Source organism: Cupriavidus sp. GW821-FHT02F09 (genome assembly GCF_059421605.1).
In genome coordinates this window covers 1-57,319 of sequence record NZ_JBWKVH010000043.1, presented here as the reverse complement: position 1 = coordinate 57,319, position 57,319 = coordinate 1, and the positions used below count along the sequence as shown (strand labels likewise).

Below are 57,319 nucleotides of genomic sequence, written 5' to 3'. Positions count from 1 at the left end.
CAGCGCCGGCGTTTCCCTGACCTGGTAATCGCTCTGATAGACCGTCAGCGGATTGCCAACCAGCGGGTGGTAGACGGCAAACGGGCCGGGTGCGCGCAGCAGGTTCTCGGTGTAGTTGGGCTCTGCCCCGGCCGGATCCCCGATCCAGTCGGTCACGCGATGCTGCACTGCCGGCATGCCGGTGCTGCCAGGATAGCCAAGCCAGGTGAGCTGCACCGGAGCCAGGCCGTGGACCATGTAGTGCAGCGGCGAGGTGCCCGTATATCCGCCAAGGTCGATCAGCACATCGACGTTTTCCTCGCGGACCAGCTTGACGACTTCACCATCCGGCTTATTGGCCAGGTTGACGAAGCGGTCGCAGTAGATGGATATCTTGTGCGTGACGTTGTCGTGATAGGCGTGCAGGCCGAGCGCCACCACTTCGAATCTGGCCCGGTCGAGGTTGGCGATCAGCGGGATCAGGAAATAGGCGCAGGCGTGCCTGTACAAGTCGTTCGACAGGATGCCGATGCGGATCCTGTCCGAGCGGGGGCGGGGCTGCACGGCCAGCTTCGGCAGCCGCTCGCGCGCCAGCATTTGCGCATACCTGGAGGCTTCGGCCAGCAGGTCCTGCGCACCCGTCTTCTCGCCGAACAAGAGCATGAACAAGAGGTTCGAGCGGATGTTCTTGTTGGTCGGTGCGATTGCCGCGGCGCGGTGCAATACCCGGATCGCATCCTCGGCAAATCCGGTATTTTTCAGGTCGTTGGCATAGTTGGCCAGGATCGCCGGATGATCCGGGGCGATCTCGATGGCCTTGAGCGAGGCTTGCTTGGCTTCGGCATGCATGCCCAGCTTGTTCAGCACGATGGCGTAGTTCGCCCAGCCTTCAAGGCACCGCGGGTGGGATGCCACGCAGTCTCGCAGCATGGTCCTGGCGTCCTCCAGCTTGCCCATCGCTGCAAGGATGCGCGCGCACATGGACGCGATCTCAGGCTGGCCGGGATGCGCGGCCAGTCCTTCCTGGGCGAAACGGTACGCGTCGTCGAGGCGATGCAGTTCCAGCGATGAAAAAGCCGCCCAGTAGTAGGGCTTGGCCATATGCGGGGCGAGCTTCCTGGCCTTCTCCGCATGGACGATGGCTTCCTCGAAGTGGCCAGAGAAATGACTGGCTTCGGCCTTCTTGTTATGCTGGTCCGCTTTGGCGTTGAATGCGAAGTTCTTCATAGGGTAAGGGTGGATTTGCCGGGCCGGCAGGCCGTTGCAGGGCAACACCCAGCCGCAACGGCGCCGGGCGGATGAGCCCGGGGGCGGTCCGCACCCCGGGCGAGCGGTAGCTCATGCATGTGCCGGCTCGGCTTGCATTGGCTGGCTGACGTCGATGCCGAGGATTTCCAGCACCGTTGGCGCACCCTGCTGTTCGACGAGTGCCAGCGGCACCCCGAGTTGCTGCAGCATGAATTCGCCAAGCGAGCCCTTGTCGTACTGGTACTCGTCGAGCCGCGCGCTAAGCAGGCGGTACAGCGGCAGGTGATAGGGCCGCAGGCCAACGCTCTCCATCAGGTAATCGACCGCGGTGTCGTGCTGCCCGGCGCGATGTTCGATCTCGGCGAGTGCGTAGGGAACGATCCAGTGCCTGGGCCACTTCGCCGAGAAGTTCTCGAGCAGCGCCCGCAGTTCCACGTAGCGGCCCGCCTCCAGCAGTCCAGCGACGGCAATCACGATTTCCGCCATGGTGTGCCAGGTGCCGGAGAAGTACACGCCGTCGTGCGGGCCGGGCGTGCTGTCGACCGGGCGGTGCGGCTTGAGCGCTTCGGTGAGCTGGTCTTCCATCCAGCGCGCGAAGGCGGCGCTGTCGGCCAGGGGACTCTGCTCGAAACGCTGCCGCAGCGACAGGCGCAAGGCGTTGAGCTGGTTTGCGTCCGCGGCCAGTTGCGCGGCCATCTCGACGTACGCTTCGTCGCTGTGGCAGATCAGGCCACCCAGGCCGAGCGCATGCAGGAAGCTGGCGGACATCCGCGAGTGGAAGGCCGACCCCGCCAGCGTGATCACCGGCACCCCCATCCACAAGGCGTCGCAGGTGGTGGTGCCGCCGGTCAGCGGCGCGGTGTCCAGCATGATGTCGATGTCGTGATAGGTCAGGTACTGGTTCGTCGCCAGCCGGGGGACGCAGGCGACCCGGGCCGGATCGATGCCGGCCTGGGCCAGGCGCGCCAGCAGGGGGCCGCTGACGGCGTCGTTGTCGAGGTCGCGTGCTTCGATCAGCAGGCGGCTGTCCGGGCAGCGGGCCAGAACCGCGCTCCACAGGGCCACGGTCTGCTCGGTGATCTTGCCCAGGTTGTTGCAGGAGCCGAAGGTGATCGCGCCGGTGCGCAGCGCCGGCGTCTCCTGGACCCTGTATTTCGGGCCGTACGCATTGAGCGGGCTGTGCACCAGCGGCGCATACGTGCAGAAGACGGTGGGCGCCCTGAGCAGGGTTTCAGTGTAGTGGGGCTCGAAGCCTTCCGGGTCGCAGGTCGCGTCGCTGATGCGGTACTGGATGGACTTCAGGCCGGTGCTGCCGGGATAGCCAAGCCAGGTCATCTGCACCGGCGCCAGCTCGTGCACCATGTATGGCAGCGGCGAATTGCCGGTATGGCCGCCGAGATCCATCACGACGTCGAGCTGCGCGTCGCGGATGGTCTGCACGATGTCGGTGGTGGTTCTTCCCGCCAGTTCGATGAACTCGTTGGCGTGCAGGCGGATCTTGTCCGTGACGTGGTCGCTCTGCGGGTTGAGCGAGAGCGCCACCACTTCCACCCGGGAGCGGTCCAGATGTGCCATCAGCGGCAGGATGAAGTAGGCGCAAGCGTGGCGCAGCAGGTCGTTCGAGAATAGGCCCAGGCGGATCGGACCGCTGGTGCGCCGCGGCGCAATGTCGTTGCGCGGCAAGCGCGGGCCGTCCAGCAGCAGCGTTTCGTAGGTTCTGGCTTCGCGCAGCAGGTCAAGCGCCGTGGTCTCCTGGGCGAACAACATCGCGAACAGCAGGTTGGCCCGGATGGCGAGGCTGCGCGGTGCCAGCTTCACCGCCTTGCGCAGCGCCGGCATGGCCTCCACCATTTCGCCCGTCTCCTTCAGGGCCAGGGCGTAGTTGCAGGCCGCAGTGGCTTCGTTGGGGTCGATCGCCAGTGCCTTGCTGGCGGCTTCCTTGGCCGCCGCGGGTTCGCGCAACTCCAGCAGCAGGGCGGCGTAGTGCACCCACGCGCTCAGCGAGCCGGGAGCGGCGCCGACGCAGTGCTGCAGCAGTTGCCTGGCTTGCTCGTGCTCGCCGTTGCGCAGCAGGACGAAACCGCCAAGAGACATCAGCTCGATGTCGTCGGGGAAATGCTGCAGCCCGTCGCGCAGGATCTCGCCGGCCTTCTTCGTATCCTGCAGGGCCAGCCAGGCTGCCATCTGCCAGTAAGAGGCGTCGGCCCGCTTGCCGAGGATCTGCTCCGCCTTTTCGGCTTCTCTGAGTACAGCGCGGTACTGGCCGGCCTGGTAGGCTGCGCGAGCCTTCTCGATCTGGCGGGGAGACTTGCTAGCGTTGGTAGGTTTCATCGGTTGGGCCCGTCTTGGCGGGCTGGTACAGGCAATGCGCTTATTGGCGACGCCGCCGCGTACCGGGAAAGGCGGTGTCGCGGCGGCATCGCCAGGCTGTTCCGGCCCCTGAAAGTTATCAGGACGACAGGCACGGGGAGGCCGGAATACAAGCCAAAAAAGAGGCTAATTCCGGAGGCGGGGCAGCAGTGGGGTGAATGCGGCGCTTTCGGGGGGGAGGGCGGCCGCCGCCGGGGACTCAGCGAGGGCTGAACGTATTCGACGCCGGCGCGGAACCGGCTTGTGCCTCGCCCTTTTCGAGCTGATACAGCCAGGCCAGCAATTCGGCCACGGCAACGTACAATTGCTCCGGGATGCGCGAATCCAGGTCGACCTGCATGAGCAGGGTCACCAGCGCGGGGGAGTTGTGGACATAGACGCCGCTGTCGCGGGCGCGGGCGATGATGGCGTCGGCAACGTCGCCGTAGCCCTTGGCTACCACGCGGGGACTATTGTCGCGCGTTTCGTCGTAGCTCAGCGCTACCGCGGAGCCGCGCGCGTTGTCGTCGGGTTGACTCACCGCCTGGTGCCCCCGGCCGGTTGGAAGATGCCATCAACCGCCATCGCAGTGAGATCGAGGCCGGTCGCGGCGAGGCGATCCTGGAGCTGCGCGCGCGCACCGGCCAGGAGATTGACGGAGGCGGGCGCCGCCAGGCGTGCTTCGATGCTGTTGCCGGTCAGCCTGATTCTGGCCTCCACGGTGCCAAGGTTGGGGAATTCGAGGACCAGCCGGGTCGACCAGATGCCGTCGGCAATGGCATCCGGCTCGCCCTGCCCGCGCGCGGGGTTGTCATCCTGCTCGCGCAGGATCTGCCATTGCATCGGTGTACCCGGCCACGCTTCGCCCATCCAGCGGAATTGCTGGGTTGCCAGGGTGTCGAGCTGCTGGCGCACCAAGGTGGTGGCATCGGGGTGCACGGCGGGGCCGGTGGCGCTGGCGGCCCGCAACGGGTCGGCGGCCGGCTTGCTTGCGCCGAAGATGTCGTCCGCCGAGAGATGCACCGCACGCGGCGCCGGCGTGGCTGAAGCTGCCTGGTAGGCCTGGGTTGCCTGCTGGGCGAGATGTGCCGAGGGCGTGGACGGGTTCGCGGCAGGCGCCGCCGCCGTGGAGGCGGTGCTGGGAGCGGGCGCTGAATAAGTGCTCGCGGCCTTCTGCGCTTGTGCCGGCGTGTCGGCACCGGGACCTTCTGCGGGAAGGGGGAGGCTGCCCGAATCCGTCGCGACGGCGACAGCGGTGGCTGCCTTGGCAGCCGCCTGGGCAACAGCCTGCGCCGGGGCAGGCGCCGCCGCGCCCGCGGCCGGCTGATACGTCAACTGCAATACGGGTTGTGCGGGATCCGTGGTGGCCGGCGGAGCGGGCGGGCGCCCCAGCATGGCCTGTGGCTCGCGCATCAGGCTGTCGAGCGCGCGCGTGCCGTTCAGCCACTGGCCGAGATGCGACTCATAGAACAGGCCGCTTTGCCCAACCTGGCGGGCCAGCGCGCTTGCCAGCGAGCCGGCCTGGCCGCTGCCAGGCGGTGTGGCCACGATGGGCGCCGCGCTGCGCAGCGGCGCGGCGTCGGTGCCGTCCAGGATATCGAGGATGACGCGCGCGGCCGTGCTGAGCGACTCGCGCGCCGAAGTCGTTGCCGCGCCTTCGGGCGCAGGCGGCATGCCGGTACCGACCGTTCCAGCCCGGCCTTGCTGCACGGTGTTGCCGCCCTCGGCAGACCCCACCATGTCGGTGACGGTGCCAACCGGCTGCAGGGCTGCGAGCTTGGCTACGGTAAGGGCGGACTTGAGCGCCTGCGGATCCGCGCGCAGGGCAAGCGATACATCTGCCGGAAGGTTGATGCCGATCATTCGCCGTATCAGGCCGGCGAGCCGTAGGCGTGATGCAGTTCCTGGCGGCGGCGCGAGTTATTCAGCAGGTACCCCAATTCCTCCATCTTCGGCGTGACCAGGTTGCGGATGGCGGCATCCTGCGACAGGATGTTTTCCAGCATCCGGTAGCGGTAGCGCCGCTCTTCGGCGCTCAGCAATGCCACGTCGTCGATGCTCTTCAACGTGCTGACCTGGGTGACGTATCCGTTCTGCAGCGCGCACAGGGTATCCCAATTGCCCGCGCGCGCGGCTTCGCACATCAGGCCGGACAGGCGCAGCAGTTCTTCGTAGCAGGCGATGATCTTCTTCTTTTGCGGCAGCATGTCAGGACCCTATGGAGACCGCTTCCCTCGGCATGGACGCCTGGGGCGCAGGCTCCGGCATGGCTGCCGGATCGATCTGGCTCCACGCCGAGGCGATGTCGGCCAGCAGCTTGTCCACCTCGTTGAAGCGGCTCTCGTCGTTATGCAGGTTGGCTAGCATCAGCTGCCGGGTCATGTAGTCGTAGAGCGCATCGAGATTGCCGGCAAGCTCGGCGCTGGCGCCATGATCCAGCGACGCGCGCAGCCCGCTTTCGATGATGTTGATGGCGTTGGAGACGGCTTTGCCTTTCTCGGCGATTTTGCCTGCTTCCATGTGGAACTTGGCGCGGGCGATCGCCGCCCGTGCACCATCGAACAGCATGACGATGAGGCGGTGCGGCGAGGCACTCATGGCCCCGGTCTCGTGGCCGACATTGGTGTAGGCGTTGGCGGCGGTGCGTGCGTACATGGCGGCGCTCCCTGAGTTTGTTATGACGTGTGCGAGAAACCTGGCCGGGCTCAGCCCGAAGTGCTGCTCGAAGAGCTGAACTGCTGCGTCAGGTAAGTCTTGGTCGAGTTCAGCTGTGCCATCAGCGTGTCCAGGTTCTGGAACTCGGTCTGGTATTGCGCCACCGCGGCATCGATCTGGGCCGACACATCGGTGTACTGGGTCGCGAGCGACTTGAGCGTGGCGTTGACACCGTTGGTGGCGGTAGTCAGCGCGCCCGTGGGCGAGACAAAGCCCGCCGCCGCGCTCGACAGCTGGTTGCCGTAGCCCGACTTGCCGTCGGTGCCGCTGAACAACTGCGCGACGCCCGTGCGGTTGGTGGTGAGTGCGGTATTGAGCTTGCTCGAATCCAGCGACATGCTGCCGTCGGCGTTGAAGCTGATGCCGATCTGCGTCAGGTTGGTCAGGCCGGTGGTGCCGGTGGCCGTCTGCGGGGTATTGATCACGTTGCGCAGCTGGTTCTCGATCACGCGCAGCGTGGAGTCGCCCAGCAGCGCGCCGGCGGTCTTGGTGCTCGGGTCGTAGGCGGAGAGCTGGGCCGCCGTGGACTGCAGGGTGTTGTACGCGGTGACGAAGCTCTGCACACCGGTAGCCATGGCACTGGTGTTGCTGGCCACGTTCACCGTGCTGGTGCCGGTGGTGGCCAGGTTAAGGGTCACGCCCTGGGCCGCGCCCTGGACCGAATTGCTGGCACTGGTGATCGCCAGGCCGTTGATGCTGAGCTTGGCGTCCTGTGCCGCGATGTTCTGCGTCATCGCCGTCGTGCCGCCCGGGTTGTACGTCAGCAGGTTGCTGATGGTGGTGGGGTCGCCGCTGCCGTTGCTGCTGACCGAAACACTCATGCTCGAAGCAGCGCCGGTGGTGTTCGAGGTCAGCACCAGGTGATAGGGCGTGCTGCTGCCGTCGTTGACGATACTGGCGGTAACGCCGGCATTGGCGGCATTGATGGCGTCGCGGATGCCGCTCAGCGTATTGTTGGTGCCGTTGATGTTGATCGACGCTGCCGCGGCGCTGCCGGGTGTGAAGGTGGTCGTGCCGCCGCTGGTGGTGGTGGTGCCGAACTGGATCTGGATGGTGGCGCTGCCCAGCTGCTGGCCGGTGCTGTCGGTGATGCCGTTCGAGACCAGCGTCTGCGACTGTGCCAGCTGCGAGACGTTGACGGCATAGCTGCCCGCCACCGCGGTATTGTCGGCCGAGGTGCTCAGCACGCTGGTGTTGCTCGACGAGGTGGTGGTGCTGTTGTACAGGCTGGCCGTGCCCAGGGCGGTGGCGGCGGACTGGAACGAGGCCAGCGCCCCCTGCAGCACGCCATAAGCTGAAAGCTGGGTGTTGACCGCGCTCTGCTGATCGGTGATCGGGGTGAGCTTGAGCTGTTCCGCCGATTTCAGATTGGTCAGCAAAGTGCTCAGATCCAGGCCGGAACCAACACCAAGCGACGAAATCGCTGAACCGCTTGTCGAACTCGTTGCACTCGTTGAACTCATGATGCGTACCTGTGGTTTATGTGTGCGGGGAGAGGCGCCCGATCAGGCGGTTTGGTGAATCAGCAGGCCCTGCAGCTTATCAATGGCGCGGACAATGCGCAGGACTTCTTTTGTGGGGAACTGGCGAATCGTCTCGCCGGAGACCTTGTCCACGACACTCGTGACCATTCGGTGCGTGGCTTTGTCGATGCTGACGCGGACCTCGAGCGGGGTGGCCTCCAGTGCCTCGTTGAGGCTCTTCAGCGCACTGTCCAGCCCGGTGCTGCCGGCCGCATGGGCGCTGTCGGTCGGCTTCGATTCCGCTGGCCCCGAACCCGGATCCGCCTGGCTTCTCGCCGCTCCGGCGGCACCAACGGACGATGCCGGCCCAGCGGTGAGCGTGGCCGGCATTGGCAGTAGCGGTTCGGTCGAACTGATCATGATCTGTTCTCGCAACGTTGGATCGGTGCACAAAAGGCTTCGGTGGAAACGCTTTCAGAGCGGAGACCGCTCTGAAAACATTCCCGGCAGGACGGGCCCGGGTAGAGCCCGTCCTGCTAGGAGACCGCCGTCTGTTGCGAGAATTAACGCAGCAGCGACAGCACGCCTTGGTTCGACTGGTTGGCCTGGGCCAGCACAGACGTACCTGCTTGTTGCAGGATCTGGGCGCGCGACATGTTCGACACTTCGGTCGCGTAGTCAGCGTCCTGGATGCGCGAGCGCGAAGCCGACAGGTTGGTCACAGCCGAGCCCAGGTTGGTGATGGCCGAGTTGAAGCGGTTCTGCACTGCGCCCAGCGAGCTGCGCAGCTTGTCGACCGTGGCCAGCGCCTTGTCGATCAGGGCCAGCGGGTTGGTGCTGCCCGAGCCGGTGAACTGGGCCGTTGCGGTGGTGGTGCCGGCGGTGCTCAGCTCGATTTGGGTGGCATCCGTGACCGACGTGGTGGTCGAGCCGCCGTTGGCCTGGGCGCCAGCCTGCGTACCGGCGGACAGCGCGTAGTTGTTGCCGCCTTGGGTGATGAAAGCGACTGCAGCGCCGCTGGTGTTGGCGCCGACCTTGACCAGCTGGCCAGCCACGGTGTTGCCGGTGTTGCCGTTGGCGGCATCGCCGATCTTCACTTGCACCTTGTTCAGGGTGACGTTGCCGGTGGCGGCGTCGACCGAGGCAGCGTAGTTGTCGTTGCCGTACTTGACCACGTAGTTGCTGGTGGCGTTGCCGGCGGTGTCCAGCACGTTGTTCAGGGTCAGGGAGCTGGTGCTGACGGTCGAGCCGACGACGGCGGACAGGGCGTTGGCAGCCGAGGTCAGGTTGACCGAAACCGGTGCGGAGCCGGTGGCGGCTGCAACCGTGGTGATGGCGCCGCTGGTGCTCAGTGCGTTCTTGGCCACCGTGAAGCCGGTCATGCCCAGGGTCTTCGAGCTGATTTCTTGCAGGCCGATCGAGATGGTCTGGCCGTCTTGGGCGCCGACTTGCACGCTCAGCGGGGTGGCGGTGGACGACAGGACCTTGACGCCGTTGAAGTCGGTTTGTTGCGAAGTGCGGTCGATTTCAGCCAGACGTTGCGTGATTTCGTCCTGGATCGATTGCAGGTCGCTTGCCGAGTTGCTGCCCGTTGCGGCTTGGACGGACAGGGTACGGATAGCTTGCAGGTTGTTGTTGACTTCGTTCAGCGCGCCTTCAGTGGTTTGCGCCAGCGAGATGCCGTCGTTGGAGTTGCGCTGTGCTTGCGTCAGGCCGTTGATGTTGGCGGTGAAGCGGTTGGCGATCGCCTGGCCGGCGGCGTCGTCCTTGGCGCTGTTGATACGCAGGCCCGACGACAGACGCTGGATCGCGCTGTTCAGCGACGATTGCGATGCGTTCAGGTTGTTCTGCGTCATCAGAGACAACGTGTTGGTATTGATGGTCATCGACATGGTACGACTCCTATTCTTTACAGTAGATTGTGCAATCCGGCTGCTGCCGCAACGTTGGCTGCCAGGCAATGCTGGGCGAGAAGTGCCACCGTTGTTTGGGTTATCGGTTGGTGCCGGAAAAGATTTAGAGTGATCTTTGCGATGGATTGAAACTGAGTGGCGGATTCGGCGCGAAACGAGCCCCGCCGGGCCTGCGGCGTGACGCCGGCAACGCCTAGCGGCGCTTGCGGGTACGCGGTGTATATAAGCTGACAAAATCCGGCGAGGTCTCCGCCCCGGGCACGCAGGCCATGGCCTCGGGGGCGTGAGCCGGCGTGATCACGGCGATGGAATGCTTGTAGACGATCTGCGGAAGCGGGTCCTGCGCAGACTCTGCCAGCAGCACCATATAGTTGTCCGCCGCCATGATCACGCCGTGCAGTCGAATGCCGTTCGATAAATGCACGACGACAGGATTGCGACTTGCGCTGTGGGTGGAGAGCTGCAGGTGCTGCAGTTTCCGGCTCGGGCGATCGATCCTGGTTACCTTCTTGTTCACAACTTCTCCGGAAGAGCCCGCTCGGGTTCTGGCGGCTGGCAACGGTCCAATAACTGGGCCTGGGCAATGCGGTGTGACAGCACGGCTGGGCGCCGGCTGTGGCGCGGCCTGGGCTGGGCGGGGGATGAAACATCCGCTCTCGGTGCTGGCGCGGGACGGCGAGGCGGCATGGGCCGGGACCGGACCTGGTTTGTGTCCAGGCGGTGGATCCGATGCTGCTCCGCAAGCTGTGGCGGGCGACGCCGCCAGAAGAGAAGGGGAATACTTCAGGGGCGAGGGTAACAAAATTTCTTACAAATCTTGACGGTTGGGGGGCGCGTCTCGTGTAGAGGTTTTCCTCTAATAAAACTATTGCATCACGCTGCAAATCTATGAATTGATAGGCGCTTGCGTGGCAAGTCCCAACGCCACCTGCGCCCGCATTCCCTATCAGGCACGGGTTTGCGGGCAACAAAGTGGCCCTGGCCTGCTGCTGCGATGTAACCCATGCCGCGTATTCGCCACTTGAGTGACATTTTCGGCACTTTTGCTATCAGAGTTATCCCTGATAGAAATTGGATTTACACCTCATGTAAGCAGGTTTATATTCGCTTCAGGGCCTTTCGGCTCTAAAGCAGTCCTGGAAAGCCTACGAGCACCCCGCGCGTGGGCTTCTTTTTTTGTGCGCCCACTTTGCTTGTTGTGCGCCCTCGGCGACAAGCGCCGGTGGCGGCACTTCGAAGTGCGTGGGTGACATTAGACGACAGGTTGCAGCCGGCCAATCGTTCGAATTGCCGGGCTTTTCCCCCTTATATTCCCTTTCAATTCCGCATTTTTCCGCTTCTTTGTGGAAGTCGCTGTTTAGCCCTCAAGCTTGCTCCCGTCCCTGCCGTTAAGCCCGCGATGCGGTGTCGCTCCGGAAATCTGTCCGGGGCGAGGATGAAGCGCGCGCGATAAGAGTTAAAGGAGCCGGGAAGATGCGTTGGTTGCGAAACTTTGGCATTGGGGTGCGCCTGACGGTAGCGTTTTCGCTCGTGGCGCTGCTGCTGGTTGCCGTGGCCGTGCTGGGCATGATGTCCCTGCGCACCATGAACGAATCGATGCGCCTGACAGTGGAAGGGCGCCTGTTCAAGGTGCTGGAGATCGAGCGTGTCAAGCAAGATGCGCTGCGCACCGGCATCCTGGTGCGCGATGCCACCCTGAATGAGGATCCGGTTGCCGTGCGGCGCAACGCCGAGCGCATCGGCGCGCTGCGCCAGGACATGCGTGGCACGCTGGATGAACTTGGGAAGTGGCTTTCCAGGTCCGCCAGGCCTGAGATCCAGGAAACCTATCGTGCCCTGATCGAGGCACGCAATGCTTACGACACCCAGCTCGACACGGTGTTGCGCCAGTTGCAGGGTGGCGAGTTCGACAGTGCTCGCAGCGCGCTGGTCGCGACCCTGCCGGCGGCGCAGGCACCTTACTTCGACAAGCTGAGCGAATTGTCCGACGGGGGGCGCAAGGTGGCCGCCGCTGCCGTGCAGGAGGCCAATGCCAGCTATGAGATGGCGCGCAACCTGCTGCTGGGCCTGGCTGCCGCCGCGGTCGCGCTGGCCGCCGTCCTCGGCATCGGCATCACGCGCTCGATCACGCGCCCGGCGCGGCAAGCGCTGGATGCGGCACAAGCGCTCGCACATGGCAACCTGACTTATGTCATCCAAGCCAGCAGCGATGACGAGATGGGCCGCATGCTGGGGGCGCTGGAGCGCGCTTTCGGGCAGTTGGCGACACTGGTGCACGGCATCCAGGGCGCGACGCGCTCGATCGATGGCGCGACCCGGGAAATCGCCAAGGGCAATACCGACCTGTCCCAGCGCACGGAAGAGCAGGCGGCATCCCTGGAGCAGACCGCGGCATCCATGGAGCAGCTCACCTCGACGGTCAAGCAGAACGCGGCCAATGCACGCCATGCCAACGAACTGGCGGTCAGCGCTTCCGGCGTGGCGACGGCGGGCGGGCACGCAGTGCGCGGCGTGGTCGAGACCATGCAGCATATTTCGCAATCGTCGGCCAAGGTCGCCGAAATCGTCGGCGTGATCGAAGGGATTGCCTTCCAGACCAATATCCTGGCGCTCAACGCGGCGGTGGAAGCCGCCCGCGCCGGTGAGCAAGGACGTGGCTTTGGCGTGGTGGCCGCAGAGGTGCGCAGCCTGGCCCAGCGGTCGTCGTCGGCGGCCAAGGAGATCGGCCAGCTGATCAATGGCTCGGTGGGGCAGGTGGCCCATGGCGCCAAGCAGGTCGAGGACGCCGGCCGCACCATGGACGATATCGTCGGGGCGGTGAAGCGCGTGACCGACATCATGGGCGAGATCGCCGCGGCCAGCGAGGAGCAGTCCTCCGGCATCGAGCAGGTCAACCGTGCCATCAATCAGATGGAAAGCGTGACGCAGCAGAACGCCGCGCTGGTGGAGCAAGCCGCCGCCGCCGCCGAGAGCCTGCAGCAGCAGGCAGCCGGGCTGGTCGATGATGTATCCAGGTTCCAGGTGACACCGGCGCAAACGCATGTTGCACGGGCGCCGGCACCGGCTGCGCCTGCGCGGGCGGTAGCCGCAGCGCGCGTGGCGCCGGCAGCCGCGGGGCGGCGCCACGCGGCGCACACGGCCGCAGGTGGCAAGAGCCACCCGCCGGCCCGCCCGGGGGCGGCTCGCCCGACCCCGGCCAAGCCCGTGGCTCCGGCCGCTCGTGCTGCCCAGGCAGTGCAGGTGGTTCAAGCAGCGCCGGCAGCACCGGCAGCACCGGCAGCACGAGTAGCACCAGCAACCGCCGCCAAGCCGGCGGCCCGGCCAGCCGCCGTAGCGCCACGTGCCGGCGCGGTCCGCACCCCCCGCGAGCCCGTGTTGCCTAGCAAGGCCCGCGCGCCGGTGGTGCGCCAGGGCCGCGAACCAGTGCTGTCTTCCAAGGCGCTGCCCGCCGCCCGTCAGGCCAAGGCTGCTGCCGTGGCCACACCGGCGCCGCGCCGCGCCGCGCGCACCCCGGCTGCCGGCAGCCCGGCTGTGGCTGCAGGGGACTGGGAATCGTTCTGAGACAGGCAACGTCGCCTTGAATGCCGTTCAGGTCAGGAGCCCGGCAAGGCGGTGGGGCGGCTGCAAGGCGCAAGGCTTAGGCCTACAATAGCGCCCTTGTATACAAAAACAGACAGGAGCGATGCCGCCCGTTCGCGGTGGCGCCGCACTCAATGTCCCTCGCCGCAAGCGTTCTCTCCCCTGCGCCCATGACCGCCGTCTCCATGCCGTCCTTCCTGGCGGCTTCAGCTCCGCCTTCTTCCGCCCGGTCACCCGCGACCGCGATCGCCTCAGCCACTTCCGCCTCCTCCGAGGCCGCGGACGACGGCGGTAACCCTCGCAACACGGCATTCGTCCCCCCGCCGGTTCCGCCGGTGCCGGTGATGCAGATCATTTTCGGGCTGATGCTGGCCATCCTGCTGGGGGCGCTGGAGCAATCGATCGTGGCCGTGGTGTTGCCGGAGATCGCGCTGCAGCTTAACGGCTTCGAGGAGATGGCCTGGGTGGTCTCGGCCTACCTGGTGGCCTCCACGGTGGTGACGCCGATCTACGGCAAGCTCTCGGATCTGCTCGGGCGGCGCTCGGTCCTGTCGTTTGCCATCGTGTTGTTCTTCCTGGCTTCGATCGCGTGCGCGCTGGCGCAGACCATGCCGCAACTGATCATCGCGCGCGTCCTGCAAGGGCTGGGCGGCGGTGGCCTGATCTCGGTGTCGCAGGCCACCATTGCCGATGTGGTGCCGCTGCGCGACCGTGGCCGCTACCAGGGCTATGTGAGCGGCGTATGGGCCGTGGCCAGCATGGCCGGCCCGGTGATCGGCGGCTACCTGGCGCACTACCTGTCGTGGCGCTGGATTTTCTGGATCAATCTGCCGCTGGCGCTGATCGCGCTGCTGGTGGTCCGCCGTGCGCTCAAGCACCTGCCGGCGGGCAGGCGCCGCCATCGCATCGACTACGTCGGCGCGCTGCTGTTCGGTGGCGGCCTGACCGGCGTGCTGGTGTTCCTGACCCGGCTCGGGCAGGGGCAGTCTGCCGCCACGCCGCAGACGCTTGGCCTGCTGGTGGCCGGGATGGTCGCCATGGTGCTGTTCGTGTGGCAAGAGCGCCGGGTGGCGGACCCGATGATCCCGCTGGACATGCTGCGCGTGCCGACGGTCACGATTTGCTGCGTCACGCTGTTCCTGTGCTTTTTCCAGTTGATCGCCATGTCCGTGCTGCTGCCGCTGCGCTTCCAGGTAGTGGGCGGCGTGCAGGCCGATAGCGCTGCGCTGCGGCTGGTGCCGCTGACGCTGTCCATCCCGTTTGGCGCGTTCATCTCCGGGCGGCTGATGACGTGGAGCGGCCGCTACAAGCCGCTGCAGCTGGCGGGCTCGCTGGTCGCGCCGCTGGCGATCGTCGCGCTGGCGTTCGTTGATCCGCATGCGGTCTTGCTGACCGCGCTGGTGATGGTGATGCTCGGCCTGGCCATCGGGCTGCAGTTGCCAAGCGGCCTGGTTGCTACCCAGAACGCGGTGCCTGCGCACCAGGTGGGCGTGGCCACGGCGCTGACCGCCTTCTCGCGCATGCTTGGCGGCGCGGTTGGCGTGGCGGTGCTGACCACCGTGCTGATCGCACTGTTGCGCCATGGCGGCATGGGTATCGCGGACCTGGCCGGCGGCGAGGACATCCTGATGAGCATGTTCCATCGCGCCATGGTGGGGGGCGATGCGGGCACTTCGGCCGATGCCGGCGCGGTGCGGGCGGTGGCCGAAGCCGCGTTCCGTACGCTGTTCCTGCTCAGCGCCGCCGTGTCGCTGGTGGCGCCCTTCCTGGTGGCGCGTCTGCCGGAGGCCACCTTGCGCGGCAGCACCGGCGCTAGCGTGGCGGCCAGCATGGATTGACTGGCGCACGCTGGCCGAGTGAGGCCGCGTGGCCCAGCCAGGTCAGGGGCTCTGCGCCCCTGGCGCGCTGCTTTTTCCCAGGAAGCCGAACTCCACCGGCGTCTTGGCGTAGAACACCTGGACGTCTTCCAGGGCGAGGCGGTCGAACAGCCGCTGCACTTCCTCCTCCGTGGCAATCACGGTGATCTCCTCCGGCCGGTCGGCCAGCTCCAGGAAATGCCAGGTGTGAAAGCGGCGGTCATGGCCGATGCCTTCGGCCGCCACCATATGCGTGGCGCCGCGGATCTGCAGTTCGCGCAAGATTTGCAGCAGCCAGTGGGATAGCTGCTTGCCGTGGTGGCGGCGGTTTTCGATGGTGAACAGCGTGAGTTGGAAGCCTTGCACGGCATCCCCCCTTTTGCCCCCCCCTGTGGCGGTGTTCGCGTGCCGCGAAAGTGGCATGGACGGCGTGCGCCTGGCGGGGTGCCGTCTTTAGTTTAGGCGCGAAACCTGCTTCCCCAAAAACCAAGGGATTACCCTAGACCCGTTCCGGGAAAGGGCGGGCTATATTTTTATTTGTCTCAATAGCGATTCATGGTTTTATATATAAAACAAAAGCCAGGGAGTCACTCTCATTACGCCAACCCTTAGCAGGTCCCCAGTGCGACATCCGAAGTCCGAAACCAACCTCAGGCGTGCACTGCGCTGGCCCGCCGCTGCCTGCCTCGCGATCTCCTGCCTGTGGATTGGCGCTGCACCAGCGGCGCGCGCCGCGCAACCCGCCCCTGCCTGCAGCGCGCTGCGCATTGTCGTGCCGTTCCCGGCGGGTGGCCCGGCCGACCTGCTCGCGCGCACGCTCGCGCAGGGTTTGCACCAGCGCCGCGGCATAACCGTGGTGGTGGACAACAAGCCTGGGGCCAATGGCAATATCGGCATCGATGCGGTGCGCCGCGCGGCGGGCGATGGCTGCACCTTGCTGGTGGCGCCCGCCGGCAACCTGACCATCAACCCAACGCTGTTCCCGGCGCTGTCCTACAACGTCGAGCGAGACTTCCTTCCGGTTTCGCTACTGGCAAGTTCGCCCAATGTGCTGGCGGTGCACCCTTCCGTGCGCGCTAGCTCCGTGCAGGAACTGGTGGCGCTGGCCCAGCGCGCCAAGCCGCCGCTTGGCTATGCCAGCCCAGGCGTGGGCAGCGGTCTGCACCTCGCCGGCGAGCTGTTCCGCCAGCAGACCGGCATCGCGCTACTGCACGTGCCCTATAAGGGCACCACGCAGGCGCTCAACGATGTGGTGGGCGGGCAGGTGCCGATCCTGTTCGGCACGCTGCCCACGCTGGCGCCGTTTATCCGCTCCGGCGCGTTGCGCGCGCTGGCCGTGACCCAGGCCACGCGCTCGCCCGCGGCGCCCGCGATTCCGTCGCTGGCCGAGCAGGGCGTGCACGGCATCGAGGTCAGCTCGTGGTACGCGCTGCTGGTGCCGCGCGCCACGCCGGCGCCTGTGGTGGAGGCGCTCCATGCCGACGTGCGCGAGGTGTTCGGCAGCAAGGCCGTGCGTGAAGAGCTGGCGCGGCAGGGCATGGAGCCGGTTGCCGGTACGCCGGATGCGCTCGCCACGCGTATCCGCGTGGAAACCGCGGGCTGGGCCGAACTGATCCGCACGCGCGGCATCAAGGCTGAATAAGGCGACAGCGTAATCACGCAAGCCGGTGATGGCCGCCGGTTTGCGCCATTCCCCCCCTTCATGCACGACGCCTCACTCCCGCCCATCCTCCGGCGCGGCGCCTTCGGCATCCAGCCCCTTCATGTTTTCCAGCAGCTTGAGCAGGTAGTGCAGCGTGTGGGTGATGTCGCCGGTTGAAAAATCGGTCAGCGCCCGCTCGTAGTAATCCCGGATCTTGGGCTGCGCCAGGCGCAACCACACATGACGCCCGGTCTGCGTCATGGTGACCAGCCGCGAGCGCCGGTCGCGTCCGTCGGGCGCCATGCTCAGGTGGCCGTCGCGCTCCATGCGGCTGATCAGCCCCGACAGGTTCTGCCGGCTCACCATCAGGTAGCGCGCCAGGTCGCCCACGCTCATGCCATCGGCCGCCTGTGGCCGCGACAGCGCGCCCAGCACGGCCCACTGCTGCGTCGTCAGGCCTTCGGCCTCGACCGCCCTTGACCCCGTTTTATGCAACATATTTGCGCATTGGTACAGGCGAAAGAACAACCTGTTTGCCATTTCCATGCGCGCGGCCGGGGCAAGATCATCGTCAAAATCGGGGTTAACCATCATAAATTCCAGAGTAGCCGTACTTGCATTGGTCCAGTTGCCCGCCTATTATACGTCAATATATTTACGTATTTAAACGCTGGCGCGCGACCTATCAGCCGCACGATAGCACCCTGGACCACGAAGGAGAACACTGTGCAAAGACTCGAAGGCAAGACGGTCATCGTGACCGGTGGTGGCGGTGGCATCGGCGGGGCAACCTGCCGGCGCTTTGCGCGGGAGGGCGCCGCCGTGGCCGTGCTCGACCTGAACCTGGCGGCAGCGCAGCAGGTCGCAGCCCGCATCCGCGATAACGGTGGCCGCGCCGAAGCATTCCAGTGCGACATCACGGACCGCGCCAGCGTGGATGCCGCCGTGGCGGCCACCACCAGCCAGCTTGGCCCCATCGACGTGCTGGTCAACAACGCCGGCTGGGACGTGTTCAAGCCCTTTACCAAGACCGAGCCGGCGCAATGGGACCGCCTGATCGCCATCAACCTCACCGGCGCGCTGCACATGCACCACGCGGTGCTGCCCGGCATGGTGGAGCGCAGGCGCGGGCGCATCGTCAACATCGCCTCCGATGCGGCGCGGGTGGGTTCCTCCGGCGAGGCGGTCTACGCCGCGTGCAAGGGTGGCCTGGTGTCGTTCTCCAAGACCATCGCGCGTGAGCACGCCCGCCACGGCATCACCGTCAACGTGGTGTGTCCCGGCCCGACCGATACCGCGCTGTTCGAGGATTACAAGCAAGGCGCTGGCAACCCGGAAAAGCTGATCGAGGCCTTCACCCGCTCGATCCCGCTCGGCCGCATCGGCCAGCCGGAGGACCTGCCCGGCGCCATCGTGTTCTTTGCCAGCGACGACGCGGCCTTCGTCACCGGCCAGGTGCTGAGCGTGTCGGGCGGCCTGACCATGAACGGCTGAACCCGGCTGCAGCGGTTGCAGCGGCTTCCAAGACAACGAAGACAACGAAGACAACGAAGACAACGACCATGAACTACGAAGACATTCTCTACGACGTGCGCAACGGCGCGGCCTGGATCACCATCAACCGCCCGGAGAAGATGAACGCCTTCCGCGGGCGCACCTGCGACGAACTGATCCACGCCATCAACCGCGCCGGCTATGACCGGGAGATCGGCGCCATTGTGCTCGCCGGCGCCGGCGAAAAAGCCTTCTGCACCGGCGGCGACCAGTCCGCGCATGAAGGCCAGTACGACGGCCGCGGCACCATCGGACTGCCGATGGAAGAGCTGCACAACGCCATCCGCGATGTGCCCAAGCCTGTCATCGCCCGCGTGCAGGGCTACGCCATTGGCGGCGGCAATGTCATCTGCACCATCTGCGACTTCACCATCGCGTCCGAGAAGGCCGTGTTCGGGCAGGTCGGCCCCAAGGTCGGCTCGGTCGATCCCGGCTATGGCACGGCCTTCCTGGCCCGCGTGGTGGGCGAGAAAAAAGCGCGCGAGATCTGGTATATGTGCCGCCGCTATCCGGCTGCCGAAGCCCTCGCCATGGGCCTGGTCAACGCTGTCGTCCCCCATGAACAGCTCGACGCCGAAGTGCAGAAGTGGTGCGACGAGATCATGGAGAAGAGCCCCACCGCGCTGGCCATCGCCAAGCGCTCGTTCAACATGGACACGGCCCACCAGAGCGGCATCGCCGGCATGGGCATGTACGCGCTCAAGCTCTATTACGACACCGAGGAATCGCGCGAGGGCGTCACCGCCTTCCAGGAAAAGCGCAAGCCCGATTTCCGCAAGCACGCCAAGTAAGCCGCCATAGCCGCCATAGCCGACGTTGCGCTCACAAGCAACGCGGCCGCACGGTGCATCGCATCGGCGCGCCATGCGGCAAGACCTCCTGGAGACACCATGAACCCCTATCTCGACGAAGACCTGGCCGCGCTCGGCGACCATGCCCGCCGCTTCGCCACCGAACGTATCGCGCCCGGCTTCCTGGAGCGCGACCGCACCCGCGAGCTTGACCGCGCGCTGATGCGCGAAATGGGCCAGATGGGCTTTATCGCCCCCGAGTTGCCCGAGCAATATGGCGGCCAGGGCCTGGGCTGCCTGGCGGCCGGCGTGATCCACGAAGAAGTGGCGCGCGCGGACCTGAGCCTTTCCTACATCAACCTGCTGGCCTCGCTGAACGGGCAGATCCTGGCGCATCACGCCGCCCCGGAGATCGCGCGGCCGTGGCTGCAGCGCCTGACGCAAGGCGAAGCCCTGTTCGCCATCGCGCTGACCGAGCCGCGCGGCGGCTCGGACGCGGCCAACCTGCGCCTGCGCATGGAGCGCGACGGCGACCACTACGTGCTCAACGGCGAGAAGACTTCCATCTCCGCCGCCGACCAGGCCGACGCCGCGGTGGTGTTCGCGCGCAGCGGCTCCGTCGAGGCGGGCGCGCGCGGCGTCTCGGCGCTGCTGGTGCCGATGGACCTGCCCGGCATCACCACCAACCGCTTCGACTGCCACGGTCAGCGCGCCATCGGGCGCGGCTCGATCTTCTTCGAGAACGTGCGCGTGCCCGTCAGCCATCTGCTTGGCAAGGAAGGCGAGGGCTTCGTGCAGGTGATGCAGGGCTTCGATTTCTCCCGCGCGCTGATCGGCCTGCAGGTACTGGCGGTGGCCAGGGCGAGCCTGGAAGAAACCTGGGAATACGTGGCCGAGCGCGAGGCTTTCGGCAAGCCGCTGGCCGCCTTCCAGGGCGTGTCCCATCCGTTGGCGGATTTCGAGACGCAGGTCACTGCCGCGCGCCTGCTGTGCTTGCAGACGCTCTGGCTGAAAGACCGCAACCTGCCGCACACGGCCGAAGCCGCGATGTGCAAATGGTGGGCGCCCAAGCTGGCCTACGACGTGGTGCACCAGTGCCTGCTGTCGTTTGGCCACGGCGGCTACGACCGCGGCCCGATGGAGCAGCGCCTGCGTGATGTGCTCGGCTTCCAGATCGGCGACGGCACGGCCCAGATCATGAAGACCATCATCGCCCGTACCCGCGCGGGCCGGGAAGCGGTACCAGCCTGATCTCGCCAGCGAGCAAGCCTGACCAAAACGATAACAACGAGGAGACATGCCATGGAATTCGACGCCATCCTGTTGCCCCCGCGCCGCGCGTCCAGCGTCGCGCAAGGCCTCTGGCCAGAGCGCACCATCAACGATGCGCTGGACGACTGCGTGGCCGCTTGCCCCGACAAGGTCGCGCTAAGTGCATTGCAGGTGGAAAGCGGCGAGACCACGCACCTGACGTACCGGGAACTGGCCGGGCAGGCCGGGCGCATCGCGGCGGGCCTCGCCAGGCTGGGCGTTGGCGCCAACGATGTCGTGTCCTGCCAGTTGCCCAACTGGTGGCAGTTCACCGCGCTCTATCTTGCCTGCGCGCGCCTTGGCGCGGTGCTCAATCCGCTGATGCCGATCCTGCGCGAGCGCGAGTTGTCGTTCATGCTCCGGCACGCGTGCAGCAAGGTTGTGGTGATCCCAAAGCGCTTTCGCGGGTTTGACTACGAATCCATGTTCGATGGCCTGCGCCAGGCGCTGCCTGACCTGCGGCACGTGGCCGTGATCGGCGGCGCCGGGCCCAATTCGTTCGAGACCTTGCTGGCCGGCGCCGGCGCGCCGGACCTGGCGGCTGGCCATCGCCCCGGCCCGGACGACATCACCCAGCTCATCTACACCTCCGGCACCACCGGCGAGCCGAAGGGCGTGCTGCATTCGTCCAACACGCTTATGGCCAACATCGTCACGTACGCCGAACGCCTGCGCCTGGGTGCGGACGACGTAATCCTGATGGCCTCGCCCATGGCGCACCAGACCGGCTTCATGTATGGCCTGATGATGCCGATCATGCTGGGCGCGAGCGTGGTGTTGCAGGACATCTGGGAGCCGCGCCAGGCCGTAGCGTTGATCCGGCAGGAGGGCGTTACCTTCACCATGGCCTCCACGCCGTTCCTCACCGACCTGGCCCGCACGGTCACCGAGACTGGCGGCGCCGTGCCCACGCTGCGCGCCTTCCTGTGCGCCGGCGCACCGATCCCCGGCGCACTGGTGGAGCTGGCGCGCGGCGCGCTGGGTGCCAAGGTGATCTCCGCCTGGGGCATGTCGGAAATGGGCGCGGTGACCACCACGCGGCTCGAGGATGACGATGAGCGCGCCTCCAGCACCGACGGATGCCCGTTGCCCGGAGTGGAAGTGCGCGTGGTCGACGTAGCGGGCGCGGCGTTGCCGGTGGGCGCCAGCGGCCGCCTGCTGGTGCGCTCCTGCTCCAATTTCGGCGGCTACCTGCGCCGTGCGCACCTGAACGACACCGACGCGGACGGCTGGTTCGATACCGGCGACCTGGCCCGCATCGACGCGCGCGGCTACATCCGCATCGACGGCCGCAGCAAGGACGTCATCATCCGCGGCGGCGAGAACATCCCGGTGGTCGAAATCGAAACCCTGCTGTACCGCCATCCGGCCGTCGCGCAGGTGGCCATCGTCGCCTATCCCGACGAGCGCCTCGGCGAGCGTGCCTGCGCCTTCATCGTGACCCACGACGGCCAGCCATTCGACATGGCGGCGATGGTGGACTTCCTCAAGGCGCAGAAGATGGCCGCGCAGTACATCCCCGAGCGGCTGGTCGTGCAGGGTGCGCTGCCCTCGACGCCAGCGGGCAAGATTCAGAAATTCAGGCTGCGGGAGCAACTTCGCCAGAGCGGGCAAGGGGAGGGCGCATCCAGTGACCGCGCATGAAGCCACGCCTGCGAGCGACAAGAACCTGGTCCTGCTGGAGATGGTCGGCCGCGTCGCCGTGATCCGCCTCAATCGTCCCCGGCAGATGAACGCGCTCAGCGATGCGCTGATGGATGCGCTCGGCCTGGCGCTGCTGGCGTGTGATCAGGACGACGGCGTTGGCGCCATCGTGATCACCGGCAACGACAAGGCCTTCGCCGCCGGCGCGGACATCGCGGCCATGCGCGGCTGGGACTATATGGACGTGTTCAAGTCCAACTACATCACGCGCAACTGGGAGACGCTGCGCAATGTGCGCAAGCCAGTGATCGCAGCGGTCGCGGGCTACGCGCTTGGCGGCGGCTGCGAGCTGGCCATGGCCTGCGACATTCTCATCGCGGCGGACAACGCGGTGTTCGGCCTGCCGGAACTGAAGCTTGCGGTCATTCCCGGCGCGGGCGGCACGCAGCGCCTGCCGCGCGCCATCTCCAAGGCGAAAGCCATGGACATGTGCATGACGGCGCGCAACATGGATGCGGATGAAGCGGAGCGCAGCGGGCTGGTATCGCGGGTGGTGGCCGCCGGGCGGTTGATGGATGAAGCGATGGCGGTGGCGCAGACAATTGCCGGTTTCTCGCTGCCGTCGATGATGGTGGTCAAGGAGGCGATCAACCGCGCCTACGAGTCTTCGCTGTCCGAGGGCATGCTGTTCGAGCGGCGGCAGTTGCATGCGCTGTTTGCCACGGAGGATCTGAAGGAGGGCATGAATGCGTTTTTGGAGCGAAGGGCGCCGGAGTTCCGGCACCGCTAGACGGCATGTGGGCATCGATGCCGAAACTTCGATCTGCCAAAGCCGCAAAAAAGTGTTCCACGTCCACCCGGCAATGGCTCCATTTTTTGGGAAAAGAAGTTTGAATGCCAAGTCAACGGACGCTTAATACGATACGTTTAGTGGAGAGCTGGCCGGTCAGGTTGGCTCAATGTTCGCGTGTTCACGGCTGCCCGGACGGTGGCCTTCCAAGGAAATGTCATGAAGAAGATTGTCGCTACCGCTTTCGCGCTGTGCCTTGGCGCAGCATCCATCGCCGCTCAGGCGCAAGGCACCGGCAAGGTTGACCCCTACACCCAGGGCGCCAAGGCTGGCAAAGCAGACCCGTACACCGATGGCGCCAAGGCTGGCAAGGCCGACCCCTATACCGACGGGGCCAAGGCCGGCGACAAGTTTGACCCGTATACCCAGGGCGCAAACAAGAGCTCGCGTGCCAACCTGACGGATTCGAAGGCGAAGAAGTCGCATAAGAAGCAAACCAAGAAGGCGGTGCCGGCAGCCGCTGCCGGGGCCTGAGCCGTCTCGCCGCGCGGCGGTCGATGCCGTGCGCCTGGAAAAACCCGCCAAGCCGGCGGGTTTTTTTTGCCTCCGACGCACCGGATTCGCCTCCAGCCTGGCCCCGAACGGAATTCAGGGGACCTCGCCGACCGGCATGATTGCCGTCGTATCGATGCGCTGGACCTTGCCCTGCTCTCGTACTTCCGTACGGAGCACGAAGCGCTCGCTTGGGCAATACCAATCCGTGATCTGCATGACCGAAGGCGTCGTCAGGATCAGCGTATCGACGAGCTGCGTTGGCCCAAGCGAGGAGCGCTTCTCATAAGTGATCGGTACGCAATCCTTGCGGCCCAGCGCGGTTTCAATCATGCGGCGCCGCCCGACGTGGCGCGAGCTGATGGTGATCGTGGCGTGCGCAGCGCGCAGCTCGCCCACCTCCTCATCCGTTCCGCGCGCATAGATCTTGAGCGTCACGCTGGAGTTGACCGTCTCGCCGCCAAGTATCGTGCCCTCGCGCAGATCCACACCCGCATAGTTGACCACACCTTCGCCTACGCTTGTCGAGGTGCCATAGAGCCGGGCATAGCGCGCTCTCGCATTGATCTCTGAGTGGATTTCGACGCGAACCGCCGATGGCGCAGCGAGCGGCGAGATGCTGACCAGGTCGCGCTGATCCGCAATGACCGGCGGCCCCATCAGCGCTGCCAGCGCGCTCTTCGAGTGAATATTGATGATCGCCTGGCATCCCGCCGGCGTACTTTCCAGCAGTTCCTGCACCGTCATCATGGACATCGGCATGGTGCCGTCTGCCTCCATCTGCACTTTCGCATTCGGGCGAGACCAGAGCGTTTCCCAGCAGTTTGCCTTGCCCGCCGATGGCGGCGCCGCGGCCGGCAGCGGCCTTTCGGACGATTCGGATGTAATTGACGCGTCGGTCGCGGCCCACACCACCTGGGTGCCTGTCAGTACAGCAGCGATGCCAATCGCAGCAAGCTCGCGCTTCACGCACACTTTCTTCCCCGGTGGCAAATTTCCATTCTACTGCCGGGGTGCGGCATCAAGGGGAGCCGGCCGTGCGCTGGATTCCCGGCAGCGAGGCGGGCCTGCCCGATGTTGCATGACGGAGAGGCTATCCCGGAGTGAATATGCCTCGCTCGCCACACCCTTTTCCCTCAGCCAGCAAGTTCCTAACTAGCCAGGATTTTTAACTATCGTTTTTATTTGTCGATCTAAATAATAAATCAACCGGACGGTCGGTTTATAAATATACTGCGGCATCGGTCCACAGGAAAACGCCATGTACACCCAATCACTGGATATCCCAGGCAACGCCCAGCCGCTCGAAACGGTGCAAGCCGACGTCTCGCCGGAGCAGGCGCATTTCGACGCGGTCATGGACGCTGACGGCAAGATCGAGGCGCAGGACTGGATGCCAGACGCCTACCGCAAGACCTTGATCCGGCAGATCTCGCAGCACGCGCACTCCGAGATCATCGGCATGCAGCCCGAGGGCAACTGGATCAGCCGGGCGCCGAGCCTCAAGCGCAAGGCCATCCTGCTCGCCAAGGTGCAGGACGAGGGCGGCCATGGCCTGTACCTGTACAGCGCGGCCGAAACGATGGGTGTGTCGCGCGACCAGCTTGTCGATGCCTTGCACGCCGGCAAGGCCAAGTATTCGAGCATCTTCAACTACCCCACGCCCACCTGGGCGGACGTGGGCGTGATCGGCTGGCTGGTGGATGGTGCGGCGATCATGAACCAGATCCCGCTGTGCCGCTGCACCTACGGCCCATACGCGCGCGCCATGATCCGCATCTGCAAGGAGGAGTCCTTCCATCAGCGCCAGGGCTTCGATGCGCTGCTGTCGATGATGAAGGGCACGCAGGCCCAGAAGGACATGGTGCAGGAGTCGGTGAACCGCTGGTGGTGGCCGGTGCTGATGATGTTTGGTCCCAGCGACAAGGACTCCATCCATAGCGGCCAGTCGTTCAAGTGGGGCATCAAGCGCATCTCCAACGACGACCTGCGCCAGAAGTTTGTCGACGCAACGGTCGAGCAAGCCAAGATCCTTGGCGTGACGCTGCCCGATCCGGACCTGAAGTGGAACGAGGCGCGCGGCGCGCACGACTACGGCGCAATCGACTGGGAAGAATTCTGGCGCGTGGTCAATGGCGACGGGCCTTGCAACAAGGAGCGCCTCGCCACCCGGGTGAAGGCGCATAACGATGGCGCCTGGGTGCGCGAAGCCGCGCTGGCGCATGCCCAGAAGCAGGCCGATAGACAGGCCGCCCGCGACCGCAAACAAGCTGCTTGAACTGGAGACAAAGATGAACAAGGAATGGCCAATCTGGGAAGTGTTCGTGCGCAGCAAGCAGGGCCTTGACCACAAGCATTGCGGCAGCCTGCACGCGCCCGACGCCAGCGGCGCGCTGCGCATGGCCCGCGACGTCTACACGCGCCGTCAGGAAGGCGTGAGCATCTGGGTGGTGCCCTCGGCCATGATCACGGCGTCGGACCCGGCGGACAAGGAGTCGTTCTTCGAGCCGGCTGGCGACAAGATCTATCGCCACCCGACGTTTTTCGTGCTCCCCCCCGAAGTCGACCACATGTAAGGCGGGACCCAGAACATGACCACGCCCCAACATTTGTCGTACGTGCTGCGCCTCGCCGATAACGCGCTTATCCTCGGCCAGCGCAACAGCGAGTGGTGCAGCCAAGGCCCTGCGCTCGAGGAAGATATTGCGCTGGCGAACATCAGCCTGGACCTGATCGGCCAGGCACGCCTGCTGTATTCGCACGCGGCTACCCTTGACGAAGCACTGAACGGCACACGGAGAACCGAAGACAGCTACGCCTACTTCCGCGCCGAGCGCGAGTTCGCCAACTACACCTTGGTGGAGTTGCCCCACTTCGGGCCGCTCGCCGGCACGGCACGTGCCGAGCGCGACTATGCGGTCACGATCACGCGCAACTTCCTGTATTCCGCGCTGATGGGCCACCTGTGGACGGCGTTGCAATCGTCCACCGACACGCATCTGGCGGCCATCGCCGCCAAGTCGCTGAAGGAAACCCGCTATCACCTGACCCACGCCGCCGACTGGCTGATCCGCTTTGGCGACGGCACCGAGGAGTCGCACCGGCGCGCGCAGGCGGCGCTGGATTACCTGATGCCGTACACCCGTGAATTCTTCGCGACCGATGCGGTGGAAACCGCGGTGGCAGCGGCCGGCATCGGTCCCCTGATGGCGGACCTTCAGCCCGCCTGGCAGGCAGACGTCGCCGCCACGGTGGCGCAGGCCACGCTCACGTTGCCGTCCGAGGCGAAACACATCACCACCGGCAAGCACGGCGAGCACTCGGAGCACATGGGCTACCTGCTTTCCGAAATGCAGAGCCTTGCACGCCAGCATCCCGGCGCCACCTGGTAGATCAAGATGAACGCTGCTGACACGCTGATGGAGTCCGACGCCACGCTGGAGCGCGCCTGGACCGTGCTCGAAGCCGTACCCGACCCGGAAATCCCGGTGGTGTCGATTCGCGAACTGGGCATCCTGCGGGACGTGCGCCGCGGCGCTGACGGCGTGCTCGAAGCCGTCATCACGCCAACCTATTCGGGCTGCCCTGCCATGTCGCAGATTGCCGAGGACATCGGGCAGGCGCTGAACGCCGCCGGGATCCTTTCCCATCGCGTTGTCACTGTGCTCGCCCCGGCCTGGACCACCGACTGGATGACCAGCGAAGCGCGCGACAAGCTGCGGCAATACGGCATCGCGCCGCCGATGGGCAACTGCGGCAGCGGCCACGCGCCGCAAGAGAAGACCATCCGCTTCGTGCCGCGCACAGCATCGCACGCTACCCACGACCGGCCCGCATGCCCGCAATGCGGCTCCGTGCACACCGAACGCCTGGCGCAGTTCGGCTCGACGGCCTGCAAGGCACTGTACCGCTGCATCGATTGCCGCGAGCCGTTCGACTACTTCAAACCGTACTGACAAACCGTACCGACCTGGACCGACAACATGGCGACACCGCAATTTCATCCGCTGCGTATCCGCGAGGTACGGCCCGAGACCGCCGACGCGGTGACCGTCTCGTTCGAGGTGCCGGAGGCCCTGCGCGACGCGTACCGTTTCACGCAAGGGCAATTCGTCACGCTCAAGGCGCATCTTGATGGCGAGGAAACCCGCCGTTCGTATTCGATCTGCGTGGGCGTCACCGACTATGACCGCGATGGCGAGCTGCGCATCGGCATCAAGCGGGTACGCGGCGGCAGGTTCTCCAATTTCGCCTTCGACACGCTGCAGCCCGGCCACGAGATCGAGGTGATGACACCCGACGGGCGCTTCTTCACCCACCTGAACGCCGAGCTGTCGCGGTCCTACGTGGCGTTCGCGGGCGGCTCGGGCATCACGCCAGTACTCGCGATCATCAAGACCACGCTGGAGACGGAGCCGACCAGCCGCTTCACGCTGGTATATGGCAACCGCAGCGTCGACGCGATCATGTTCGCCGAGGAGCTCGAAGACCTCAAGAACCGCTTCATGAGCCGGTTCTCGCTGTATCACGTGCTGTCCGATGATCTGCAGGAGGTCGAGCTGTTCAACGGCGTGCTGGATCAGGCGAAATGCGAGGCCTTCCTGGCCACGCTCGTGCCCGCCGCCGAGATCGACGAAGCCTTCATCTGTGGCCCCGGTCCGATGATGGACGCCGCCGAGGCCGCGCTCAAGGCCGCCGGCGTGGCGCCCGCGAAGGTGCACGTGGAGCGCTTCGGCACGCCGCTGCCGCAAGCGGGCGTGCCGCCGATCGAGATCACCGACGACACGCCGGCTGCGGATCTGGAGCTGATCATCGACGGCAAGAAGCGCAAGCTGCGGCTGCCGTACGTGGGCGTCAGCGTGCTGGACGTCGGCCTGAAAGCGGGCCTTGCGTTGCCCTATGCCTGCAAGGGCGGGGTGTGCTGCACGTGCCGGGCCAAGGTCCTGGAAGGCGAAGTCAAGATGGAAAAGAACTACACGCTGGAGCAGCACGAGATCGACGACGGCTTCGTGCTCACCTGCCAATGCCATCCGGTCTCCGACCGGGTTGTCGTCAGCTACGACGAACGGTAAATGAACGGTAAATCGACGCACAGCAAGTGCAGTACCGCAATCCTTTAAAGAAATACGGCCCCCGCAATGAATCACGCCCTGTTTGAAAAACACGAGAAGACACTTGCCCAAGCCCTGGACGCCATCCGGACCCGAGGCTACTGGAGCCCCTTCAATGAGATGCCCAGCCCGCGCACCTACGGCGAAACCGCCGCCGACGACGGCGAGGCGGCATTCAAGGCGCAACTCGGACAACCCTTCGTGCTCGAGCAAGCCGGCAGCGGCGGCACCGTCGGCGCGGAACATTCGCCATTCGGCTTCGCGCTGAACATCGGCTATCCCAACGCCGAGCCGGACGCGCTGATCGCGGCGGCGCAAGCGGCGCAGCTGCAATTCCGCAAGGCAGGCCCGAAGGCCTGGGTCGGCGTGAGCCTGGAGATCCTGGCGCGGTTGAACCAGGCGAGCTTCGAGATCGCGCACAGCGTCATGCATACCACCGGGCAGGCGTTCATGATGGCATTCCAGGCCGGCGGCCCGCATGCGCAGGACCGCGCGCTAGAGGCGATCACTTATGCGTGGGATGCCATGCGTGACATTCCGCAGACGGCGTACTGGGAAAAGCCGCAAGGCAAGAATCCGCCGCTCGCCATGGAAAAGCGCTTCACCATCGTCCCGCGCGGAATCGGGCTGGTGATCGGCTGCTGCACGTTTCCCACCTGGAACAGCTATCCCGGGCTGTTCGCGGACCTGGCCACCGGCAATGCCGTCATCGTCAAGCCGCATCCCGCCGCGATCCTGCCGCTGGCCATTACCGTGCGTATCGCGCGGCAGGTGCTGGAGGAGGCCGGCTTCGATCCGAACGTCGTGACCTTGCTGGCCACCGCACCCAATGACGGCGCGCTGGTGCAGTCGCTGGCCACGCGCGATGAAATCCGGCTGATCGACTTCACCGGCAGCACCGCCAACGGCGACTGGCTGGAGACACATGCGCTGCAGGCGCAGGTGTACACCGAGAAGGCGGGCGTCAACCAGATCGTGATCGACTCGGCGGACGAACTGAAGGCGGTGTCGCGCAATATCGCGTTTTCGCTCGCGCTGTACTCGGGCCAGATGTGCACCGCGCCGCAGAATATCTACGTGCCGCGTGAAGGCATCAAGACGGCGCAAGGCACGGTCCCGTTCGAGGAGGTGGCCCAGTCCATCGCCGATGCCGTGCAAAAGCTGACCAGCGATCCGGCCAAGGCCGTGGAGCTGATCGGTGCAATCCAGAACAAGGGCGTGCTTGACCGGATCGAGCAGGTGACCAAGCTGGGCGTGCCGCTCCTTGCCAGCCAGCGCCTAGTGCATCCGGCCTACCCGGAAGCCCGCGTCAGCACGCCGGTCCTGCTGAAGCTCGACGCCCGGCGCGACGAGGATACGTTTACGCAGGAATGGTTCGGCCCGATTGCGTTTGTGATTGCCACCGATTCCACCCGGCATTCGCTGGAACTCGCCGCGCGCATCGCTCGCACGCGCGGCGCGCTGACGCTGTCGGTCTACAGCACGGACGAACAGGTGCTCGATGCCGCTGACGAGGCTGCCGTATCCGGCGGCGTTGCGCTGTCGGTCAACCTGACGGGCGGCGTCTTCGTGAACCAGTCGGCGGCGTTCTCGGACTTCCACGCCACCGGCGCGAATCCCGCGGCCAACGCGAGCCTTGCCGACACGGCCTTTGTTGCCAACCGCTTCCGCGTCGTGCAAAGCCGGCGGCATGTGCCGCAGCGCACCTGAGCGACTGCATATCCAGCACTACCAATCAGTAATCAGTAATCAGTAAGCAGGCACGTTGCCAACCTGGGCGGCACGACGGCAAAGACCGTTGACGCGCATGACCGGGTTGGCAGGCTGCCGCGTGGCGCCCCCGTTCCCGCCACCGTTCATTCCTATTTTGCCGCGTCATTCCCAGGAGACAACCGTGGTCCAGCCAATTCCTCAACCGGGTGAGCTCGAAGCCATCGAACTAGCCAGCCGCGACGAACTCCAGGCGCTGCAACTGGCGCGCCTCAAATGGTCGCTGCGCCATGCCTACGACAATGTGGCGCACTACCGCCGGGCTTTCGACGCCGCCGGGGTGCATCCGGACGACCTGCGCCAGCTATCCGACCTGGCGAAATTCCCCACCACGACCAAGAAGGACCTGCGCGACAACTATCCGTTCGGGCTGTTTGCCGTGCCAAGGGACGAGGTGGTGCGCGTGCACGCATCGAGCGGAACCACCGGCAAGCCGACCGTGGTGGGCTATACCGCGAAGGACATCGACACATGGGCCAACGTGACGGCGCGCTCGATCCGTGCGGCGGGCGGCCGGCGTGGCGACACGCTGCACAATGCGTTTGGCTACGGCCTGTTCACCGGCGGCCTCGGCATTCATTACGGCGCCGAGCGGCTCGGCTGCATGGTCGTGCCCATGTCCGGCGGACAGACCGAGAAACAGGCACAGCTCATCCGCGATTTCGAGCCGTCGATCATTCTCGTCACGCCGTCCTACATGCTCAACCTGATCGACGAGATGGCACGCCAAGGCATGAACCCGGCGGAGTCGTCGCTGAAGATCGGTATCTTCGGCGCCGAGCCGTGGACCCAGGGCATGCGCAGCGAAATCGAGACCCGGGCGGGCATCCAGGCCGTCGACATCTACGGCCTCTCGGAGATCATGGGCCCGGGCGTGGCGTCCGAGTGCATTGAAAGCAAGGACGGCCCGGTGGTCTGGGAGGACCACTTTTATCCCGAGATCATCGATCCGGTCACCGGCGAAGTGCTGCCCGACGGCAGCCAGGGCGAGCTGGTATTTACCTCGCTCTCCAAGGAAGCCATGCCGATGATCCGTTACCGCACGCGTGACCTGACCGCGCTGCTGGCGCCGACATCGCGCTCGATGCGCAGGCTGGCGAAGATCACGGGGCGCTCCGACGACATGCTGATCATTCGCGGGGTCAACGTGTTTCCGAGCCAGGTCGAGGAGCTGATTCTCGGCATTGCCCGGCTTAGCGGCAACTACCAGCTGTGCATCACGCGCGACGGGCATATGGATTCGCTGTCCGTGTCGGTGGAGGCGCGCGCGGAGATCTGCGCCTCGCTGGCCGAAAGCGAGCGCGAGCAGCTGGCACGTGAGCTGCAGCACCGGGTGAAGACGATGATCGGCGTTTCCACGGCCGTGCGCGTCCTGAATGCCGGCGAGATCAAGACCACCGCCACGGGCAAGGCGCAGCGCGTGCTCGACCTGCGGCACCTCGGCGCTTGAGGCGGTAACTGCGGGAGGCGTGAGAAGCGAGCGAGAAGCAAGCCGATCGCAGCCGATCCACGCTGAGCGAAAAAAACTATTCAAAAACGCAAAAGGCTGTTGTACAATCCGGCCTCCGTTTCGATTGAGACGGAACTTGTTCCCCGATAGCTCAGTTGGTAGAGCGCCGGACTGTTAATCCGTAGGTCCCTGGTTCGAGCCCAGGTCGGGGAGCCAAAAAGCGGGAGTAGCTCAGTTGGTAGAGCGCAACCTTGCCAAGGTTGAGGTCGCGAGTTCGAGCCTCGTCTCCCGCTCCAAAATGGCAAAATTTACCCGCTAGGGTATCGTGAGAGCGCCCGCACAGGTCGCCTCCCAAACGAGAGGGTGCCCGAACCTCCCGTAGCTGTCAACATTCCATCTGCTACAGATACGAAACCAAATCCCGCATCTCGTCGATATCGGGGTGGACATACTTCATTGTCGTATTGAGACTCGTATGTCCAAGCTGAAGCTGAACAAGCTTCGGGTTCTTCGTCACTCGCATCAATTTCGTTCCGGTCGTATGGCGGAAGCGATGGCAGGATGCAACTATCCCATGTGTATTCCTTAGCTCGGCGAAGACGTCACGCAGATTCCATTCGCCCATGGCTTCTCGAGGATCAGTCCGTTTCGCCCGAGTCCGAAACGGACCGACATTGAAGACCTTCCAGTTTGGGTTCGTTCCGCCGAGGCGCGTGCAGTATATCTTTCGATACGTTCCCAACTCGGAGAGTAAAGATTGGGGCACGGGGATGTCGTAAGATCGCCGGGTCTTGCTGGTTTCGGATCTGAGGTGAATAGTGCGTTGTCCGACGTCTATATCACGCCACTCCAGGTTGAGAATCTGTCTTCTCCGCATGCCCGTGAAATAGAGCGTCTTGATGAACGCTCTCCAGAACCAGATTGGTCGCATGCAAGGCGGCCACGGGTGCTCTGGACTGTCTAGCAGCTGAAATAACAGGCTCAGCTTTTCCCTCTGAATGACCTTCGGCAGTTCGTGATGCACCGGTGCCTTCTTGACGACGCGGAACGGGCTTGAGGCAACGACCCCCGTTTCCACGCCGTATTGGAAGATCGCAGAGAGATGTCGGTGTAGCGTATTGTAAGTCGAAGCCGAAGTGCCCTTGATAACCTTGTTTCTGTAGTCAATAAGGTTATCAACACTTAATTCCTTCGCGTCAATATCGCCTACCCATCGGATAAGGTGAGCAGTCTTCTCCCTGTAGGATTTTACTGTGTCCGGTGCCAGAATCTTGTTGCGAAGATACTCTTCCAAGAGTTTTGAGATCAACATTCTATTTTCCGATAATTGAAGTATTGGTGGCTAATCTATCTAATAAATACGAATGTTTCAAATGTTGACAGCGAGTAGGTTTGTTGCGCTGTCAACAGCTCTGATTGGATGATTTTTTCCGCTTTATATTCGATATGAAGACGGCTTCGGTAGAGTGGTCTAAGGCACGGGGAAGGCGGTTTTGGGATTCTGCCAAGTGGATTTCTAGATGTGCAGGGCGAAAATACGGGGTTATGGCGGACGCGTTGCGCGCCCCGTAAATCTACGGATGACAGCCGGTTGTGAGCTGGGGCATGCTTTGCGCACGTGCATTGTGTTCGAGCGAGATGGAAATAATTGGCGTCAGTGAAAAACCCAGTGACTCTGAAGAATATTCCTATTGTCAATCAGACTTGTCCTATCCAATGGTCGAGAAAAATGGAGAGATGAAGCGAGCTCCCAATAGCATCGCCAACGGCAGGGATAGTGACGGTAATCGGCTCTTGCCCGGATTGACCTATGGCCTGCATGCGGAAGGGTGTTCGCCTGCCCTGGGTGGCGTGTTTGCCGTCTGGGATGGCCGGCACTTTCTGAACGATGTGACCGGTGAAGTGGTCTCGCCTGCCGACGGCGGCTATACCCATGCGATGCTCGTCACAATTCGTGATGCATAAAGCACCTTCATGGCCTTCGCGGAAGGCATTCCAGTTCTCGGAAGAGCCACTGCACTGGGCTCCGCGGCTAAGGCTGCTTTGGGTGGGCGGCGCTCTTGGTCACGGCCTCTATTGGATCGTCTGGTCCTTTGTGTTTCCGCAGCCCCACGACAGCCTGGCGCTTCGTGGATGCGTTGCCGGGCTGTGGTTCCTGGTTGGCACAGGACGATATCTCAGAACCTGCAGCGCGAGAGTCTCGTCGTATGTCCACTACGCGATATTTATCCTCAACGTCCCGTTCTTCTTCTCGTACATGTACCTGGCGAATGGCATCGACAATCGCGTATGGGCGATGTCGTTCGTCTGCGCCATCTACCTGACGTTCTTTTCCCTGCGCGTGCTGTCCGGGTTGGTGTGCTTCGCGATTGGGAGCGCGCTGGCGGTGGCCGTCCTTCACCTGTCGCCTGCGGGCAAGTTCGCCGGTGTTCCCTTCCAGGATGGTGCCGTGATCCTGCCAATATTCCTCTTTGCCTTTGCCACAGCGGTGGCCGGGGCTAGTCGACGAGATCAGCGGGTGAGGGACGGACTTGTGGGCGCATGGCGCGCGTTGGCCGTCCTGGCACATGAGGTCAGGAGCCCGATGTTTGCATTGCGCATGCAGATGCTGGCTTTGAAAGAGGAAATGCTGGATAGAGCCGATCGATGCGACCAGGCATGGAGTGAGATTCTGGATCGCCTGGAGAGGCGGATATCGGACGTACATAGCAACCTGAACTTCCATCTCGAGAACGTCCGATGGTCCAGTGGCGAGGCGGCGGAGGATACCAGCGCGACATTTGACCTGGCGGAGGTTGCACGAGATGCGCTCGATACGTTGGCGGGAGGGAGAAATGTGCCCTTGATTGAGCTTCGCGGTGACGCGAGCTGTGTTGTGCGAGGCGATATCGGTGGCGCGCGTCAGATCGTGGTGAACCTCCTTCGCAACGCTATTGCCGCGGTGGCGGCGGCCGGTGGCGGCAAGGTGTCTTTGGAGTTGGCGAGGCGCGATGGTTGGGGCGTAGTGACGGTGGAGGATTCAGCCGGCAGTCTGTCGGCCGCATTAGCGCAAAACCTCTTTGTGCCATTTTTCAGTGCGAAGAAGGAGGGCATCGGGGTGGGCCTTTACGCAAGTCGAATGATCGCGGAGCGAATGGGAGGCGCAATACAAGTCATGTACGAGGATCGCGTGTTCACACGCTTTCAATTGGAGTTGCCCAGCGTATGACGGTGCCGCTTCGAATGCAATGTGGTGTGCTACTGGTGGACGACGACGAAGATGTACTGGCCAGCATGAAGAAGGTCCTACGTCGACGCTTACCTCACAACAAGATCTACACTGCGTCGACGTGCTGGTCGGCGTTGGCCATATTGGGGAAGCACGCCATTGATCCAGACTCGCTTTCGCGACGGTTGGTCAAAGAGGTCGAGTTGGTGCCTGACAAACGATCCCTATGCGTGAATGACAGTCTGTTGAGCGGCTTCGATTTGCATCGCATATGTTCGGAGCAGATCGGTGTCGTCATACTGGACTACGCTATGCCTGAGTTGACTGGCTTCGAGGTGGCGGACTGGCAGATCTGCCGCGGACTTGGGAAGGTCTTGCTGACGGGGCAGGCGTCACCGCGTCACGCGATAGAGGGTTTCAACGCGGGCGTCATCGACCGGTTCATACGGAAAGACGATCGCGAGGCAATTCGGCACGTCGTGGACTATGTTCGCGAGCTTGAGCGCAAGGTGATGGCATCCGTCGGTGATGCGGCGTTGAGCATCTTGCAGCGACAATCGCTTCCTTTCCTCGGGAATCCGGCGTTGCTAGCGCTGCTCGACGATGTGACGCGCGACGCCGAGGCCGTCTGGGTCACCGTCAGTCTGACGCCGCCAGGGATTGCCGCGATCGATAAGGCGGGGCGCACGAAGCGCTGGCTCGTCATGGATGACGAGGCTAGAGTGTCCCAGTTGGAGGTGGCCCGGGAGGCGGGTGTACCCGAGCCTTTCATGAAGGCAATCCAACGCGGAACACATTTGCCATTCTTCCTCGGTGCGCGGAATGCTGGGGGATACTACGAACATGGCCTGGACTGGTCAGAGGGCTTGCACAAAGTCATCGCCGCCGACATCGCAGGGTTCAAGGTCGCGGAACTTCCAAGATGCTTCCCGGTTTGACAGAGGCATTTCCGGAGCTGGAGTCGACGCGCGGACGCCTGAAGGCATCGGGACTTCGCCTTAGTTATGCGTCACCCGTCTGCTCACGCTTCATCAGTCACGAGTGTGGCTCGATGACCCGGAGCGCCAGATTGGCGGGATCGCAGTTTAGCCCTGCATACGCGACGTTGCCCACGGTCGTAAGGCCGGGCGTGGTAGCGAGTGCGTACTTTGGTCCTTTTGGCTCGGCGTCGTGGTTGCTGGTCGAACACGAGGAGCGGGCTGACCTGGAGGCCGTGCTGATCGGGCATGCGAAGTTGCACGTCTTGCTTGATACGCGGTACATGGCGGCGGCGTCCGCCTATTTCGGGAACCAGCGACTGACGGAGCGAGAGGCGCAGGCTTTGTCTTTGACTGCGAACGGAAAGTCCAGCCGGGAGATCGGCGAAAAGTTGGGAATTTCGGCGCGCACCGCCGATCACTACATCGATGAGGCTCGCCGAAAGCTCGGCGCGCAGAGCCGCGCCGAAGCCGTGTTCCTGGCGATGCGATCGGGGTTGTTTCGTGTGGAACCTTGGTGCCGCTAGTAAAATGTCCGATGCGGACTTACGGGATAGGAGAGTCGAGGCGATGGGAGTAGCTGTGTGATTCAGGGATCGTTCTGACGGTTGAATTCGCAGCCATCAACGGCTGTTCATCCACGTTGTTGCGCGGACATTTGAACGTCGGCTTCACCCGACAGCGGCCTTTCGTCGAACGATGCCATCCGGCGGGTCGTCGGCCGATGCGGCCGCCTAAGGCGTGCGACTCGAGCGGCTGCGATGGGTCGGCCGCAGCCTAGCGGCGTCCGCAGCAGAGCGGTCTGCGGTCACCTCGTCCGGGCTGGCCGGGGTCGGAGCCCGACCATGAGCGGTCAATGGGCAGATTCCCCCATTTTTTTACAGACCCATGTCCCCGGTCTATACAAGAACCGAGAAGATACGGGCCGGGACTTGCCCATACGCCGCCGCCATTTTCCGATCGCGACATCCAAGTGTTGCATAATGCATGTTGACAATGACAAAACGCAGGCACCGAGATATCGATCCAACCAGCGCCTGGGAGGAATGACAGCGACGTCGGCCGCAACTTGAGTGAAGGTGATGACCGCGTCTAGGGGGCGGTAGGGCTCGCTCATCCTCGCTGGTGTCGCTCCGAGATTGCGCTCTCCAGCGGCCCTGTCTGGTGACCCTCGCCGTTATAGTCCGGGTCGACTAGGAGCGAAGAGTATTGCGGTGAGACTCGGCGAGCTGTCCGAAGCTCGGATGTCATTTCCGAACGTTAGATATCAAGAAAGGTAGTCGGAACGCTGATTCAGATGGTGGTCGCAAGAGGTGGCTGGTTTTCAATACTAGGGATCACGGCACAACGTTCTAAGGAGGCATATGGCCGACGAGCTTGCGTTGGAATTCTTTTTCACGTTTCAGCGAGCGGAGTACGCTCTAAAGAAGGCGATGATCTTCAAGAACAAGGAGTTGGCCGAGGCAGACTGGACTAGATTTGGACAGACGCCCGAGATATCAGCACTACTTGTTTCCGATAGACGCGGGCCTCTCGGCGAGGCGATCAGATACTACTTCGCGCATCCGCCACGACAACAGATCGTGAAGGACGGTTCCCTCAATTGGAGGGACAAGCCGCCAAACGAGGAAGGCGGGGCCGCGTCTCTTCTGACGCATGTTTGCAGAACCCGAAACAACCTCTTCCACGGAGGCAAAAGTGCGGCCTACTTGCTCGGCCGAGATCGAACACTTGTGCAACATGGTCTCATTGTTCTTCAAGCCTGCATGGAAGCGCACCCAGAAGTCCGTGAATACTTCCACGCCTTTTCCGAGGAAGGCCAGTAGGCATGATTCCGTGGGAGTGCCCAATGCATACCCATATAGCGCGAGCGCATACCGGCTTCCTTGCAAGCTTGCCCCCCTAAAGGGGGGGGGCGTACAACGCCGGCCACTATGGAATATTGGGTACTATCACCCAACTCGAAAGATCGGATCGGGACTATGCCTCAGCGGTAGGCTGGTCTTCCGGACGGCGCTCGGTGGCACTGGCAAACAGATGCGCAATGCGGGTGTATCGGCGGACATCAGGGGAATGCGGCTATGGTAAAGAAGGTCGATTTGCCGAACGGCAAGCATTGGGGCAAACAGAAAGATGCGCTTGAACACTATAAAGGCATGCTCGCGCGCTACCGCAATGGCGATGTGATTTCCGACCCCCATGATCACGATGATCTGTGCGCGTTGATCCAGGTGTATGACGCGAAACGATCATTCGGGATGGAGGCGAAGGCTGGCCTCGGCATCTCACATTTCTCGCGCGAATTGAACGAAGGTGAGCAATGGAGATCGCCTGGCTTCCATGTACATCGCGTTGACAACAGTTCGATCGATTTCAGCTACATCGAAGCTGTCAAATTGGCATCGTACTAACAGCCAGCCTCACCATCTGGCTAGTTCAGGTTCGAATAGCAAAGCGCTGAGCTCGGCGCGCGGTAACGGCAGTGAGGAAGACGTGGACGTATCAGTTGATTTGGAATCGGCTTTAGAACGACTGCTGGGAAAGAAAGACTGGATGAGGATCTTCCTTACCGAGGAGCCGCAGTCGGATATTTCTTCGGCAGCGCCACGGCAATTCATGCTTGCCATGCGTGAGAACGAACCGATGCTGGCGGAGTTCGCGGTGAACTTGGCGGATCAGATTATCGGCTATTGTCTGCCAAGGAAGCGCGTGCTGAAAGCCATCCGGAACAATTCCGGCAATCTCAATGATTTGGCTGCAGCAATGGCGGCACTCAGGCGTGATGCGCGTCGCGCTTTTCAGCAATATCGGGAAGAGTTCCCTGCGCGCTCGGGTGAGGGTGGCGAACTTCTGGCCTATGCATTCACGGAGTACTTCCTGCGCGCGCCGATGGCGATCGCGAAGATGCATACGAAAACCAATACGGAGATGCCTGTATTCGGTGCGGATGGCGTCCATCTTCGCTATATCCGCGAAACTGGGCATCTCGAAGTTCTCTACCTGGAATCGAAGGTGCATGCGGCGATCGGGTCAGGGGCCCGCGACGCTGCCAAGTCGATGCGTGACCTGATCGACGGGACCCAGCGCGGTCACGAATTGCGACTTGCGCTCGATTTCGGGAATTTCGACGATATGGATGAGCAGGCGCAGCAAGCACTGGAGGATTTTCTCGATCCGTATGCAGGAGCGAAGACAGCCGATCGCCGAGATCGGCATGTCTGTCTTGTAGCCTATTCTGAGCCAGCGTACAAGAGTGCCGCCAGCGGCGCGAGTATGGACGAGGTGCGCGCCCAATTTGGGGCTCGATGTGTCAATCGTACGACCAGCGTCAAGCGCGCTTACGCCGAGAAGGACCTGCCAATGGATAAGATCACGACGTATGTTGTCGGGTTTCCGAGTGTCGCGTCGTTTCGCCGCGAGTTCGAGCGGGCGTTGAGCAATGGCTGATTTCGCGGCAAGACTCGCAAGTCGCATTCAGGCGAATCCTGCATTCTGGGCCGATTTCCGATGGTTGTGCGCGAACGGTGTTGTCTCACTGACTCAGAACCCCGATATCAAGCTGGTAGCCGAGAGTGCGGGTGGCGATGGTGATATACGGCTCACCAGGCTAGTGGAGTCGGCGAGCTGCCTGGCGATGGACGATTCGGTGGCCAGCCACAAGCTGGCCCAGACGATCGCGTTGTATTGCGTGGCATCAACGCGTGCGGCCGGAATTGCCGCGGCATGCGAGCACATCCTGGCGCAACTGGGGAATTTTCCCGCCGCAGAATTCGTAAGGCGGCGCAGTGCGCGGGAGCTCTGCGCCATGCCGGCGCTCCTGCATGTTCGAGATTTCGCGCGACGCTACCGCAATACAGTGGCCTTGCCCAGCGGAAAGTTGCCACTGACGGATTTCCAGTTCGATATCTGGGATGACCTCGAGTCGGGTCGTTCGACGGCGATTTCGGCGCCAACGTCGGCCGGAAAATCGTTTGTTGTTCGGCAATTTATTGTCAAGAAGATCAAATCGTTGGCATCGGTGCGTGCGGCATACGTTGTCCCAACGAGAGCACTGATGGCGGAAATCCTCGAAAAGCTCTCGGACGCTTTGGGGCATGATGATCCGACGATACGCGTGACCAGCGTGCCGACGGAGGATGCGGAGAAGCGCCCACGGCAGGTTTTCGTCGTGACGCAGGAGCGGTTGTTATCCTATCTCGATGAGGGGCTTCCCGCTGCGTTTGATTTCGTGGTGGTCGACGAAGCCCAACAAATGGGAGACGGTTCGCGCGGGATGATTCTTCAGGATTGTCTTGAGCGCATCAACGATGCCAACCCCCACTGTGCGCAGTATTTCATGGCCCCGATGGCGAGCCGCGTCGACAATCTTGCGGCGGCCGTCGGCCAGCATGAGGTTGCGACGCATATTACAACCGAGTCACCCGTCGTCTCGACCAAAATCGTTGTCAAGCGGAGTGCCAGTTCCGATAATGATCTGACGCTGGAAATGATGCACGAAGGCGGCCGCACCAGAATCGCGCAACTGACGCGCGACTATGGATTTGCGGATCGCAGGACACTGCTGGCCGCCGCATGTATCGAATTGGGTTCGTCCGGAGGCTCGCTCATTTACGCATCTGGCCCTGCGGATGCTGAAGATCTAGCGCTTCAGATTGCCATCAACCAAGCCGAGCGAAATGACCCCTCACTGCAAGAGCTTGCGGCATTCATTCAGTCGGAAGTTCACAAGGACTATTCCTTGGTGTTCTGTGTCAAGCGTGGGGTCGGATTCCATTACGGCGCAATGCCCACGCTATTGCGGCAAGCGCTGGAAGACGCTTTCCGCAATGGAATATTGTCCTTCCTCGCGTGCACGACGACCCTTTTCCAGGGTGTTAATCTGCCGGCCCGTAACGTATTTATCGACAAGATAAAGCGGGGAACTCGCGGCACGCTTCAGCAGGAGGACATTTGGAATTTCGTTGGAAGAGCAGGCCGGTTGATGCACGATTTTGCAGGCAACGTCTTTCTCGTTGAGTACGATAGCTGGTCCGAGAAGTTGATGGACGACGTTCCCAGCGTCAGAGTTGAACCCGCACTGACCAAAATGCTGGACACGGGGAGGGCAGATCTCGAGCGGTTTATCGAAAGCAAAGGCGAGGCGGAGGTGTCGTCCGATGCAAGGCGCGACTTGGAGGCAGCTGCGGGGCTCCTCCTGAGCCGGCATCGAAAGGGCGCCTATCACAAGACATTGTCCAGATGCGCGACGAAGCTGAGCGTCGAAGCATCGGCACAGCTCGAGCAACACATAGGCATTGCGCTTGCCAGCCTGAGCATTCCGGCAGCGGTCCTAGATCGAAATTGGCAGATTTCCCCATGGCGTTTGCAGAGGTTGTTCGAATTCCTTGCTGCTCGCGTGGCGACCGGGCAATGGCGAGACTACTGCCCCTCGCATCCGATGCAGTCCGAGAGTTATGGACGATATGAACGGATGTTCATGGTCATTGAGGAGCATCTCAATGGAAGGGCACGGGACAAATGGGCGCGCTATCTGAACTACCAGGCCGTCGTCTGGATGAAGGGCGAGACCATATCGTCGCTAGTCGACAATGAACTGAGGTACAACCCGCCAAAGCCGTCAAAAAAAACCGGTGGGGTAGCCAACTCAAATCAGGCAGTCAGACGCGTCTTCGATCTCGTCGAAAAGACATTGCGCTTTGCCTGTGTCCAGACGACTCGCGCTTACTGCGATTGCCTCAGGGCCGCGCTGTTAGAGGCAGGATTGGTAGACGAGGCGGAAAGGATCTTTCCAGTACCCCTTGCCCTAGAGCTTGGCGCATGCAGTCAAACAATGGTGTCTTTGGTCGAACTCGGACTATCGAGAATTTCCGCGCAGACCCTCAGCAAGTACATGCGTGGATCCGACCTGTCGCCATCGGACGCGCGTGCCTGGTTGCGCACGCGCGCGGAAAGCGATCTGCCGATTTCCAAAGTCGTGCTTGACGAACTGGTACGCTTGCGGCTGATCCAGACCCGCTAGGCTAGCGATCCGCCACACCATGGTTTCCAAAGAAGGCGAGATCTGAGACAAGGAAACCGTGCGATTCCGCCGAACTTGGCTGGCCGCGCCGAACGGCCTCGGCTCTGTTTGGAGAGGCTCTTATTCTGACAGCACATTGAGAAATTCGGGTCTCGGTAGCGGCGCTCTCTCTGCACCGCCTGTTCGGATCTCCACTCCGCGCTGCGGTAAAGAATGTCCGTTGTTCGGCGATTTGATCATCTGCTGAAGATCTCGTGGTGACGTCATAAAAGCGCGCTGTATGGTTGAAAAAATCGCTCAGATTGGCAGCTCTAGATCCGATGCCAATGCTGTTCAGTACAGTAGCACTGTGAGTGCAGATACATCACTTGCTCCGTCAGTTCGACGACGTCGCGCTGTCCCGCGTCTCAAATCCCCGCTGTATGAGGGTGCCTGCTCAGGCGCTGCTGTCCGCCGTAGCAGGGAACCTACAGGGTTCCGACTGCCCTCATTCGCTTGAGGTAAGGCTCTTCACATAAGTTGGTGATCTCGTCTACCGTGAACCCTAGGTAGAGCAGCATGTTCAGGATGAAGAGAACCCGAAGCTTGTAGATCACGAAGACCAGTTTGGCTCCGGTGAGTGCATCCTCTTTGAGGCTCGGATCGAAGTGCGTAAAGTAGTTCCGAGTCAGCACTGTCTTCCTAACTATGTAGACGCTGCTGCGCCGGTCGCCGAAGAGAGAATGAAATGGCGCGATCAGCTGTTTCAACCGCCTGGACAGCGTCAGTTCGTTGGCATAGGTCAACTTTCTCTGCAGCCAATCCGCATGTTGGCTAGGACAACTGTTCATGATTCCGTCGAGCATTGCAGCGTAATCGGACGCATTTTGCATGGTTTGATCCGGCGACGTTCTCCGGTGGAACGTCTCGAGACCCTGGGCGATAGCGAGGAATCGCGTATCTTGGTACTTGTGGCTTTCTTCTTGTACAGCGAAGAAGTGGTGCAGTGCGGGGGTCAAGACATCGTAGCCGTCGACCCAGTTGGCAAGCAGGGTCTCAAACCGCTCAGCAATGGGTCTATACGGAAGCAGCATTTCGTCGCTGCGCAGGCGGCGGGAAGGGTGCAGGTGGAGGCTCTTGTAATAGATATCAACCAACCTCTCATAGCGAAGGAGTCCAGGTACATTCGCCTCGCCGACGACGGAGTGAATATTCACACTGTAACCAGTTAGGAAGCACATCAAACGCGTGATCTTGTGGGATAGCGCGAGGTAGAAATCTAGCCTTTGCGGCTCCTTTGGCCGCAGTGAAAAAAATGCCTGCTGTACGATCTTGGTATCAGGATAGGACTGCTTGGTTGGGGTGGAGACATTGAAGTCGATCCCCACTTCTGTCCCGTCATGAATTTTGAAAGAAAGGGGCTCTGGCTTACCAAACGCGATGGTGCCTTCGTTGTGCCCGTCTCCATAAGTGATTGTTAGCCCCGGGTGCGAAAGCCATTCATCTAAGCAATCGACCGAGAAAAAATACTCTTGGAATTCGGGAAACTCTTCCTCGAAGCGCCCCGCCAGGGCGGTGGTTGCAATGATTTCCGACTTGGCCGTAGCCCCAATACTAAGACCGCGACTGCGGAATGTGCACCCCTCCAGCGTGACGTAGCCCTGTTCGACTAAGCCAATCACCCTCCCAATCTGGGGCGCCGTGAGAGCAGTGAATAGAGGCTTGGTGCTGTATATCTCAAGAAGAATTTCAGCGCCGTCCGTGATGGTTAACGTCCCAAAGTACTTCTCACTTGGGTTGGAGGGTGAGAAAAACTCCCCGGTCCTGGAGATGCTTGTCTTAATGCGCATGCGGCGATTACCTTTTGTGACCGGGCTAGATCGTAGGCGGGTCTTTATTCGAACGGCCGCCCTTGGCTAACTCAGCCGTGGGGTGATCCCAGAACTATACCGTCAATCTGCCGGGCGGGGCGCCTCGGCCATCTCGCCCCGCAAACCGGCGAAGAACCAAAAAAGACGCCCATGGATGGCCGCCTGTTCAAAGATACTTCTTAAAAAACTTCCACTGCGTCCTAGCCAGGATCCCAATGGTCAGGGCGATGGGGAACAACACCCACCGCACATCAAGCTGATACGGTAGACAGACGAAAACGAGGACCGAGGTGGCGCCCAGACTTAACTGGGCATATTTCGCGCGATGGTACAAGCCGGATGATTCGCGCCCAGCGCTGGCGCGTCGAATCGAGCGTTCCACGAGACCATCGGTCATGCCGCACCAGAAGGCCAGCAGAAGCACCGGCCAGCCGGTCAGCAGTAGCATCAGGCGGCTTCCGAAGGTCTTCACGGCCAGCGCTGCGATCCACATTTCCTCGAGCCACGGCCGCAGCAATCTCTCGCCGATTGTGGCGTCGGTCCCACTATTGGCAATGTTGTGGGTGAGGCGGGAGAGGATGTCGTGTAGCTGGGTGACCTGGAAGAACAGCCAGTAGGCGAAGTCCGCAGATTGTTGTACCAACCAGGTGGCCCTTGAGGGTGCCCCGAGCAGGGTGGTCGCTTCCATCGAATGGCGGTAAATCTGGTAGGCGCTTTCCGCCGGGTCGGTCCAGAGATAGTGGGCGGCCAGCAGGAAGGTCGCCACGCAGATGGCGCATAGCACGCCATAGATGTACAGGATTTTCCAGAGCACCTTGAGCGGCCAGACGAAGACGTGGATGACCTTGAGTTCGTGGAATTCGTAGCGGGAGCTCATAGCCAGCCTCCCGGCACGGTGAGGGTCTCGGCCTCGGCCGCGCTGTCATAGCGGGCCTTCATGTCGGCGGCAATCACCTCGAGCGATGCTGGCAGCGCCAGATCGGTGGCGTCCGCCTTGGGGTCGAACAGCGGCAGGCGCAGCTTGTAGAGCCTGCCGCCCTCGATCAGCGCAAAGGCCTGGCCCTTGGGGAGCTTGACCAGATCGGCCGGGGTCAGCATTGGCATGCGCTGGGTGGAAATGCGGTCCTCGCTGCGGGAGCCGAATTCCTCAAAATCTCGGGGGTCGTTAGTGTCCGAGGCGGCGCTGGCCAGCATGGTCGAAGCGACGGACACCTCAGGCAGTTGGTTGGTCAGAATCTCGGCTGTTTCGTTATTCTTGACCCGCAGCATGATGAGTGTGTTCAGGTTGCCGCCGATTTGTCCAGCCTTGGCGCGGTTGCCGATCTTGGCTTCGACGTCAGACCAGGTCTGGGTGTAGACCGTGACCTGGAAGCCGGCGCCGCCGGCCTTGTTGAGCAGCGGGATGAACTCGTCGCCGATCAACTCGTTGAACTCGTCGGCGTGAACGACGATGCGGCGTTTGCCTTCCGCGGTACTTTGGCCAAAGCCGGCGCCAAACTTGTAGAGTTGGCCGGCGATGGAGGTGAGATCGGCAAACATGGCGTTGCCAATAGCCGAACCGACTTCAAAGTCAGAGAGCGAGTCCAGGCCGACGTAGACGATGCCGCCGCGGTTGATGACCGACATCCAGTCGAAAATCGGGCGTGCATCGCCGGTGGCTTCGTAGTCGGGGGAGATGAGCTCGGCGATCTTTCCGGTGGTGAGCTTCTCCAGGAACGGATACAGGGAGGCCACCAGCTTTTCAAAGTAGCCGCGCTCTTTGGCCACCAGCCCGGCCAAGGCGTTGGCTACCGGGTCGAACCATGCCTGCGCGTTGATGAAATCGATAAGCAGCAGCAGGTCCAGCGCATGCTGGGTCTTTTGCGCTTCCTTGGTCTTGGTCTTGCGACGGTCCTCATCGCTCGCATACTCTTCGAATGCACTTCTCCAGTTGGGCTGTGTCGTGTCCAGCCAGTGATCGATATACGCCTGTGCCAGCGCGTCGATGTTGGTGGCGTGCTGATAGATCAGCGCATAGCTGGGCCTGTGGCCCAGGCCATTGAGTGCTCGTGCGATGACATTGACGAAGAGCCAGACGAATTGGCGAAAGGCGGCGGATTGTCCTTCGCTGGGCAGCGGCCCTGCTGTGCGGGTGGCCACCTCGGTGATGCGGCTGAAGCTGCCGACCGGGTTGTAGCGCGCCGAAATGTCCGGGTAGCCCAGGTGGAAGAAATGGAAATCTCTCTCGCGCCCGGCGCGGCGGGCTTCAGCGTACATGCGCCGCAACAGGTCGGCATCGCCCTTGGGGTCAAAGACGATGACGACGTCGCCGCGGCGGATATCCTGGCAGATCAGAACTTCGGCCAGCCGGGTCTTGCCGACGCGGGTGGTGCCGAGCACAAGCGTATGGCCATTGCGCTCGGCCAGATCCATCACGACGATGTCTTCGTCAGGTTCGACGCCATGGAGGGTGGGATCGCCCCCCACGCCGCCCCATTCGCCGCGTCCACGTGCCACGTATTTCTGGTTGGCGGGATCCCTGGCCTGCAGCAGGCGCTGCGAGTGGCGCTGGTCCCACGCAAAGCCCCGGCCGAGGAAGAGAAAGGTATCGGAGACCGGTACGTCCGCTGCGGCGATGACGTACTTCGGCAGCCGTTTCAAGTTGCGGTGAAAACGCACGATCCGGTAGCCCTGATGCAGGCGCCACGCGGCAAGCGTGTAGAAGCCCAACATGCCTGTCCATGCAACCGGAGGTGGCGTCATGAACCAGTGCGGGGCGGTGAGTAGCGCCGTGCCAGCTATGGTGGCCGTGGCGGCCGAGATAAGCTCGACAGGGGGACGGAACAGATTCTCGATGGGATACGCCATATCCAGTCTCCAACGTCAGACAGGGGTAGCTCAGGAGGAGGGGCCGAGGTTGAGGGTGATGTCCTCGCGGTAAGTGAGGTGGCAGTTCACTGGTGGGACGGGATTGACGAAGCGCTCGGGCTGCAGGATGACGACGCCGGAGAGCGGCTTGGCGGTGGTAGCACCACCCGGGCCACCACCGGACGTGGTGTAGCGCAGAATATTGATTCGAGTCGCCTTGCGGCCCTTCGGGGCCGGCTTGGTGGCGATGTAGTGCCAATGCGCCTTGAAGACCGCCTTCTGCACCGCCGTGTACTCCAGGGCTTCCCCGCTCTCGGCGCGTGGATCGGTGTCGTGCGTGAACTGGCGGAAGATCCGGGGAGTCACCAGCAGTAGGCCCTCCTTGACCGAATGGACCTGTGCCTGGGAGGTATTGACCAGCAAGCTGCCTTGCGCAATGCCCTCCTGCAGCCACCGCATGAATTGCAGCGCCAATGGTGGCGGGGGCGATTCGTCACGTGGCGTCAGGGGCGGTAGGGCGGGCGTGGCTGGAACCACGGGTGGGAGAATCTCCGCTGGAGGCATTCTTGGCGTGGGGGCGGGACGGCCTGCGCTGGTGTCTGCCGCTCTCTGTTGCCGGACTTCGGCCTGCAGGGCGGAGGCCGAGTCGACCTCATCGAGGAAGTCCTCTGCGCTCAGGGTTTCGGGAGCCGGATCGTCTGTCGATTGAGCCGCGGTTGGTGCAGCGTCATGGGATCTGACGCGGGAGGCCGGCGCAGCATCCGGCTGGTTGAGGGCAGCCATCGGCTCAGGTTCCAAAGCAGATGGAGCGGGCGCGCCAGCCATTGACACGTTGGTTTCAACCATTGCGACGGCGGCCAGGGAACCCGGCCCAGGTTCCGCACTACGTGCGGCTGCAGCGACAGGTTTCGAGGGGCTGGTGCCGGACGCAGTCTCAACTGAGCTGGGGTTTAGCGTGGGCATCGTTGCACCAGGGTCCAGAATGACGATGTGGCCTGCGATGGCACTCGGATACTGCGACGGATCCCGATACAGTTTCTCCAACGGAAAACGCAGCACCCGCATATCTGCCGACCATGTCTCCAGCTCGATGCGGATGTGCCAGATCGCGCCATGGGTCAGTGGATTGGTTATCACGGCGCCATATTCCTGGAACGTGTCATAGATCCGCTCGTCCTTATCCGGACCAGGAATGCCCTTGCCTTCGCCCTTGGCGGCAAATGCCTGGCGCAGCTCCTCCACCAGTCGTTTGCAGACGAACCAGGCTTCTCCCCGGTAGATCCAGCCCACTGCGCCGGGACGGTTCAGCGGCAACCGTCCACCCTCCTCGAGCAGGGCGCAAAGCTCGCGCATCAGACGCTCAACCAGCGGCACAATCCTCGCTGAAGCAAACCTGGCACGGGAGCCGGACCGCAGGTTGTGTGCCACGGACTCTCGGTCGGCCTTGGTCACGATCTCGGCAATCAGGCTCTTCTCGTCGTGCTCGTCTCCCAGATAGGCCATCAGCTCCTGCAGCAGAACGGGATCGGACGATAGCCACTGCAACGTAGGCTGCGGGATCAGGCGCTGGGCCAGAATGACGGGTAGCTTCTGATGCCGGGTGTAGTCCCGATCGGCCTGGAAGGCCACTCGGTACGTCTCGGCGCCGCCCTCGACCAGGGAGCCTGATAGCGGATGCCAGGGCCAACTCCGATGTCCGGCGCGCGCCGTGATCTGCAGATCGGCCATCGGCTTGCCAATGTCGTGGAGCACTGCGCCAACGAAGACACCGTAGGTCCACAGATGTTGCAGCCTGTGGATATCCTCGGGCGGTACGCCGCGCGGTAGGGTATAGCTGGTCCGGATGCCCAGGGCATGATTCAGGACCTCGAACAGGTGGATCAGCAGCCCGCCTGGCTGCGCATGGTGGTGACTCTCGGATGCCGGCAACATTTGGCACAGATCCGCAACAGCGTGCAAGAGCGGGGCGCAGTCACGCGCAAAGCTGGCGGCGGTGAAGCCTGAGCGCTGGCGAATGGACTCCCAAGGGCCCTGCAGTTGCAGGCCGCCGATCAGTTGCTCTGCCGTGTGGACCTGGATGTCGCTTCCGGTCGGAGGCAGCAACTGCCCGCCAGGCAATGATGGCGTGTCCGGAGCAGTGCTATCTGGCTGGCGATGTGCCAGCAATACCAAGGCGCAGCCGCCGATGACTGCGAGGATGCCGCCGGCGCCGATGCTGTGCCAGATCCAGTTCATTGGGCTTGGGATTGCTGCGTCAGCAGCCAGTGGGCGGTGACGTCTGGTGCGGGATACTCGATATCCAACTGGTACACAACCGGCTCGGCGTCTCGAACGAAGTCGGCGAAGGGCTGTTCGACGAATGACCAGAGTGTGTGAGAGACAGCATGGCGCACGCGCCACGTCAGGAAGTCGGCCCGCGAGAGGCATAGTGCCAACTCGGTATCCGAGATGGAATCAGGCAACTGGGCCAGAAGCAAACAGACCTGGTGGTCGGGCAGTTCGTCTGGCCGGGGCAGGAATTCGCCGAGCCCATCAAAGCGGTTGAGCCAGAGAAGTAGGGTGACACGCCAGCGCACCAGGTTGCGTTGTTGCAGTATCGCGAGCAGGCGCTGCAGCGCGCTGGCGCGTGGGTCACTGGCAGCGCCGTTGGCATGAGGTTTGGCCATGAAGAGAAGGGCGAGCCCGCGCCCGCAGAATTTGTCACTGGCAAAACGATACGGACCGGAGCACGGGTGTGCCAGCGGAAACCTGCGGCAGATGGCGCAGGTTTCTAATGGCTTGGCGGGCGGCTTTTCGGTAGCATCCCAAGGCACTGCTTAAAGGATTCGGGACACCCCTCTACAGAGGGGGGGGCTAAGCTGGGGCTGGCGTCTGCACAATTCTCACAGGAGGATTGCGATGCTGCTTATGCCGTTGTTGCTCATGCTGATCGGGACGGGCGCCCACGCTCAGACGATCTATCAGTGCCGAAGTCCGGCGGGAAAAGTCACTCTCCAGGACTCGCCCTGCCCAGACAACGCCAAGACAGAGTTGTCTCGTAAGTCTATTGGCCAACTTAACGCGGAAGATCGTACGCAGCCATTTGTGATTGGCGACCAACAGTCTGCGAAACGACTCGCGTCGAGCATCATCTGCCCTTCCCTGCGGCAGCAGTACACGGCAAACCTGGCTTGGTCTGAGCGTGCGATGGCCCGGAACGATCCCGCTGAGGCTCAACGAGCCGCTGAGGCGGTTCAGCGAACCGGGGCGCAGATTTCAAGTAACCGGTGCGAGTGATTCCTGACAACTGTCAGCGGCGGCCTGTCGCATGGCGTGTCCGATTACGCTCTTGCAGCGAGATCGAGCTATTATGGGCGTCCTCGATCTCGGTACGTAATTAGAATGGCCGGGAACAGCCGTGTCCGGTCGTTCGCTTGAACGCGCGCATGGACGCCAGGACGACCGTTCCGCAGCCAGTTCCAGCGTTTCATGGGCATTTCGGCGAAGCATGTCCTAAGCCGAAGTGGTCCGCGCTAAAAGTGGCTTCTGCCTTAAAGCTTGAGTCAGTATCATGATACTTTCACTTCAACAGTAGGCCATGAAGACAAACCTAAGTCTCGAACAGATCCACGCCCTCGTCTGCGATAGGTTTCCTGCGTTGGAGCGAGAAGCTAACACGATTAGCAATAGCTACTTCCTGGGAAAAAAGAGTGTTGGGAACAGGATCTTTCGGCTCAAGCCGGCGCCTCGGGGTCTGTTGGATTTAAAGCTTGCGCAGTCCAGTTCGTCGGAGGGAGACCGTTCGCTGGAACTGGTGGATTCGGTAGAAGCCCTCGAGGCATTTATCGAACGCGAGATTTCCCTTCTGCAGGAGAAGACCGGGACGCCACGAAGTCAAGCTCCAGTGTCCTCCTCTAGTTCGATGTCTGACCTTTCAAGCTATACGGGCAACCCGCCAAGTGCATTTGCAATGAGTGTCATTCGTGCGCTGGAAGACGAAGGCTTTGCCGTCGCTACTACGGCGCAGGGTCCTGTAAAGGAACAGCGACGAACGTTGCGTATCACCTGGCGCGGCATCTACATCGGACAGATGAGCGAAGGCCTTTGGGGGCGTAGAGCTCCATACGCCTGCTTGTACCGCTTCCCAAAAGACGGAGCTTCCTTCTCGGTCGCCAAGGCTCCGCAAGACTTCGACAAGAACGCCTTCGCCCGGGAGCATGATTGTGATCCGGATCTCCTACACGTCTATACGGACTACAGCGGTTCCTATCTATGGGTCAAAGACGAAGCGACAAGTCTGCTTCTAATGCGCGATTGGGCGAGAAGGATTGACGGAGTCTTCTTTCAGTCGACGGGCAGTCGGGAGGCAGCGAAAATCCAGAATGACTTGCACACAATCTTGGCGGACAAGTCCAAATCTGAGACCGAGCGTCTCGCAGAAGTAGCTGTACGACTGGGGCAGGGACAGTTTCGGGTTGATCTGGAGCGGGAGTTCGAAGGCGCTTGTGCAGCCACGCGGTTAGCTGTTCTTCCGGTTCTGCGAGCCTCACATATCGTGCCTTGGAGTCATTCGACTGGCGCACAAAGGCTCGACCCCAAGAACGGGCTGCTACTGTCGGCCAACATAGACGCGTTATTCGATCGTTATATGATTACCTTCCGGCCGGACGGGAAATTGGCAGTCTCCAAGTCTGTGACGCACCGCGACTTAGAAATGCTTGGCCCCATTCAAGATCTTCAGAGCAAGCCATGCGACAGGCGCGCCGCTTACTTAATGTTTCACAACGCGGAGTTCGACCGACTCGAACAGAAACGTTCAGAGTACGTGAGTGCCTCGGCCCAATAGCAACGCTACAACGTTATGCTGCGCGTGCCATTGCCGACGACAGCAAGTTACAACAGACGCCCATCGGGCTACGAAGTCACTTCGCGCGCCGGCAACGGCACGGCAACGGCAGTTGGTAACTGCCTGTGGCGCATCGACACCAACGGTCGCCTACGGCCACAAGCGGCCAGTCGGGGATTCCTCCTAAATTGGCGCCAATAAGCAACATCGAGGGCTTTTTATAGTGGGCGTCGCCAGCGCGAGTGCGCTTGCCCGCCACTCGCGGAGCCGTGGATCTGAGTCCACATTACGCCATGCAGAGGGAATCAGGCGGTACTGACGATCGCCTCAAGGCTACGCAGCACCGGGAGGGCGCCACCCTGCAATCGAATGACATCGGGGCGACCGCCCTGGACATCGGTGGTGTTGATTCGAATGAGCGGGCGACCAAGCCGCTCTCCGAATCGACGAACGGTCGGAATTGCATTGCCGGCTCCAAGCTCTATCACGAGGATCCGCCCGGCTTGGCGTGGCACCCACGCGTTCATCTGCTCCCGAGATAGGTCATACCAGCGGGATTGCCACTCAATATCATCGAAGAGCAAGATGTTCGGCCGTGCAATTCCGCCGCAATGTGGGCATCGGGGCAAATCGCCGATCCAGAGGCAATTCTTTTCGTCGATCACCGGAGCGAGGTGACCAGCTCCAAACGGCTCACTGCCCGCGCAATTGTCAAGACATTGAAGGAAGTTGATAGATCCGTGACACTCAACAACCTCGCTATCTGCGAAGCCGGCCTGCTGGAAGTGCCCATCCACGTTGCTGGTAAACACAAAGGTACCGTTGCGGATGCCCGAAGCCCAGCGCCTTAGGATTTGGAAGCCCTCGTGCGGAACGGTCTTGCGATATAGCGCGAGCCGGTGCCCATAGAAGCCCCAAGCAAGACGCGGGTTTTGGCGAAAAGCTTCCGGAGAGGCAATTTCCTCGAACCCAAAGCCGGCATGTCGCAAGGCGGGGTAGGCGCCCCAGAAGCCTTCGGCCCCGCGGAAATCGGCCAACCCCGACTCGACGCCCATCCCCGCCCCGGCAGTCACGATCATGGCTTTCGCTTCCCGCAGCGCCTGGGCTGCCAGTTGAAGTTGATCCTTGTCCATTTGCTCCGGGCCTCAAAGCTGCAGATTTATCACACTTGCCAGATTCCTCAGTCGCCAGCGCGATAGATCAGGGCCGACAACTGGTTGCTGCGGCCGAAGGGCCGGTTGTGGGCGTCGTAAGTGAAATCGCGCCCGGCGTTGTAGCGGCCGAGCAGCTTCATGTGGGCGTCGCGAGCAATGCCGTTGCCATGATCATCCATGGCAACAAAGCCCATCACTCGGTTATGAGCGTCGCGGATCGTCTTGAGCGTCATGGTCATCTCCGTGAGGTGAGAACGATCCGGATCTTAGGGCGCTAACTGGCAGGCTGGGTTCCAGAACCCACGCCTTCCGCCGGGTGATCCTCGTACTGGGCCAGGGCCTGCTTCAGGTGGGCGATCATTTGCTCGCGCATGCTTGCTGGTGACACCACTTCCACCGTGGTGCTCTTCTCGAGGAGAAGGTTGGTCAGGGATATGGATGGGATGACGGTCGCAGTGAGCATGAAGCAGTTATCGGCTTCCTCAATGACCTGATCGTGGCTCAGTTTGAGGTATCGGAAAGCATGCTCGACTCGCCTCCCGTCTTCCGCGATTTCCCTGACGCGCAGCCGCACTTGAGCCGGCTCGCCGGCGAAGAACTCCATGGCTCGGTCTCTTTGAACGAACTTGTCGAGGGTGAAATTCTTGTCGCGAGTAAGGTCGATTCCGGCTGGCTTCAGGGCTACGATCCGGTCCATCCGGAGGACGGTGGGTGTCGGCTGCCCCGAGCTTCGGCGGCGCTTGACCACCAGGTACCAGAGCGGGCCTTTTTCTATCAAGGCATGGGGAATCACTCGAGACTCCTTGGGCTCGGCGTCGAGCGACGTCCGGTAAGTGATATCCAGAGACTCGTCGTTGTATAGCGCGTGCCCAACGATCTGGAAGAAGTCGTCTCGAATGGTTGGCGGAATTAAGGGGTATCCGCCATGCAGCCGGATCGTCTTGTCCATCCAAAGGCGAGCTGCTGCGAGGTCGAAGGCGGTGGGGTGCTCGTTGAGGACGTTAGTCGCAGCCTCGAAGTTGGGCTCGAGCGACGCTACAACGCTGGCGGGAAGGTGCCGCTCCGCAAGATGGCGGAGGGTAAGGAGGGCCATCGACTCATTAATGGTCGGTCTGCGGGACGCCGGAGCCGCCTTGAGGGGCTTCCATATTCGCCCCTTGGTGGCGCCTTTGGCACTGGCGTACCCCTTACTCGCTAATAGCCCAAGCGCGTTGCGGATCGTACGAGGGGAACCATGCACGGCGAGGGCCGCCTGCAGTTCGCTGGACAGGAACCCCTCCGGTCGAGTCCACAACAACTCCAAGGTAGCGGCTTCCAGTTTGCTGAGCAGCATATCGAGCACTTATGATTTGTTCATCGTGTTAGGTTGGGGGGGTATCCCGACATCTAAATAATCTGGCACCGCGCGTGCCAGATTCGCCGATATCATAAGTCTCTTCGACCTGTACTGGTTACCTTTTATGCCCCAACTCATCGAGCATATTGACGCGATTGCCCGCCAGGTCTGCCGGGACGTACTGTTCCTGACATTTTTTCAGGACCAGTTCGGGGCGGCCGTGCCTGAGAACTGGAGAGTCAATCCTTCACGCAAGGAGGTCATCTCGTGGCTCGATGCGAATGGCTACACTTGGCGGCAATGCGGTGAAGTTGCGAGCGACCGATGGATGATAGCGGGATACCGAGGTAGCATTTACCTCGACACCCCTTTTGATCGTGCCGACCCCGCATACTTGAAACTGGAGCAATTCCTGGAGAATCCGGACGGCACGCTCCGGTTGCCCAAAATGCGTTTCTGGGCCCTGTCACTTGATGCAGCGATGGACAATGCCCATCACGACGCACCAGGCTATTGGGAAAAAAGAGCAGAGGACTTTTGAGGAGAGTCCATGGAATCGGATGACAGCGACGACTGGGTAGATCCCGAGATCGCGGAGAAGATTCTTGAACAGGAGCGAATCGGTGAATGGTCGGATCCTATGACTATGGATGAGCTCCTCGTCAAGCTGGGCATCCTTACGGTCCATTGACGTGGGGCGGCGGGCCAAACTCGCGCGTTGAGCTGGTTCATAGAGTCGCTCGACAGGGAGGTCGAGGTGCCGAAGAGGCAGTCGAAGAGTAAGGACTAGGTTCGCCACCGCCGCGCGCGGTGCATCGACAAAGCAAAAGCTTGCAGGGAGAAGCACAAGGATGATGGAACCGACGAAACAGAATCTCCTGAACATGATCAGCTCCAGTGGAGGGCGCGGAACTCAGTCGTTTTGCTCGGGATACATGCCGCATCCCAATCCGCGCATGTACAAGTACTTTTGGCGCGTGTTTGTCATGGACACCCCTTGGGAGAATCAGGAATTCTTCGAGCGTGCACCGATCCTTACTACCGCGCAGTTCATGGATCTGTATGCAAAGTACCGGGCGGATGGGGTCTCTTGCCTCATCTATAACTTCCATCGGCCCCGGCACGGGTCGATTTTTGACCAAACGAGCGCCAAGTGGAAAGGTGTGTCATTTGCCCCGGCTTGGGATGACGATCCTGACGTTGAGTGGCAGGGGCACAAGTAAAGACGCCTCGCCACCGGGCACAATGGCTTTCTAACAACAGGACTAAATGCCGTCATGATTTGGCGGGGCAACAGATTTGGGCCTTACCAGAAGGTCGCGCTGGCCTCGATGTTCCATTTTGAAATATCGCGAAAGCGGTCAATGCGAGAAATCAGAGAATGAAAAAAGACGATTATCTGACGGGTGAAGTATTGGAATTTGTCGAGTGGATTAGCAACCATCTCGATCGCGATGAATTCAGCCATGCCTACCGCAATCGGAGAAGCGGCGAGCGCTGGGAGTGCAGAAGCATTTTCGACGCTTACACGAATTATAAATGGAGTCATCCCGAGATCGAGCGCCTTGGTGTGGAAAGTGGCAACTCGTTCGCGTCGAATGCCAAAGCACTAGAGGCCTTACGTAAGGACCTCACGAAGGCGCTTGATACCATCAATGACCGCGATGCATGCCAAGCTGCTATCGACATCGTGACCTGGGGCGGTGTACGGGGCGGAAACGTCAACTGGTTGCTTAAGAACGAGGCGAATCTCGCAAAGCTACTCAACGAGACGCGCAAAGCCTTCGACAAAGGAGATTTGGCGGATACGAAGCTGTTTTCCAAAAAGCTACGGTTTAATGCTGGCATGACGAAGGTATATTCGCTGATATGCGAAAATTTCGTCATCTATGACAGCCGAGTCGCTGCGGCTCTAGGGTGGGCGGTCGTCAAGTTTTGCAGGGGACGGGGCATAGAAGTGCCGACTGCACTTCGCTTCCCATGGGCGCCAGCCAAGGAAGCCGCGAACGCGCCCGATCCCAAATGTCGCAAACCTGGTGAAAATTTTCCCAAACTGAAGTCGGGAGCACACCACGCAGAATGGAATCTCCGTGCCAACTGGATCTTGAGCAAAATCTTGGAGCAGGACGGTGCTAAGCAGAGCGAGTTCTCCAAAATTACTGATTTTGGCACACGGCTACGGGCACTCGAGTCCGCGTTATTTATGATCGGCTACGACTTGCCTGGAGGGCCGGCGATATCCGACGCAGACCTGACAGACACCAATCGCCCATCTGATCTTCCCCCCTCTCCTACAGGCATTGATGCTTCCGGCGAGTCGGACGGCGACTGGGTCTCGTGCGAAACCCTGCGGGGGAATAATCCGTTCAGATACAAAATTGATGCATCCGGCATTGTCACGAAGGCTCAAGACAAGGGCGAGAAAGAAATCAAATTTGAGATCGATGTCATTAACCGCACTTTGTCACTTCTTGCGAATGCGAATAAACAGTACCAGTACGGTGGGCAACCGTTTGGTCTATATAATAGTGCGACGAAGAAAAATGACCCAGATTACCCATGGGGCCTTGGGAAAGCTTACTTAAAGGCGAGTAAGAGGAACCCACCCGATACCAGCCGGCTGGCTGCGGTTTTGGAGGACGTTGGGATCTTGGTGCGCTCGCAGGCAAATGGGAATACCTTGGCATGGAAGCTTAGCGGCGAGGTGGATCTCAATGAGGGTGCGGTGAGTATCGGTTCTATGCTCGAACAACACCTCGCTCGAGAATCAGAGCCTTGAAACCAGCGGGGCAAGCCGGCCCGCGTCGCAGAATTTCTCGTGCGCCTGTCGACCCCCGACGTCCAACGATGGGCTTCGCGTCTTGGGGCCCACTTGGCTAAGGCCGGCGTGTAAAGCGCCGGCCCGGCATCGCCGGCCGTCAGGAGCACATCGAAACAATGCCTCTTTTCAAGGAAAGCGTCGCCCCGTAGCTGCTGTTGTCGGCGGCCACGAAGATCATTGCCGACCCGGGCCCACACCATCTTCGTCTCAGGCGGCGACGCTCCGGGAAAATGAGCGTTCCGCGCCTGGCGTGCAGACTAGCTCCAGGAAAACTCAGGCGGCAGAATGGATGCCACAGGCGAGGCGTCAGCTTCCTGGAAGGTGTCGCATCAACGCACGCGAATCGGACTATCAACCCGAAGCACGGTGCGGGGCCTGGAAGGCCGTGCCATCGAGATATTGGGTTGCCAAACCAGGCGACAGGAGCCTCTCCCCTCGTTGAGCTCGCCTCCGGCGAGGAGGTAAGTAGCAGACTCGACCGACCGCTATGGGTCGAGGCCGTGTGGAAACGTCTCTCGAATCGCACCAATGCGCATCCCCTCCGGAGCGTAGCCTGCCTTATCGA

52 protein-coding genes and 2 tRNA genes (1 of these 54 cut by a window edge) are annotated in these 57,319 nt (G+C 62.2%); 32 read left to right on the top strand and 22 right to left on the bottom strand.

Annotated features, from left to right (window positions below):
- From AC07XB_RS31895 to AC07XB_RS31850, 10 genes are all read right to left on the bottom strand, one after another.
- Positions 1-1,206, bottom strand: partial view of an O-linked N-acetylglucosamine transferase family protein gene (locus AC07XB_RS31895; protein WP_492832839.1) — the 5' portion only. The gene continues 1,020 nt to the left of window position 1, outside the view; 1,206 of the gene's 2,226 nt are visible here — the first part of the coding sequence; it begins with the start codon at positions 1,204-1,206; the stop codon falls past the left edge of the window.
- A 111-nt stretch (positions 1,207-1,317) separates the two neighbouring features.
- Entirely contained in the window at positions 1,318-3,558 is a 2,241-nt protein-coding gene (locus tag AC07XB_RS31890; RefSeq protein WP_492832841.1) for an O-linked N-acetylglucosamine transferase, SPINDLY family protein, read from the bottom strand.
- 238 nt (positions 3,559-3,796) lie between these two features.
- Complete coding sequence (locus AC07XB_RS31885; RefSeq protein ID WP_492372381.1) at positions 3,797-4,117, bottom strand: EscU/YscU/HrcU family type III secretion system export apparatus switch protein; 321 nt, start codon at positions 4,115-4,117, stop codon at positions 3,797-3,799.
- Positions 4,114-5,439, bottom strand: a complete 1,326-nt coding sequence (gene fliK, locus AC07XB_RS31880) for a flagellar hook-length control protein FliK (protein ID WP_492832844.1) — start codon at positions 5,437-5,439, stop codon at positions 4,114-4,116. The genes AC07XB_RS31885 and fliK overlap by 4 nt, the downstream gene beginning before the upstream one ends.
- An 8-nt stretch (positions 5,440-5,447) precedes the next feature.
- Entirely contained in the window at positions 5,448-5,783 is a 336-nt protein-coding gene (locus AC07XB_RS31875; protein WP_492372379.1) for a flagellar protein FliT, read from the bottom strand.
- A 1-nt stretch (position 5,784) separates the two neighbouring features.
- Positions 5,785-6,231 (bottom strand): flagellar export chaperone FliS, encoded by a 447-nt coding sequence (gene fliS / locus AC07XB_RS31870; RefSeq protein WP_492372378.1) that lies wholly within the window; start codon positions 6,229-6,231, stop codon positions 5,785-5,787.
- Positions 6,232-6,281: 50 nt separating this feature from the next.
- Entirely contained in the window at positions 6,282-7,754 is a 1,473-nt protein-coding gene (fliD, locus tag AC07XB_RS31865) for a flagellar filament capping protein FliD (protein ID WP_492832846.1), read from the bottom strand.
- Positions 7,755-7,796: 42 nt separating this feature from the next.
- Positions 7,797-8,174, bottom strand: coding sequence for a flagellar protein FlaG (locus tag AC07XB_RS31860; RefSeq protein WP_492832848.1), 378 nt, complete (start codon positions 8,172-8,174; stop codon positions 7,797-7,799).
- 143 nt (positions 8,175-8,317) lie between these two features.
- Positions 8,318-9,646: a FliC/FljB family flagellin gene (locus tag AC07XB_RS31855; protein ID WP_043353502.1), complete on the bottom strand. Its 1,329-nt coding sequence runs from the start codon at positions 9,644-9,646 to the stop codon at positions 8,318-8,320.
- Positions 9,647-9,860: 214 nt separating this feature from the next.
- On the bottom strand, positions 9,861-10,184 hold the full coding sequence (locus tag AC07XB_RS31850) for an RNA chaperone Hfq (RefSeq protein WP_492372375.1): 324 nt from the start codon (positions 10,182-10,184) through the stop codon (positions 9,861-9,863).
- Positions 10,185-11,140: 956 nt separating this feature from the next.
- Between AC07XB_RS31850 and AC07XB_RS31845 the strand changes: the two genes are divergently transcribed.
- Both AC07XB_RS31845 and AC07XB_RS31840 read left to right on the top strand, forming a co-directional pair.
- Positions 11,141-13,228, top strand: a complete 2,088-nt coding sequence (locus AC07XB_RS31845) for a methyl-accepting chemotaxis protein (protein ID WP_493688139.1) — start codon at positions 11,141-11,143, stop codon at positions 13,226-13,228.
- Positions 13,229-13,590: 362 nt separating this feature from the next.
- Positions 13,591-15,084, top strand: a complete 1,494-nt coding sequence (locus AC07XB_RS31840; RefSeq protein WP_492831945.1) for an MDR family MFS transporter — start codon at positions 13,591-13,593, stop codon at positions 15,082-15,084.
- Between the two features lie 42 nt (positions 15,085-15,126).
- On the opposite strand, the gene AC07XB_RS31835 is transcribed toward AC07XB_RS31840, so the two are convergent.
- Positions 15,127-15,468: a DUF190 domain-containing protein gene (locus AC07XB_RS31835; RefSeq protein WP_492372372.1), complete on the bottom strand. Its 342-nt coding sequence runs from the start codon at positions 15,466-15,468 to the stop codon at positions 15,127-15,129.
- 325 nt (positions 15,469-15,793) lie between these two features.
- Here AC07XB_RS31835 and AC07XB_RS31830 point away from each other — a divergent pair, with 325 nt between their 5' ends.
- Complete coding sequence (locus tag AC07XB_RS31830; RefSeq protein WP_492831947.1) at positions 15,794-16,744, top strand: tripartite tricarboxylate transporter substrate binding protein; 951 nt, start codon at positions 15,794-15,796, stop codon at positions 16,742-16,744.
- A gap of 72 nt (positions 16,745-16,816) precedes the next feature.
- Here AC07XB_RS31830 and AC07XB_RS31825 read toward each other — a convergent pair whose 3' ends face one another.
- Positions 16,817-17,335, bottom strand: coding sequence for a MarR family winged helix-turn-helix transcriptional regulator (locus tag AC07XB_RS31825; RefSeq protein ID WP_492372389.1), 519 nt, complete (start codon positions 17,333-17,335; stop codon positions 16,817-16,819).
- A gap of 135 nt (positions 17,336-17,470) precedes the next feature.
- Between AC07XB_RS31825 and badH the strand changes: the two genes are divergently transcribed.
- The 6 genes from badH (at position 17,471) to AC07XB_RS31795 (ending at position 23,368) form a co-directional block, all read left to right on the top strand.
- Entirely contained in the window at positions 17,471-18,238 is a 768-nt protein-coding gene (gene badH, locus AC07XB_RS31820; protein ID WP_492372371.1) for a 2-hydroxycyclohexanecarboxyl-CoA dehydrogenase, read from the top strand.
- 68 nt (positions 18,239-18,306) lie between these two features.
- Positions 18,307-19,089 (top strand): 2-ketocyclohexanecarboxyl-CoA hydrolase, encoded by a 783-nt coding sequence (gene badI, locus AC07XB_RS31815; RefSeq protein WP_492372370.1) that lies wholly within the window; start codon positions 18,307-18,309, stop codon positions 19,087-19,089.
- Between the two features lie 99 nt (positions 19,090-19,188).
- Entirely contained in the window at positions 19,189-20,340 is a 1,152-nt protein-coding gene (gene aliB / locus AC07XB_RS31810) for a cyclohexanecarboxyl-CoA dehydrogenase (RefSeq protein WP_492372369.1), read from the top strand.
- Between the two features lie 51 nt (positions 20,341-20,391).
- Entirely contained in the window at positions 20,392-22,044 is a 1,653-nt protein-coding gene (gene aliA, locus AC07XB_RS31805; protein WP_492372368.1) for a cyclohexanecarboxylate-CoA ligase, read from the top strand.
- Positions 22,031-22,834, top strand: coding sequence for an enoyl-CoA hydratase (locus AC07XB_RS31800; protein WP_492814723.1), 804 nt, complete (start codon positions 22,031-22,033; stop codon positions 22,832-22,834). The genes aliA and AC07XB_RS31800 overlap by 14 nt, the downstream gene beginning before the upstream one ends.
- 219 nt (positions 22,835-23,053) lie before the next feature.
- Positions 23,054-23,368 carry an amino acid ABC transporter permease gene (locus AC07XB_RS31795; protein ID WP_492372366.1) on the top strand — a complete coding sequence of 105 codons (315 nt, stop codon included), beginning with the start codon at positions 23,054-23,056 and terminating at the stop codon, positions 23,366-23,368.
- A 114-nt stretch (positions 23,369-23,482) separates the two neighbouring features.
- Here AC07XB_RS31795 and AC07XB_RS31790 read toward each other — a convergent pair whose 3' ends face one another.
- A complete protein-coding gene (locus AC07XB_RS31790) occupies positions 23,483-24,355 on the bottom strand; it encodes a hypothetical protein (RefSeq protein ID WP_492372365.1) in 873 nt (290 codons plus the stop codon).
- A 292-nt stretch (positions 24,356-24,647) separates the two neighbouring features.
- On the opposite strand from AC07XB_RS31790, the gene paaA reads away from it, so the two are divergent.
- The 9 genes from paaA to AC07XB_RS31745 all read left to right on the top strand — a co-directional run bounded on the left by paaA (position 24,648) and on the right by AC07XB_RS31745 (position 32,013).
- Positions 24,648-25,664, top strand: a complete 1,017-nt coding sequence (gene paaA, locus AC07XB_RS31785; protein WP_183033350.1) for a 1,2-phenylacetyl-CoA epoxidase subunit PaaA — start codon at positions 24,648-24,650, stop codon at positions 25,662-25,664.
- 13 nt (positions 25,665-25,677) lie between these two features.
- Complete coding sequence (gene paaB, locus AC07XB_RS31780; protein WP_006156041.1) at positions 25,678-25,962, top strand: 1,2-phenylacetyl-CoA epoxidase subunit PaaB; 285 nt, start codon at positions 25,678-25,680, stop codon at positions 25,960-25,962.
- A 15-nt stretch (positions 25,963-25,977) separates the two neighbouring features.
- Entirely contained in the window at positions 25,978-26,778 is an 801-nt protein-coding gene (paaC, locus tag AC07XB_RS31775) for a 1,2-phenylacetyl-CoA epoxidase subunit PaaC (protein ID WP_492831942.1), read from the top strand.
- A 6-nt stretch (positions 26,779-26,784) separates the two neighbouring features.
- Positions 26,785-27,342 (top strand): 1,2-phenylacetyl-CoA epoxidase subunit PaaD, encoded by a 558-nt coding sequence (gene paaD / locus AC07XB_RS31770; protein WP_492831940.1) that lies wholly within the window; start codon positions 26,785-26,787, stop codon positions 27,340-27,342.
- A 27-nt stretch (positions 27,343-27,369) separates the two neighbouring features.
- A complete protein-coding gene (gene paaE / locus AC07XB_RS31765; protein WP_459375270.1) occupies positions 27,370-28,458 on the top strand; it encodes a 1,2-phenylacetyl-CoA epoxidase subunit PaaE in 1,089 nt (362 codons plus the stop codon).
- 66 nt (positions 28,459-28,524) lie between these two features.
- A complete protein-coding gene (paaN, locus tag AC07XB_RS31760) occupies positions 28,525-30,207 on the top strand; it encodes a phenylacetic acid degradation protein PaaN (protein ID WP_492814732.1) in 1,683 nt (560 codons plus the stop codon).
- Between the two features lie 184 nt (positions 30,208-30,391).
- Positions 30,392-31,717: a phenylacetate--CoA ligase PaaK gene (gene paaK / locus AC07XB_RS31755; RefSeq protein ID WP_492814734.1), complete on the top strand. Its 1,326-nt coding sequence runs from the start codon at positions 30,392-30,394 to the stop codon at positions 31,715-31,717.
- A 140-nt stretch (positions 31,718-31,857) separates the two neighbouring features.
- Positions 31,858-31,933: transfer RNA gene (locus AC07XB_RS31750), tRNA-Asn, on the top strand.
- A gap of 4 nt (positions 31,934-31,937) precedes the next feature.
- A tRNA-Gly gene (locus AC07XB_RS31745) sits at positions 31,938-32,013 on the top strand.
- Positions 32,014-32,117: 104 nt separating this feature from the next.
- Here AC07XB_RS31745 and AC07XB_RS31740 read toward each other — a convergent pair.
- Positions 32,118-33,029, bottom strand: a complete 912-nt coding sequence (locus AC07XB_RS31740) for a tyrosine-type recombinase/integrase (RefSeq protein WP_492831938.1) — start codon at positions 33,027-33,029, stop codon at positions 32,118-32,120.
- A 326-nt stretch (positions 33,030-33,355) separates the two neighbouring features.
- On the opposite strand from AC07XB_RS31740, the gene AC07XB_RS31735 reads away from it, so the two are divergent.
- The 8 genes from AC07XB_RS31735 (at position 33,356) to AC07XB_RS31700 (ending at position 41,921) form a co-directional block, all read left to right on the top strand.
- Entirely contained in the window at positions 33,356-33,682 is a 327-nt protein-coding gene (locus AC07XB_RS31735; protein ID WP_492814738.1) for a hypothetical protein, read from the top strand.
- Positions 33,675-34,925, top strand: a complete 1,251-nt coding sequence (locus AC07XB_RS31730) for a sensor histidine kinase (RefSeq protein WP_492831936.1) — start codon at positions 33,675-33,677, stop codon at positions 34,923-34,925. Before AC07XB_RS31735 ends, AC07XB_RS31730 begins: the two co-directional genes overlap by 8 nt.
- Complete coding sequence (locus AC07XB_RS31725; protein ID WP_492814742.1) at positions 34,922-35,863, top strand: hypothetical protein; 942 nt, start codon at positions 34,922-34,924, stop codon at positions 35,861-35,863. The genes AC07XB_RS31730 and AC07XB_RS31725 overlap by 4 nt, the downstream gene beginning before the upstream one ends.
- A gap of 236 nt (positions 35,864-36,099) precedes the next feature.
- Positions 36,100-36,429 carry a response regulator transcription factor gene (locus tag AC07XB_RS31720; RefSeq protein ID WP_170302005.1) on the top strand — a complete coding sequence of 110 codons (330 nt, stop codon included), beginning with the start codon at positions 36,100-36,102 and terminating at the stop codon, positions 36,427-36,429.
- Positions 36,430-37,266: 837 nt separating this feature from the next.
- Positions 37,267-37,728 (top strand): hypothetical protein, encoded by a 462-nt coding sequence (locus AC07XB_RS31715; protein WP_492831934.1) that lies wholly within the window; start codon positions 37,267-37,269, stop codon positions 37,726-37,728.
- Between the two features lie 255 nt (positions 37,729-37,983).
- On the top strand, positions 37,984-38,313 hold the full coding sequence (locus AC07XB_RS31710; RefSeq protein ID WP_492831932.1) for a DUF3223 domain-containing protein: 330 nt from the start codon (positions 37,984-37,986) through the stop codon (positions 38,311-38,313).
- A gap of 82 nt (positions 38,314-38,395) precedes the next feature.
- A complete protein-coding gene (locus AC07XB_RS31705) occupies positions 38,396-39,349 on the top strand; it encodes a HamA C-terminal domain-containing protein (RefSeq protein WP_492831930.1) in 954 nt (317 codons plus the stop codon).
- A complete protein-coding gene (locus AC07XB_RS31700; RefSeq protein WP_492831928.1) occupies positions 39,342-41,921 on the top strand; it encodes a DEAD/DEAH box helicase in 2,580 nt (859 codons plus the stop codon). Before AC07XB_RS31705 ends, AC07XB_RS31700 begins: the two co-directional genes overlap by 8 nt.
- A gap of 467 nt (positions 41,922-42,388) precedes the next feature.
- On the opposite strand, the gene AC07XB_RS31695 is transcribed toward AC07XB_RS31700, so the two are convergent.
- From AC07XB_RS31695 to AC07XB_RS31675, 5 genes are all read right to left on the bottom strand, one after another.
- Positions 42,389-43,750, bottom strand: a complete 1,362-nt coding sequence (locus tag AC07XB_RS31695; RefSeq protein ID WP_492831926.1) for an ApeA N-terminal domain 1-containing protein — start codon at positions 43,748-43,750, stop codon at positions 42,389-42,391.
- A 187-nt stretch (positions 43,751-43,937) separates the two neighbouring features.
- On the bottom strand, positions 43,938-44,648 hold the full coding sequence (locus AC07XB_RS31690) for an IncC plasmid conjugative DNA transfer DtrJ family protein (RefSeq protein WP_492831924.1): 711 nt from the start codon (positions 44,646-44,648) through the stop codon (positions 43,938-43,940).
- Positions 44,645-46,618, bottom strand: a complete 1,974-nt coding sequence (gene traD, locus AC07XB_RS31685) for a type IV conjugative transfer system coupling protein TraD (protein WP_492831922.1) — start codon at positions 46,616-46,618, stop codon at positions 44,645-44,647. Before traD ends, AC07XB_RS31690 begins: the two co-directional genes overlap by 4 nt.
- A gap of 30 nt (positions 46,619-46,648) precedes the next feature.
- Positions 46,649-48,853: a MobH family relaxase gene (mobH, locus tag AC07XB_RS31680; RefSeq protein ID WP_492831920.1), complete on the bottom strand. Its 2,205-nt coding sequence runs from the start codon at positions 48,851-48,853 to the stop codon at positions 46,649-46,651.
- Positions 48,850-49,284: a hypothetical protein gene (locus AC07XB_RS31675; RefSeq protein ID WP_492831918.1), complete on the bottom strand. Its 435-nt coding sequence runs from the start codon at positions 49,282-49,284 to the stop codon at positions 48,850-48,852. Before AC07XB_RS31675 ends, mobH begins: the two co-directional genes overlap by 4 nt.
- 232 nt (positions 49,285-49,516) lie before the next feature.
- Here AC07XB_RS31675 and AC07XB_RS31670 point away from each other — a divergent pair, with 232 nt between their 5' ends.
- Complete coding sequence (locus AC07XB_RS31670; protein ID WP_492831916.1) at positions 49,517-49,894, top strand: DUF4124 domain-containing protein; 378 nt, start codon at positions 49,517-49,519, stop codon at positions 49,892-49,894.
- Between the two features lie 301 nt (positions 49,895-50,195).
- Positions 50,196-51,443, top strand: coding sequence for an HNH endonuclease (locus tag AC07XB_RS31665; protein ID WP_492815202.1), 1,248 nt, complete (start codon positions 50,196-50,198; stop codon positions 51,441-51,443).
- A 305-nt stretch (positions 51,444-51,748) separates the two neighbouring features.
- On the opposite strand, the gene AC07XB_RS31660 is transcribed toward AC07XB_RS31665, so the two are convergent.
- The 3 genes from AC07XB_RS31660 to AC07XB_RS31650 are packed head-to-tail and all read right to left on the bottom strand — an operon-like array spanning position 51,749 to position 53,930.
- Positions 51,749-52,576 (bottom strand): SIR2 family NAD-dependent protein deacylase, encoded by an 828-nt coding sequence (locus AC07XB_RS31660; RefSeq protein ID WP_492815200.1) that lies wholly within the window; start codon positions 52,574-52,576, stop codon positions 51,749-51,751.
- A gap of 47 nt (positions 52,577-52,623) precedes the next feature.
- Entirely contained in the window at positions 52,624-52,830 is a 207-nt protein-coding gene (locus tag AC07XB_RS31655) for a hypothetical protein (RefSeq protein WP_492815198.1), read from the bottom strand.
- Between the two features lie 41 nt (positions 52,831-52,871).
- Entirely contained in the window at positions 52,872-53,930 is a 1,059-nt protein-coding gene (locus tag AC07XB_RS31650) for a helix-turn-helix transcriptional regulator (RefSeq protein ID WP_492815196.1), read from the bottom strand.
- A 127-nt stretch (positions 53,931-54,057) separates the two neighbouring features.
- Between AC07XB_RS31650 and AC07XB_RS31645 the strand changes: the two genes are divergently transcribed.
- The 4 genes from AC07XB_RS31645 (at position 54,058) to AC07XB_RS31630 (ending at position 56,712) form a co-directional block, all read left to right on the top strand.
- On the top strand, positions 54,058-54,474 hold the full coding sequence (locus tag AC07XB_RS31645; protein ID WP_492815194.1) for a hypothetical protein: 417 nt from the start codon (positions 54,058-54,060) through the stop codon (positions 54,472-54,474).
- 9 nt (positions 54,475-54,483) lie between these two features.
- On the top strand, positions 54,484-54,624 hold the full coding sequence (locus AC07XB_RS31640) for a hypothetical protein (protein ID WP_492815192.1): 141 nt from the start codon (positions 54,484-54,486) through the stop codon (positions 54,622-54,624).
- A gap of 160 nt (positions 54,625-54,784) precedes the next feature.
- The gene (locus tag AC07XB_RS31635) at positions 54,785-55,156 is read left to right on the top strand and encodes a hypothetical protein (RefSeq protein WP_492815190.1); all 372 of its coding nucleotides are present in this window, start codon (positions 54,785-54,787) and stop codon (positions 55,154-55,156) included.
- A gap of 158 nt (positions 55,157-55,314) precedes the next feature.
- The gene (locus tag AC07XB_RS31630) at positions 55,315-56,712 is read left to right on the top strand and encodes a hypothetical protein (protein ID WP_492815188.1); all 1,398 of its coding nucleotides are present in this window, start codon (positions 55,315-55,317) and stop codon (positions 56,710-56,712) included.
- Positions 56,713-57,319 lie beyond the last annotated feature (607 nt).

Excerpts from the sequence above, each read along its gene's own strand:
- fliD (WP_492832846.1), bottom strand. The coding sequence starts at position 7,754 with ATGAGTTCAACGAGTGCAACGAGTTCGACAAGCGGTTCAGCGATTTCG.
- AC07XB_RS31860 (WP_492832848.1), bottom strand. The coding sequence starts at position 8,174 with ATGATCAGTTCGACCGAACCGCTACTGCCAATGCCGGCCACGCTCACC.
- AC07XB_RS31890 (WP_492832841.1), bottom strand. The coding sequence starts at position 3,558 with ATGAAACCTACCAACGCTAGCAAGTCTCCCCGCCAGATCGAGAAGGCT.
- traD (WP_492831922.1), bottom strand. The coding sequence starts at position 46,618 with ATGGCGTATCCCATCGAGAATCTGTTCCGTCCCCCTGTCGAGCTTATC.
- AC07XB_RS31645 (WP_492815194.1), top strand. The coding sequence starts at position 54,058 with ATGCCCCAACTCATCGAGCATATTGACGCGATTGCCCGCCAGGTCTGC.
- AC07XB_RS31700 (WP_492831928.1), top strand. The coding sequence starts at position 39,342 with ATGGCTGATTTCGCGGCAAGACTCGCAAGTCGCATTCAGGCGAATCCT.
- AC07XB_RS31655 (WP_492815198.1), bottom strand. The coding sequence starts at position 52,830 with ATGACGCTCAAGACGATCCGCGACGCTCATAACCGAGTGATGGGCTTT.
- AC07XB_RS31630 (WP_492815188.1), top strand. The coding sequence starts at position 55,315 with ATGAAAAAAGACGATTATCTGACGGGTGAAGTATTGGAATTTGTCGAG.
- paaE (WP_459375270.1), top strand. The coding sequence starts at position 27,370 with ATGGCGACACCGCAATTTCATCCGCTGCGTATCCGCGAGGTACGGCCC.
- AC07XB_RS31690 (WP_492831924.1), bottom strand. The coding sequence starts at position 44,648 with ATGAGCTCCCGCTACGAATTCCACGAACTCAAGGTCATCCACGTCTTC.
- badI (WP_492372370.1), top strand. The coding sequence starts at position 18,307 with ATGAACTACGAAGACATTCTCTACGACGTGCGCAACGGCGCGGCCTGG.
- AC07XB_RS31740 (WP_492831938.1), bottom strand. The coding sequence starts at position 33,029 with ATGTTGATCTCAAAACTCTTGGAAGAGTATCTTCGCAACAAGATTCTG.
- aliA (WP_492372368.1), top strand. The coding sequence starts at position 20,392 with ATGGAATTCGACGCCATCCTGTTGCCCCCGCGCCGCGCGTCCAGCGTC.
- aliB (WP_492372369.1), top strand. The coding sequence starts at position 19,189 with ATGAACCCCTATCTCGACGAAGACCTGGCCGCGCTCGGCGACCATGCC.
- AC07XB_RS31710 (WP_492831932.1), top strand. The coding sequence starts at position 37,984 with ATGGTAAAGAAGGTCGATTTGCCGAACGGCAAGCATTGGGGCAAACAG.
- paaN (WP_492814732.1), top strand. The coding sequence starts at position 28,525 with ATGAATCACGCCCTGTTTGAAAAACACGAGAAGACACTTGCCCAAGCC.
- mobH (WP_492831920.1), bottom strand. The coding sequence starts at position 48,853 with ATGAACTGGATCTGGCACAGCATCGGCGCCGGCGGCATCCTCGCAGTC.
- AC07XB_RS31825 (WP_492372389.1), bottom strand. The coding sequence starts at position 17,335 with ATGGTTAACCCCGATTTTGACGATGATCTTGCCCCGGCCGCGCGCATG.
- AC07XB_RS31735 (WP_492814738.1), top strand. The coding sequence starts at position 33,356 with ATGGAAATAATTGGCGTCAGTGAAAAACCCAGTGACTCTGAAGAATAT.
- AC07XB_RS31855 (WP_043353502.1), bottom strand. The coding sequence starts at position 9,646 with ATGTCGATGACCATCAATACCAACACGTTGTCTCTGATGACGCAGAAC.
- AC07XB_RS31670 (WP_492831916.1), top strand. The coding sequence starts at position 49,517 with ATGCTGCTTATGCCGTTGTTGCTCATGCTGATCGGGACGGGCGCCCAC.
- fliK (WP_492832844.1), bottom strand. The coding sequence starts at position 5,439 with ATGATCGGCATCAACCTTCCGGCAGATGTATCGCTTGCCCTGCGCGCG.
- AC07XB_RS31730 (WP_492831936.1), top strand. The coding sequence starts at position 33,675 with ATGCATAAAGCACCTTCATGGCCTTCGCGGAAGGCATTCCAGTTCTCG.
- AC07XB_RS31640 (WP_492815192.1), top strand. The coding sequence starts at position 54,484 with ATGGAATCGGATGACAGCGACGACTGGGTAGATCCCGAGATCGCGGAG.
- AC07XB_RS31675 (WP_492831918.1), bottom strand. The coding sequence starts at position 49,284 with ATGGCCAAACCTCATGCCAACGGCGCTGCCAGTGACCCACGCGCCAGC.
- AC07XB_RS31875 (WP_492372379.1), bottom strand. The coding sequence starts at position 5,783 with ATGCTGCCGCAAAAGAAGAAGATCATCGCCTGCTACGAAGAACTGCTG.
- AC07XB_RS31795 (WP_492372366.1), top strand. The coding sequence starts at position 23,054 with ATGAAGAAGATTGTCGCTACCGCTTTCGCGCTGTGCCTTGGCGCAGCA.
- AC07XB_RS31845 (WP_493688139.1), top strand. The coding sequence starts at position 11,141 with ATGCGTTGGTTGCGAAACTTTGGCATTGGGGTGCGCCTGACGGTAGCG.
- AC07XB_RS31650 (WP_492815196.1), bottom strand. The coding sequence starts at position 53,930 with ATGCTGCTCAGCAAACTGGAAGCCGCTACCTTGGAGTTGTTGTGGACT.
- AC07XB_RS31665 (WP_492815202.1), top strand. The coding sequence starts at position 50,196 with ATGAAGACAAACCTAAGTCTCGAACAGATCCACGCCCTCGTCTGCGAT.
- AC07XB_RS31725 (WP_492814742.1), top strand. The coding sequence starts at position 34,922 with ATGACGGTGCCGCTTCGAATGCAATGTGGTGTGCTACTGGTGGACGAC.
- AC07XB_RS31695 (WP_492831926.1), bottom strand. The coding sequence starts at position 43,750 with ATGCGCATTAAGACAAGCATCTCCAGGACCGGGGAGTTTTTCTCACCC.
- AC07XB_RS31660 (WP_492815200.1), bottom strand. The coding sequence starts at position 52,576 with ATGGACAAGGATCAACTTCAACTGGCAGCCCAGGCGCTGCGGGAAGCG.
- paaD (WP_492831940.1), top strand. The coding sequence starts at position 26,785 with ATGAACGCTGCTGACACGCTGATGGAGTCCGACGCCACGCTGGAGCGC.
- AC07XB_RS31635 (WP_492815190.1), top strand. The coding sequence starts at position 54,785 with ATGATGGAACCGACGAAACAGAATCTCCTGAACATGATCAGCTCCAGT.
- paaC (WP_492831942.1), top strand. The coding sequence starts at position 25,978 with ATGACCACGCCCCAACATTTGTCGTACGTGCTGCGCCTCGCCGATAAC.
- AC07XB_RS31715 (WP_492831934.1), top strand. The coding sequence starts at position 37,267 with ATGGCCGACGAGCTTGCGTTGGAATTCTTTTTCACGTTTCAGCGAGCG.
- paaA (WP_183033350.1), top strand. The coding sequence starts at position 24,648 with ATGTACACCCAATCACTGGATATCCCAGGCAACGCCCAGCCGCTCGAA.
- paaB (WP_006156041.1), top strand. The coding sequence starts at position 25,678 with ATGAACAAGGAATGGCCAATCTGGGAAGTGTTCGTGCGCAGCAAGCAG.
- AC07XB_RS31840 (WP_492831945.1), top strand. The coding sequence starts at position 13,591 with ATGCAGATCATTTTCGGGCTGATGCTGGCCATCCTGCTGGGGGCGCTG.
- fliS (WP_492372378.1), bottom strand. The coding sequence starts at position 6,231 with ATGTACGCACGCACCGCCGCCAACGCCTACACCAATGTCGGCCACGAG.